The following is a 57,671-nucleotide window of genomic DNA, read 5'->3' as shown; positions in this document are numbered from 1 at the left end:
GCATCAAAGCGTTTAAAAGACGTAGTAACTGTGCCTGTTATTGCAGTAAACCGAATTAATACACCCGAAATTGCCAACGATATTTTGACTGCAGGCAATGCTGATCTAATTTCAATGGCAAGACCATTATTAGCCGACCCAGAATTTTTTAATAAATATAATAATAAACAGTCTAAACAAATCAATATTTGTATTGGTTGTAATCAAGGCTGTTTAGACCACGTATTTAAAAATAAGCGTGCAACCTGCTTAGTTAATCCACAAGCTGCTTTTGAGCTCGACTATCCGTTAGATAAAACAACTAAAGCTAAAGATGTACTTGTTGTAGGAGCAGGTCCTGCCGGTTTATCAGCAAGTTGTTATTTGGCTCAAAAAGGTCATAACGTCACATTAATAGATCAAAAGGCGCAAATGGGTGGTCAATTTAACCTAGCAATGCAAATACCGGGTAAAGAAGACTTTAGCCATACACTAACTTATTACACTAATGAACTAGAGCGTTTAAATGTAAATGTTGAATTAGGTAAAGCCTACAACGACAGTATGCTCGTAAATTATGACGATATTGTATTTGCAACTGGTGTTAGACCTCGAGAAGCGACTATTGAATGCAGTGATGGTAAACGCGTTTTTGCATACGACGAGGTGATTCGTGGTGAAGTGGAGTTGGGTAAATCAATTGCCATTTTAGGTGCTGGCGGTATAGGTTTTGATATGGTTGCGTTTTTAAGTGAACATAAATCACAAAGTATTGCAGACTTTAAAAGTCAATGGGGTATTGAATGCACGCCTCAACCACATAAAGATGACCGCCAACTTTATATGCTAAAACGAAGTGCAGGGCGCTTTGGTAGCGATCTGGGTAAAACAACGGGCTGGATACACCGACAAGTTGCCAAGCAGCATGGCGTAAAACAAATTGCTGATTGCCAATATAATAGTTTTGATGAAAATGGTTTAACAATAACGGTTGCTGGTGAAACTCAAGTGTTACCGGTAGATACGGTTATTGCATGTATTGGTCAGGTATCTAATAACGAAGTATTACAAAACCAAGCAGATAATGCCAAAGTACACGTTATTGGTGGTGCAAAATTAGCTGCTGCTATTGATGCAAAACGTGCTATTTTTGAAGCATTACAAATCGCAAGAAGTATTTAATGTGTTTAAGATATTAATATAAAAACATACTTTTTGTTTAAGTGTAATCTTGGGTAAATTATCATTTAGATAGTTTGCCCATTTTTATTTATCTTCTCCTTGTTGCTACTAATTTTTTAAACTTCAATTGAAACTCGCATATTGAGCTAACTTAGGTATAGATGTTATTCTAGCGTTTTGAATTTTGAGCAAATCATTATGAACGCCATAGAGCTTTTACTTACTCGCCAATCAGATCCAAAATTAACAGAGCCCGCTCCAAATAAAGACCAACTTGCGATTATTCAACAAGCCGCTTTACGAGTGCCGGATCATGGCTGTATAGCGCCATGGCAATTTATTATTGTGCAAGATGAAGCGCGTCATAAATTAGGTGACATTTATTATCAAAGCGCAGTAGCTGAGCAACAAGAAGAAAAAGTAATAAATCGAGCTAAAGAATTACCACTGCGTGCCCCTATGATAATTATTGCAGTTGCAAAATACCAAGAACATCCAAAAGTCCCACGCATTGAGCAAATACAAAGCGCGGGTTGTAGTGTGTTAGCGATGCAGCAAGCTGCCTTTGCCCAAGGTTTAGGGGGAATTTGGCGCACAGGATATTTTGCACAAAGTGCTGCTGTAAAAAATGCGCTTAATCTAAATGAACAAGATGAAATTGTAGGTTATCTCTATTTAGGAACGCCGACCATAGACTGTAAAAAGTCACCACGCCATAAACCTGAAAATTATTTTAGTCATTTATAGTTATTAATGAACTTTTTTTATCCAATGTAGTCATTTATCATTAAGCTTGGTAATGTTAAATTATTAAAGTTAGTGATTTGACTGAAAGAAGCGCTAGGAAGCACAAAATTTAATTATTATTCTTCAGTTTGTTTTTTAATCGGTTGTTTTTTGATAGTGTATGGAAAGTCTCAATAAAAATAACGATAAAGAAGACGAAAACAATGGGAAATTTATTTTTACGTGAAAAAGAAAGTTGGCTTGCATGGTCTATTTGGGGAATTATAGGCGCTTTTATTACACTTTATGTAGCTATAAGCACTAACGCAGCACATTTAATCGCTGTGTCAGCGATGAGTATGCTAGTTATACTTACATGGTGGATGCAGCAATCTAAACGATATGATTTTGGTCGTGCATTTAAAATATGTTGTTATGTATTATTACTAAGCGTATTACCTGCATTTATGTTTGTTGTAGTGCCGAGTGATGATTTAAATCGATTTGATTTGATTTTTCAAAGCATCACATTTTTAACCCTTAGTTTATTAGCGTGTTTGATTTGCTCGTGGATAGCGCGTAGACCAAAACAATATTATTGAGGCATAAATACATATCATACAAATAAAACCTATAACAAGTGATTGTATTTAGAACAAAGTGTTATGTTTTTGAGCATTTTAATCTTTTTTAATAATTTATTTAGATTAAGTCTTTACAAATAACGCGTTTAACCATATTATCCGCGCCGTACGGAGAGATGGCAGAGTGGTCGAATGCACCGGTCTTGAAAACCGGCATGGGTTTATAGCCCATCTAGGGTTCAAATCCCTATCTCTCCACCATACATAAAAAAACCGCCTTAATAGGCGGTTTTTTGCTATGTGTACTTTAAAAAACAATGACTCTGTATTTGTGCATATTTAGTATAATAATGTGTAACACTGATTCGCTTAATTAAGTGATCTATTTTGAGATAAGACAATCTACTCCTCAAATAGATTAAGTATTATTACAAATAGGTACTAGACCTCGCTGTGCTATAAATCACGGTTTGTGATTTACATACTTCAAGCTTTAATCATTTCAATTTAAATTAATTAAAAATACAAAGAGGACAGCATGTCAAAAGCATCAAACCTTTCTACCTCACAGTTATTAATAAAGCATATTTTATTATGGACTGTGTTTGGTTATTGCTATCAAAGTGCAATTAGCTTGTTGATTAAAATGGCGGCAGATATCCAGCCAGCTAACTCGTTAATTACAGCACTTGTATATGCTATTGGTTTTAATATTTTAGCGGCTCATTTGATTACTAAATACGACAAGCATTGGCCTACTCTTGGGTCTATTTTTATTGGCATAGTAGGCTTGATTGCGGTACCGTTTTTGTTGTCTGGCGTAAGTGGACTATTGGCTTACCCTTTAGTTGCTGGAATTTTATTCAGTTTACCGCTTTGTAGTTATATTGTTGGTCTAATTAAGGTAAAACTCCATAAAAACTAGGCACAAACGGCGTTTATTTTGTGATAGCATAGTCGCGTCTTTTAACTAACAAAACGTGAAAAACACATTATGTCAGATAATTTTACTACAGATGCTGAAAAAGCAAGTTACGGTATTGGCTTACAAATGGGTGAGCAACTTAAGTCTAATCCTTTCGAAGGCTTAAACCTAAATTCAGTGTTTGAAGGCATGAAAGATGCGTACGTAGAGAGCGCATTTCAAGTTGAGATCCCAGAGATCCAAGCTGCATTCGAAAAAATTAACGAAGAGATTCAAGCTCGTCGTGAAGAAGAATCAAAAGTACTTTCTGCTGAAGGCATTTCTTTCTTAGAAGAAAATGCTAAGCGTTCAGAAATCACTGTAACTGAGTCAGGTCTTCAATATGAAGTACTTGCTACAGGTGAAGGCGAAAAGCCAACAGCTGAGTCTACAGTTCGTGTTGATTACCACGGTACTCTAATTAATGGTACTGTTTTTGATAGCTCGTATGAGCGCGGTCAACCTGCTGAATTTCCAGTTGGTGGCGTGATCAAAGGTTGGACTGAAGCATTACAAATGATGCCAGTAGGTACTAAATGGCGTATTTACGTTCCTCATGACCTTGCTTATGGTGAACGTGGCGCTGGTGCAGCAATCGCACCTTTCTCAACGCTTGTATTTGACGTTGAGTTACACGAAATAATTTCTTAATATAAATATTAAGTAATAATTTAAAAAGCCGCATTCAAATTGAATGCGGCTTTTTTGTGCCTATTTTTTATAAATACATAAATATGATTAAGTTAATTAAAAATAAAAAACCGCATTTAGTAAATACGGTTTTTAATTATATTTAAAGTAGCAAGCAATTTACTTGTATTTTAGTGGTTAAAAGTAACCACGGATACCAAAGCGAAAGTTTCTGCCAGGTAGTGGCGCAGTATCTTTAATAAATGATGTATGCACAAAACCTAACTCGTCGGTAATGTTGTCTACATTTATGTAAAGCTGTGCGTCAACAGCGCCTAAACCTAATTGATAATTAGCTTGTGCATCAAACAAAGTATAGCCATCTGTTTTAGTTTCAAAAGCGGTAATATCGTTTTGATCGAAGTAATGAGTACCGGTTAGTGTAAGCTGTAAGTCACCTAAATTGTATTGCAGTTCAGAACCTAGCTTATTAGCTGGAATACGCGGTAAATTACCTTCATCGTCTTTAAGTTTTGCGCGAGTTGAATCACCAAATACTTTTACCATAGCATTAGGATTGATTTGGTAATGCGCATCAAACTCTACTCCGTAAAGTTCGGCATCTTTGCTTGTAAACTGAAATACTGCAGATGCATCATCATGAGCTCCAACAGCAGATACAAGACCATCTTCTTCATCAAATACTAACCCAGTGTTTTCTTGAAAGTAAAAGTTTTGAATATCGTTATAAAAAAAGTTAAGTGTATAACCAAACTTGCCACTGAAGCGTCTAAAGCTTACATCTAAATTAGTTGACGTTTCTTGCTTGATATCTTCAGGCTCGAAATGCGCTTCGTTACCTTCAATATTATAACCTAGACCAAGCTCATAAGTGCCTGTTGCAATGTGCAAACCATTTGATAGAAGCTCAGCTGAAAGCGGTGCACGCTCTGAGTGCGATATGCTTGTTGCAATGCTATGACCTGGTTCATATTGCCAAATAGCACCCGCAGAGGCGCTTACATTGGTGAAGGTTTGAGTGAAACCAATGATTTCTCCATCATTGTGATCTACTTCTGTGTCATCGTGGCTGTGTTCTGCTGTGGTTATTTGACTTTCAATTTTATAATCTTCAATACGTGCGCCAAGTTCAACTGTAACGTCACCAAATTCACGTTCTTCTAGTAAATATATAGCGTGTGTTGTTGTTACACTGGCTGGCGTAAATGCTTCTTCTCCAACTGCGTCGTAATCAGAGTCACTATAGTGATAGCCGATCATACCATGCCAATCAGCTAGTTTATGCTCTACATTTAAACGAGCTTCAGTTGTTTGGTTAGTAAATGTAGTGCCAATTTCACCATCTTCAATTTCGCTGTGTGAGTAATCGGTATAGCCAACGCGAAGGTTAACAGTTTCAATCCAGTTGTTATGTAGAGCGTAACTTACTAGACCTTGCCAGCGGTCTTGTTTTAAATGTGCAAACACCGGTATTTCAGCTTCTAATTCGTCTGCATGCTCTTCTTCGGTTTCTGCTTCATCATGATCGTGGTCATGTTCGTGTTCATGGCTATGATCGTGACCTGGAATTCCGTAATCAGTTTCTATATTGCCATACGATAAACCAACTGTTAAATGCTCCCCAACGTAGCTAGTACCAAAGTTAACAGTTTCACTATCAATAAAGGTATTTTCAACTGAGTTCTCAATTTCTACATCGCCATCGTCATCTGCAATGGTAAAAGTAGGGGTTTGGTAATCATCACCTGTGCGTTTAGTGCCATCAAAATGAAAATTAAAATTGTTATAGCCACTTTCTAATTTAGCAGCGTAAGTATTGGCGTTTGATACAGTATCGTGACTGTACTCTGCAGCGCCTGTTAACTCATTTATATTGCTGGTAGGAATGCGGTTGTCTACTACGTTAACAACGCCGCCTATAGCGCCTGAGCCATATAGTAGGGTGCTTGGACCTCGTAAAACTTCAATTTGCTCAGCCGCTAAAGTATCGTTTGATGTAGCATGGTCAGGACCAATACGTGATGCATCACTGCTGTCTAATCCATTTTGCATTATTTTAACGCGAGGACCACCTAAACCACGAATGATTGGGCTTGATGAAACAGGACCAAAATAACTAGCGTTAACACCTGGCAAGCCTTTAAGTGTTTCACCAAGTGTAGGCTTTGATTTGTTTTTAAGTTCATCCCCAGATAATACACTGACCGGAGAAATCATTTCTAAGCTATTTTTATGAAGAGCAGACGCATACACAACAACTGTTTCTACTGACGTTGGCTTAAGCGACACCATGACATTATTTGAAGAGTCTGTTACGTCAATACGAGAGTCAATATAATTGTCTTTGCTAATGTGTAATTGACTTGCAGTGTCTACGTTAATGGTAAACTCACCAAGCTCATTACTTTTAACGCTTTGTGTTTTACCATGTATATGGATAGTTGCATTTTTAATTGGTTGATTTTTGTCATCCATTACTTTGCCATTAACAGTGGCTGCAAGCGCAGAATGAGAACATAAAACAGAAAAAAGGGCAGAGGAAATTAATGTTAACTTTGTCATGAATATAAAGGTTCGCGGTTACTATGTTGTGATATAATATAACATCAGATAAACATTCGATCAATGGATGTTATAGTATAACTTTATATTTTTATAAAAGGTCAAAATTAATACCGTTGAGTAAATCATTTAATGTTTTAAGGGCACTAAGTTCATAGAAACTATGTATTTGAGATGTGAGCGCTTAAATAACTTCTTTTCGATATTGTCACTTCACAACTTATTTTGGGTAACAGTGCTCAGCACTCAAGTATGCACTCTTTAGCAATCAAAATTACCTCACTAAATATTGTTTAATTAAATGTTATACGTTTTATTACTCATATCTTTTTTATCACACCCTGTAGTTAGCCCAATTATTTAATATGGTTAAGCACGCAAAATAGCTAACTAAGCTAACGCTGTATATGTGTTGACTGACTTTATTATAAAAGTCATAATTCCGATGCAAAAATCAATAAAACACCATTAAATACTGATTATTGAACGTATAGACTAAATATTCTCAGTATGGCAATCCCTTTTTGCTCATTATCTTATCGCTTTAAATTTAAAAATAGGTCTTATGAATTATTATATTAATCGTGATTGTTATGTTTATTTAGATCGGTTTGATAACCAGTTTATTTATTCGAACACGGGGGAACCAGCAGAGTTAGTACTTCCTTTAGAAATTACTATTTTGGAAGAAGACTGCGTGTTGTATGAAAATGATACCGAGTCGATGATTGATTACTCGCCAACCACGCTTGGCTATTATTGGGTTAATGGTAATCAATGTATAAGAACCAAAGAGGGGCTAGTGTTTGAGCCTGTCGAATGTGAAGCTCAAGCTGTGCAATTTATTTTAAAGGATGGTGAGTTACACGGGGAAAAAATAAATAGCTCACTTTCAACAAATCCCACAGGCTATTCAAGTTATTACTTCAGCTCTATTAAGGGAGCTAAAGCAATTGTTAATAAAAATGAATTAGACGAGTATACACTTGAGATTAATGGTAAAAAACATCCTATTTGGCTCGGCGAACTTGAGTTTTGTTACACAATAAATGAACAAACAGGGTTTAATAAAGTAGGAGGGGAGATTAATTACCACGGTGAAAAACTATCAACCGTCTTTATCGATACATTCACTGTCCTTGATTTTAATTACGCGAAGGATGCACATTCGGTATTTTGTGGGAACCAGATAATAGCGGATGCTGACTTAAATACCTTTGAAGTGATTACAATGACGCTCGCTAAAGATAAAAACAACCTCTACAGTTTTAGCGAAATTATTGAATTGGCAGACCCCACAACGTTTGAAATTATTGACGGAAAAAACTCTAACGCTTTCGAACTTTATGCGAAAGACAAAAATACCGTTTATTACCTTAGTAAAGCCATTCTAGAAGCTGATTTAGAAACCTTTTATATTATCAATGCAGAATACTCTGCTGATAAAAATTGGGTATATCGTTCAGGGATGCGTATTCCATCGTTAGATGCCAACAGCTTTGAGTATGTTTCAGTTTTTTACGTTAAAGATAAAAATGGAATATACAGCACAGACATGTATACAAGCTTCATCACCAAAAATAGTGACGATTTTATAGATCATGGTTATGAGTACTTCTCTTGTAATGGTGTTGTTTATTGGGAAGATTGTACACAAGAGCTAAGTACCGCTATTGCATCATTTGAATCGATTGATTACAACTGGGCAAAAAATGATACTCACATATTTTATCGCAATAAATTAGTTTATGAAGGTGATTGCTCTAATGTAAACATGATTGATGAGCTTATTATTACAGCGAATGAGAGTGTAATAACTAATAATGGTCTGATTAAAGGAGCTGTTGCTTCAAAGTGGGAGTTACTCACAAACGGTTTTTATCGTTCAGGTAGTCAGCTTTTTTATCGCGAAGAGTTTATTGAAATGGGCGATTCTGATACGTTTGAGAAAATTGATGAATGGCGTTTTAAAGATAAAAGTAATGTGTATATTATTGATAGTCATTTTTATACGTTATCAACAATCTCGTGTGATGATACCGACGAGATTGTTATCGTAGATGACAATTTTCTTAAAATTAAAAGCAAAGTCTACTTTTATGATGAGGAAATAGTTGGAGCACAGCCAGACACATTCGTAGCGTTAGAATATGGATTTTCACGCGATAAAAAAGCTGTTTTTAATAATGAGAATAAATTATCAAAGTTAGATCCAAACAATATCACTATTATTAACCCCTTTATTATCCATGATTTAAACAACTTATATTACAACCAAACGTTACTTAATATTAATGTTAGTCAATTTGAACACCTATCCGAATATATTTTAAAGGATGAAAATAACGTTTATTTTCAAGATACGCTTATAGAGGGGGCTTGCGCATTAACATATGAGCTATGTGGGACGTTTTTTCAAAAAGATAAACTTTATGTGTACCACAACAGTAAACGATTAAACCTTACTGCCTCTCAAACTGTATTTAAAAGTGAAGTATTTGCTTTAGATTTTGAACGAGTGTATTTCATAGATGAAGAGATTATTGGAGGTGATATAACATCGTTTGAAATAATTAAAGACTCGCTATCTAAAGATAAAAATCATGTTTATTACAGAGAAAAAATCATAGAGAAAGCGGACCCCTCAAGCTTTAAAATAATGGGGTATAGCCAATTTATGGATAAAAACCATATTTATCATATGGAAAATGGGCATGTACACATTACTGAGTAGCCTGAACTCGAAATAAACCTCTTAATGAGAGGTTAAATATAATAATGGGCTATGTATCGAATGATATAAATTTTTGTTTTAAAAGGATGTAATTATTAAGTTTATAGCTGTAATTTTAATTGGACCATTGGCTTTATTTCCTGCTGGGATGTTACTCGCCATTGTATTCACATTATTTGGAGTTCAATCTTCAAAAGATTATGTAGAAGCGATACTCTTTTCTATGGGTTTAGTTGGAGGGACTCTATTTTATGTGTATTTCGCATTAGTAATTTATGGTTTACCAATTGTATTATTGTTAAAGAAGTTTGGTGTTTTCAATCTTCAAATGGTTTTAACAGCAAGTGTAGCGCCACTTATTTTAAGTGCGTTACTGAGCTGGGATGGGCAGATTAGAACCTTATTTGTAATATGCTATGGCGCTCTTACAGTTGCTCTTGGATGTTGGTTTATATATAAATGGGTATATAGAAAAAGCCTCAAGTTGAATGATGAAAGCAATCTCAAGTAGCTTTTTATAACGGTTGTTTTTTATCTGTTTTATTAGTTATGAGCGGCTATAGATCATTATTACATCAAGTTTGTTTTGTGCTCTAACATGATTTTTTATATCTATTGGTTCTATCATTTCGCACTCATCTCTTACCATTTCAGATATTAAACTAGGGTAGTGACGACAGTCCTCTGGTCTGTCGAGATATATGCTGCACGTGTACATATTTTTAGCGAGTGGATCTTTTTTAGGCGCAACTTCTAAAAAAGGACAAGTCGCTAATCTTAAGCCTGAACTGGGATCAAACCAAATTTCGTCATTTTTGACGTACTCAAAAATTTCTGGATTAAATAATTCCCATAAATCTATTTCGTCTTGTGAAGCACTTAAATCGCCACCACCGTACTTAATACAGCATTTACCACATTGATTGCATTCTTTCATAGTTTACTTGGCTGCTTACAGGCTAAGGTAGGCTATAAGTGTAGCATTTAAGTCATTTAATAATGCTAATGAAATTCAATAATTAGGGCTTAATTTTTATAGTGAACAAGGAACATAAGAAACATGCTGTTACGCTTTAAGGTGAGCTTAACAACTTAAATTTTAGTTATGTTTGCTACTGTGTTTGTACTGACAGTACTAGGGCGTGTATCCAGATGAAAGAAAATATAAACAAGCTCAAAGTAGAGTTAAATACAAAATTCAATGAAAAGTTAGCGTATTGGAATAACTTAAAAAGTAAAAAAGCGAAGATCGCTATAATAGCGCTGTGCATGGGTATTATTTGCTTAAAAATATTTACCACTATTTTTACGGTTGATTGGCTAACTGATATGCTTGGTAGCTAGGTTGGAGCCTTAATTTGCGTTTATGGATTTGTTCAACACGATACTATTTTAATTAGATGTGTTAATTTTTGGTGTGTGGTGTGTTTAACCTCTACGCGAGGTTCATTATTACTGTATTATTACGCTAACTAACAAATTAGATAGCAGTTGTTTAAAACTATTTTATAACGACTGTAATAAAACATTTATTGCTAAATTATATGAGTAGATTAATTTAGTGGTACATAAAAAGGTAATTAGTAATGATGAACACCAAAGTATACAAAGCAGTACATGATTTAGCTGAAGATTTAATGGCTGCGGCTAATAAAAATGATACAAAAAAATTCGAACTCCTTTATGAGCAATTAAAAGCAATTTGTATTGAAAACGAAAATACACCAAAAGACCATCCTGTACAGTGGGAAACCTTAGCCGATTTTACCGAAGAGCTAGAAGAGGCGATTATCGGTTACGAAAAAGCATTACAAAAGTCGATTGAGATTAACAATAAAGATCACATGTCATCGGTTGCTTTTTCAATGGCAACTTTACAGCTTGAATTAGGTCAAAAAGAAGAAGCGATTAAAAATCTTCAAAATGCAAAAATTAGCGCCAATAAAATTGCAGATAAAGAACTTAAAGCCGAAATACACGATTTGCTAGAGTCGCTAGTTGAAGAAGAAGGTTAAGCCTATTTGGTTAGGGCGTATTGACCTTAAAATTAACCAATAAAAAAGCGCTGGTGGTTTATATCCCCAGCGCTTTTGTATGTGTATTACAAAATAAATTACTTTTGTGTGTTTTTAAGAGCCAATTTATCCATAAAATTGACGATATACTTTGCGACTTCAACTGGTTTTTCTTCAACAGTAAAGTGCCCAGAATCAAGTAAGTGCAGCTCAGCGTTTGGCACATCTTTTAAATATGCTTTTGCACCTTGTGCTATAAATGCAGGATCGTTTTTACCCCATACAATTAACGTAGGTGGCTGATGCTCCCTCAAATATGCTTGCCATTTAGGGTAGTCGAGTAAATTGTTGTAGTAATCTTGTAGTAGTTGCACCTGAATTAATCGGTCAGTTTTTGTTTGTAAAAAATGAAGATCGTGAGTCCAACTATCGGGGTTCATTATTTGAGTATTATTTTGCACATCACGTAAATATTGTTTATTAATGATGGCTTGCTCTGAAGTAAATGAGTACAACTTTGCTTGTTGTTCTTGTGATTTATCTTGATTGGCTGTTTTAAAAAATGCTTGCCTTGCAGGTGTTAAACCTTCCAAATACGCATTACCATTTTGTACGATAAGTGCATCGAGTTTATTAGGGTTATTTAAAAGCATTCTAAAACCTACTGGTGCTCCGAAGTCTTGTATGTAAAGGCTATAGTTGTTTACCTCAAGCTTATTGAGTAACCCATCTACATATTTAGCAAGTAAATCAAACGTGTATTTTTGTTTATCAGGGCTTGGGCGTGCGCTATAACCAGAACCTAAATAGTCAGGCGCTATTACGTGGTAGCGCCCAGATAAAAGAGGAATTAGCTCTCGGTAGCTATGTGACGACGATGGATAACCATGTAATAAAACAATAGTTTGTTTATGTTGTGTACCAGCTTCTCGATAGAAGATTTTTTTACCATTTACGTTTGCATATTTGTAAGTGGTTTTTGAAGGCCATACAGCATCAGCGGCATACACTTTGGCGGTTAGTGTAGACATAGAAACTAGTAAAAACACAATGAATGAAATGATGTGAGCAGGTTTTATTTTAAAGTTTTTTTGTATATCTGGGTGCATAAGTAAACTCGTTATTTTTGGTAATGACGCTTTATTAATTTACCAGACCTGTTATTTACACAATTATATTCAGTTAATAGTGTTCAAGTTATTATAACTAATAGGAATACAGTAATAGTATGTGTGATTTTAGAACGTACTATCAAGTATACAGTGGGTTAGGGCGTCAGTTCTTTATTGGCAGCTTTTTTGCAATTGAAATAACTTATTAAATAAACCGCTATTGGAATAGTTGGGCTTAGTAAAACATGGGGGTTATAATAGACGTCTCGTTCGCCATAAAAACAAAAATATAAAACGGCGGCGAGTATTGAGGGTAGGGGAAAGATGATTGCACCGTGCCCAAAAGCAGCAAAAATTGTCCACGAAAAAACACTAGGCTAAAGCACTGCTCTAATATAGGCTCCTTTATTTGTTGATTTCGCGGTTTTAGCGTAATTACGCGCGATAAAGTAAGATATTACTGTTGGAAATAAAATTAAAATGATGTTCAGTGTTATAAGTATAAGCACAGTGATTCAATTCCTTTTGATATTATTTTTATAGTCAGTTTTTAAAGCGGTGATTTGCTCAACCTCATCTGCTGTTAATGCTTGATATAACCTAGGATAAGACCAGCCATAGCCCCACCTAAACGTGGTTGGTATAAAAGGGCTTCCACCAATACGAACCCCAGCAAGCATTAGATTAGCTATATGTATCTCGCCTACATCAGCAACACACTGCTGTAATACTTTATCTGCTTTTAAACGTTCCTCGTACGTACCACCTTGCCAATAGGCATAGTCATGCGCTGTGCAGCACGCCAACCAGAGCTTTTTATGTTGTATGGTTCCATCAGGGAATGAGCTACACCCATCTGATGTAAAGGGTTTTATATTTTCAGCATTAGCTGTACCAGAAAGTAAGATTAGTAAAAGGCTTGCACATAAACGCATTGTGTTAATACTCAAATTTACGTATGTAAGGTTAATTTATACATAAGTGATTTAGTTACGATTTTAGTTACAAATAATAACAGTTTTTTAAGCATAAAAAAGACGCCTAACTATCTAGGAACTGTTTATTTTTCTACGTTGAGATTATGAGCATAGAGTTTGGTTTTAAGGTAAACCACGTCTATTTTATGTGCCTACTCCCAGTACATGGCAAATACGCGTTGTTTTTAAATTAAACCGAGGGGTGATTAACGTTTTTAAATTTTAAAAAGAGAGATTCGTTAATTTACTTTTGTTATTATTAATTTGTTGGCTTACAGAATGTGTACAGCGTTAAGTTAGTATTTTGGAGAATGGACGTGCTCAAGCAAATAGAACAATGGATTGATGCAACAAATATCAAACATAAAAACCAAAGAATTAGCTGTGAAAAGTTTAGCCGTGAGTTTGGAGGGTTTTATCCTATCGAATTTTTAAAAAATGCATTTTATGTTGTTGTTGATAAAATACCAAAACCTGATTTTCCAGCCCTACGAGAAATGGGCCTAGGCGATTTTGTAGATATGGATGCCGCAGGAATTACGTATAAAAATACATATTATATGCTTCCTCACGTTGCCGAAAACTTAAGGGTTCATTTTCATGAACTCGTTCATGTGGCGCAGTGGCATGAACTTGGAGCAGATGCGTTTATGCTACGTTATATTACCGAAATTCAACATGTTGGGTATAACGACGCACAGCTCGAAAAAATGGCATACGATCTTGATGAGCACTTTGTTAATAATGGCGACAAAATAGATGTACCTAAACACGTAGCTCAGACACTTTAGTTAAACTGCTGAGATTTAATCGTAGGTTTAAAGGAATTTATATGAACAGAATTATTGGATATTTACTCACCTTAGTGTGCATTAATGCTAATGCAGCATCGTTTGATGAAGAAATTGTTACGGCTTTACTCGAGCGTACAACGCATAATGTTACCTATGACGGCGCTTATCGCTCAATTGATTACCCCGGTGGTGATGTACCTGAGAATAAAGGTGTGTGCACCGATGTAATAATTAGAACTTATAGAAAGTTAGGTGTTGATTTACAAAAGCTTGTGCACGAAGACATGCAAAAAAACTTTTCGCAGTATCCATCTAAACGTATTTGGGGTTTAACTAGACCGGATAAAAATATAGATCACCGACGCGTACCAAACTTACAAGCGTACTTTACCCGCCATGCAAATGTATTAAGCAAGTCAAGTAAAGTGAGTGACTATAAAACGGGCGATATAGTAACGTGGATGTTACCAGGTAATTTACCTCATATAGGGATGGTGATTGATGAGTTATCTCAAGATACGGGTAACCCACTTATTGTGCATAATATAGGGCGTGGTCCGCAAAAAAGCGATATGCTTTTTGATTACAAAATTACAGGACATTATCGGTTCGTTCCAAAAGAATACGAGTAACAACACTACAAATGTAGGTTAATTTAGTCTCTTTTTTATAAATAACGTGAGTTCAAGTATCAAAAGCTCCTAGTATAAAAAGAAAATAAAGGAAAATATAAGTGAAAGAAAATAATAAAGGGATTTATTTAAAAGATACTCGCTTAGCACCCAAAGTGCTTAATTTATTAATGAGTGTTTTTTTTGGAGCCTTAGGCACCGCCTTATTTAGTGCCATAGCTTATTGGACTAACAACATTAATATAGAAGCCCACGACTATATTAGTTTTAGCGTTGTGCTTAGTCTTTTTTTACTCATTTTAAATGTGTTTGGCGTTATAGTATGGAAGCAACCTAAATGGTTAATAGGCAGTCTAAATACGATAATCACGTATGCTAAGCAAAAAAAATTAGCATTTTTTAGCGGCGTATTAATACTTTTACTTATTATTATTGGTTATTGCGTTTATATTTCACTACCTCAACCTGTTAGCTATAAAGCAAGTCATTTTTCTCCTTCGGTTACCACCTTGTCGGATGTACTTACACCAGAACCACTTTATATCGATTTTACACCTATTTTAGAGGGAGTAGAAAATACAGAGTCAGTTTCTTACTCTGTTGCAAAACTAGACCTAATAGGTAAAAAAATACCTAAAGGTATACAGGTCAGCCCTGAGTTAGTAGGTCAATGGAGTTGGAATAGTGAAAGCCAGCTTAAATTTATACCAAAACAAGATTGGTCAGCAGGCCAAGAGTATGAAGTTAGTTTTAGTGAGTCTATTTTTAAAGCAGACATAAAACTAAGTGATGATGAACATGTATTTAAAACGCCTGATTTTGAGTTATCACTAAGCACACTTGCTTTTTACCAAGATCCTAAAACTAAAAATAGTCATAAAGTTGTAGCTACATTAATAGCAACTCACCCTACAGATGTAGACAGTGTAAAAAGTCATTTAAAACTAACGCAGTCATTTACTAAAAATAATAAAAGCGAAGTTAAGCCATATAAATTTGATGTTACTTATGACAAACACCAACGAGAAATTTATATTACGTCTGAGCCAATACAAATCCAAGACACCGAAAGTTATATGTATTTTACACTTGATAGCGGCGTAAAACCGGTTGTTGGTTCATCAAAAACAGACACTGGCATTAAAGAGTCGGTGTTGATCCCAAGTGTAAATAGTTTTTTTAGAATTAATACTGCCGATGTACTGATGGTAAAGAATGCTGAAGGGGAGCCCGAACAAACGTTTGTTTTGGATTTTACTGATGAAATTGCCTCACAAGATGTTATTAATAAAACAACGGCTTATATATTACCTAACACAGATTCAAAAGGTGAAGGTAAGTACTGGAGCAGTGCACGAGAGATCACTAATGCGGTACTTAAAAAGTTAGAAAAAATTACGTTAAAAGCAATTCCTTCGGCGCAAGATACGGCTAAGTTACACAGTTTTACGTTTGACGCACCTCAAAACCGACAGATTTATATTCGTGTTGATAAAGGGCTAAAATCGACAAGTGATTTTATTATGGTAAATGCGTACGACAGTATTTTAAGTACGCCTGAGTATCCTACCGAAGTAAATATTATGTCTGACGGTGCTATTTTATCTAAAAATGGTGACCATAAATTATCGTTTTTAACACGAGGTGTAAACGCACTTCAGGTTAAAGTAGGTAAAGTACCAGCTAATCAAATTAATCATCTTATAAGCCAGACTAGTGGCGATATTGCTAATCCTGAATTTAATAGTTATTACTTTACTGCTGAAAATATAAGTGATGTTTTTACCAGACAGATTTATTTAAAAACAGAGCACCCTAAAAAAGCGGTTTACTCATCTATCGATTTGAGCAATGAATATAACGAGTCACTTGAATTAGGGTTGTTTTTTATAAACGCTCAAGCTTTAAATACACAAGACAACTACGTATATGGACCTGAAGAAAAACGACTGATCCTTATTACTGATTTAGGTATTTTGGTAAAAAATAATGCAGATGGATCGCGTGATATATTTGTACAGTCTATTGAAACAGGTAAGCCTATTGCAAAAGCAAAAGTGTCGTTACTGGGTAAAAATGGATTAGTTATTTTAAATACTAAAACAGACTCTAAAGGACACGCGTTTTTTGACGACACAACGTGGTTTACAGAAGATCAATCTCCCGTTGCTTTTGTAGTCGAAACTAAAAATGACACGTCTTTTATTCCTTATAATCGCAATGCTCGCACAGTTAACTATTCTCGTTTTGATATTGGTGGAGTAAGCACTGGCAGTAACGCAAATAATCAGATTGATGCGTTTGTATTTTCAGATCGCGGAATTTACAGACCTGGTGATAACGTTAACCTTGCAGCCATTGTTAAACAGCAACACTTTACAAGGTTAGGTGATATACCACTAGAACTTGAAATAACAGATCCTAAAGGCTCTACTGTATTTAAAAAACGTGTAAGTTTAGACAAGTACGGCTTACTCGATTTTAATTTTAAAACACAAAGTAGTGCTAATACGGGCACTTATTATGTCTCTGTACAGCTTATTAAAGATTACGGTCGAGATCAGCTGGGCAGTGCGAGTTTTAAAGTAGAAGAGTTTGTGCCTGATAGATTAAAAATTAATAGCGAGTTCTCTTTACCATCTGCAAAAGGCTGGATCAGTGCGGCACAATTTAAAGCATTAGTAAGCCTTCAAAACTTATTTGGTACACCAGCACAAAATAGACGTATTACTGCGGCTATACGTTTATCGCCAGCGGGCTTTTATTTTAATGAATATAAAGATTATGTGTTTTCTGATCCCAATAGTCAGGGACAAAATATTAGACACAGTTATGATCCATTAGATGAAACGAAAACAGACGTCGAAGGTAAAGCTAAATTTGATATAGACCTATCTCGTTATGAGGCCGGTACATACCAATTAAATTTTGCTGTTCAGGGATATGAAGAAGGCGGTGGTCGAAGTGTAAGAGCAAACAGTACCGTGCTTGTTTCACCGGTTGAACAGTTGGTTGGTTACAAAGCCGATGGCGATTTAAGTTACATATCAAAATATTCGAAACGGGCTGTAAGATTTATTAATATTAATTCAAGCGAAGAACAAGTTGCTCGCGATGAATTATCATTAAAACTAATTGAACAACAATATGTATCTACGCTTGTCCAACAAAATAACGGTACTTATAAATATCAATCTGTACAAAAAAATAAGCTTATTAGTACTGATACGTTTTACATTAGTGAAGAAGGTGCAGATTATGCGTTACCAACAGATAACCCAGGTAGTTATTTAGTTGAGCTAGTTGATAGCAAAGATAACACGGTGAGTCGTGTGTCGTTCACGGTAACAGGTACAGGCAATATTGCGGGAAAACTTGAAAAAAATGCTGAATTACAAATTCAATTAAACAAGAAAGATTATAAACCTGGCGAAGAGATTGAAATAAGCATTGTTGCTTCTTATACAGGCTCGGGTTTAATAACCATTGAAACGAATAAAGTACATGCTTTTAAATGGTTTGATAGTAAAACAACAAGCAGTATCCAAACTATTAAGTTACCTAAAAATATAGAAGGTAATGCGTATATTAATGTCTCTTTTGTGCGAAGTTTAGAGTCGAAAGAAATATTCACAAGCCCATTAAGCTATGCGGTTAAACCATTTTTTATTGACCGTAGTAAACGACAAATAAAATTAGATCTAAACGTACCCGACAAAGTAAAACCAGGCGACGATTTAGTTATTTCGTATCGTTCAGATACGCCTTCGCGGTTAATTATATTTGCTGTTGATGAAGGTATTTTACAAGTTGCAAAATATCAAACGCCTAATCCATTAAATCACTTTTTACAAAAACGTGCGTTAGAAGTAGGCACAATGCAAATAGTCGATCTTATTTTACCTGAATTTAAACTAATTCAAGAACTTGCTGCCGCTGGTGGCGGCTCTGCTGAAGCGATGGCAATGAGCAGAAAAAGTAAGCAGCTTAATCCGTTTTCTCGTAAAGTACAAAAGCCAGTCGCATTTTGGTCTGGTATTTTAGCCGCAGATACTAAAACTAAAGAGCATACGTTTACTATTCCTGACACCTTTGCGGGTCAATTGCGTGTTATGGCTATTGCAGTAAACGATGTTGGTGTGAGCGTTAAAGAAAATAAGACGCTTGTAAGAGGTCCGTTCGTATTAACGCCAAATTCACTGACTACAGCAGCACCGGGAGATGAGTTTGATATTACGCTAGGTGTTGCTAATGGTGTAGAGGGCTCTGGTAAGCAGCTGCCAATTTTAGTAAATGCGCTTACATCAAGTAATCTTGAAATAGTAAGCGATACTCAATCAACTTTAAATATTGATGAAAATTCAGAAGGTAAATTAACCTTTAGAGTTAAAGTGCTGGATAAACTAGGCGCAGCATCCGTTACTTTTACTGCGGTGTCGGGTAAACACGAAAGCCAACGAACAGCGACTTTAAGTGTTCGTCCTGCGGTTGCTTTTGTGAGTAGTTTTGATAGTGGCTTTACTGAATCAGGTCAAAAGAATATTGATATTTCAAGGCAGTTATACCCTAATTTAGCGCAAAGTAATATTACAGCTTCGCAAAGTCCGCGTGCTTTGGTAGATGGATTAATAAGCTATTTAGATAACTTTCCTCATATGTGTACTGAACAAGTGGTCAGTAGTGTTTTTCCGGTACTTAGTAATTTAGAACACCCGAGTTATATGGGAGATGTATCTTATAAACACACACGTATAAATAACCTAATTGACACACTGCGTAAACGTCAGTTGCCTGATGGTAGCTTTATGCTTTGGCCGGGTAATACAAGTACATCAGTTTATTCCTCTCTTTATGTGATGCACTTTTTATTGGACGCTAAAGAAGCTGGCTTATCGGTACCTAATGATATGTGGGTTAATGGTATTGAAGGCGTGCGTAATATAGCGAGTGGCTCGTTGGCAACAAACGACAGAAACCGCGCTTATGCAATTTATTTACTGACTCGCCAAGGTGAGGTAACAACAAATTACTTATCTGACCTAGAAAAAAGTGTTAACGCCAATACCAGTAAAGCATGGCAACAAGATATATCATCTGCTTTTATGGGAGCTACTTATCAACTAATGCAAGCGAGCGATAAAGCACAAGCATTAATAAATGGTTATAAAATAGGGCAAGACACTAAACAAGATAACTGGGGAGCTTACGACTCTCGCCTTGCGCACGATGGGCAGTATATTTACCTTTTATCAAAGCATTTCCCTGAGCGTTTAAAACAGCTAACAAAAAATGATTTTTTTAGTGTTGTAGAACCTATCTTTGAAGGACGTTACAACACGTTGTCGTCTGCTTGGTCAGTACTTGCGATGGATGCTTATTCAAAAGAAGTACTAGCACAAGCACAGCCAGAAGATGTAAAAATAACGGCGACAATGAAAGACGGTACAGTAGATGAGCTAGCTATAACTAAGTCACCTTACCCTAAAGCATCATTTTCAACGGATACAAAAAAGCTTGATGTATCAGCAGCACCTCGTTCTTTTTATATGATGAGCCAATCTGGGTTTGATGCAAACGTACCACAAGAAGCATTAAGTATTGGCTTAGAAGTAACAAGAGAGTATCAAGACGACGAGGGTAATGTTGTGTCGAGTGCTCTGCAAGGTAAAGAGCTTAACGTGGTACTACGAGTTCGTAGCACAACAGGTAGAAATATTTCGGATGTGGCTGTAATTGACTTACTTCCTGGTGGTTTTGAAGTACTACGAGACAGTGTGCGTAGTAATTACAACCGCTGGAAGTCTGACTATAAAGATATTCGAGAAGACCGAATTGTATTTTATGGCAGCTTTGGTGACAGCATGACAGAGCTTACCTATAAAGTTAAAGTGACAGCTTCAGGGAGTTTTGTTGTGCCGGCAGCTTATGCAGAATCTATGTATGATTTAAGCGTAAAAGCGCATTCTAAAGCAGGTCGTTTTGATGTTATTGCGGCTAAATAAAAAATACCGTTTTATAATTAAAACGATATTTTTTACAACAGCATTGCTTGCAATGCTGTTGTATTTTTTTGTTCCAAAGCCTGACATTACGCACCCTATTTCTTACTCAACTGCATTTTATGATAGCAGCGGTAAATTGTTACGTTTAAATTTAGCCGCAGATGATCGCTATAGACTATGGACACCCATCGAAAAAATTCCTTTGAGTGTTCAACAAGCAACTTTGTTATATGAAGATCAAGAATTTTATCAGCACATTGGCGTTGATTTTGTTGCTTTAACAAACGCATTTTATACTAGTTATATTAAAAGAAGCCGACGAGTAGGGGCTTCTACCATAACAATGCAAGTAGCACGGCTGCGCTATGGTATGAATACACATGTTATTTTTGGAAAAATTGAACAAATTTTTCGTGCCCTGCAAATAGAGCGTTATTACAGTAAAGAGCAAATACTAGAGGCGTATTTTAATTTAGCGCCTTATGGGTCAAACGTCGAAGGTATTGGTGCGGCAAGTTTAATTTATTTTAAAAAGCCAGCGATTGACCTTAATTTACCTGAGTCATTATTACTTAGCCTAGTACCGCAAAACCCAAGTAAACGAAACCCAGTTAAACAATCGGCTAAAATCGTATTATTAAAAACAAGACAAAAATTATTTGAGCGTTGGCTTGAAGAGCATCCAGAGGATAAAAGCTGGTCAGCGGCTATGCAATTACCCATTAAAGTTTATTCCACCTCAGATCTGCCTTTTGAAGCGCCGCATTTTATTAATAATTTACAAAACGAATACCCACACCTAAAGCCTGGAGAATATAAAACGTCGATAGAGCTTAATTTACAATATTTGTTAGAGCGCCACGCAACAAATTATATAAATCGTAGAAAAAGAGATGGGCTTAATAACACGTCTGCTATTTTATTGAATTATAAAACCATGGAAGTAGTGGCTGAATTGGGCTCTGTTGATTTTTTTAATAACGAGATTAGCGGGCAAGTAAATGGCGTGCGCGCTAAGCGATCGCCAGGTTCGACTCTTAAACCATTTATCTATGCGCTTGCTATAGATGAAGGGCTGATTCATCCATTAACGCTTGTAAAAGATGCCCCCAAACGCTTTGGAGGATATACACCAGAAAACTACGATCAGCAGTTTTTAGGTCCTATATCAGCGACTGATTCACTCGTACTCAGTCGTAATGTGCCAGCAGTTAATTTAATGTATCGCCTAAAAAAAGTAGGTTTGTACGACTTATTAGTTGCTGCGGATATTAAAAAATTAAAACCTAAAGCGTTTTATGGTTTAGCGCTCGCATTAGGTGGTAACGAAGTAACAATGTTGGAACTGGTAAAGCTATATGCAATGTTAGCTAATTTAGGTGTGTACCAAGACGATATTATTTTAAAACAAGAATTAAACAGTGCGAATAAAAACAAAACACAAAAACGATTACTTAGCCCTGAAGCAGCTTATTTAACTCTACAAATGCTGAGCAAAAATAATGCAGTTGATGAAGTCGATTTTCAAAAAGATAGCAGACAAACCTATCCTGTTTATTGGAAAACAGGCACCTCATTTGCTTTTCGAGATGCTTGGTCGGTTGGCATAGTTGGTCCATATGTTTTAGCAACATGGGTCGGAAATTTTTCGGGGGAAGGTCATCCTTCTTATATTGGTCGACAAGCCGCTGCACCTTTATTTTTTGAAATCATACGTTCATTAGAAAGCTACGGACTAATAAAAGGTGATATTAAACGAAGTGGTCTAAATCTTCGAGAAGTGGATATTTGTTCATCAACGGGCGATTTGCCTAATGCTCATTGTCCTAAAACTCAAAAAGGACTTTTCATTGCGGGTAAGTCGCCTATCAAAGTGTCTGACGTACACAGAGAAATTTATATAGATAAAGCATCGGGTTTACGTGCATGCCAATATAATGAAGCTACAACCACAAAAGATATTTATGAATTTTGGTCGTCAGATTTAGTCAGGTTATTTAAACAAGCTGGAATAATAAAGCGCCAACCACCAGAATATTTAGATTCTTGCTCAATTAACGATACAAGTACTTTAGGCTCAGCTCCTACAATTACATCGCCAAGTAGTTTGATTAGCTATACTGTGCGAGCAAGTAAACTTAAGCGAGAGAGCATTCCTTTTTCGGCAACCACAGATACAGACTCACGTGTTTTATATTGGTTTGTAGACAACAGCTTTGTAGGTAAAGTTAAACGAGATACTCCACTATTTTGGCAACCACAAGTAGGAGAATTTGATGTGAAAGTTGTTGATAACCTTGGTCGGAGCGCCTCAGTTGCACTGCGCGTAAAACTTGTGCAGTAAAATAAATGGGCCGTGATCAGGACGCGGAAGCTTTGCTTGATTTTTACTTATTCTTACATGGATGTAAGTTAGTAGAATAACGCAGGAGCAGTTATCGAGCCCACTAGGTTACAAACCTCGCGCCGCAATTTAATCTTCCTTGGATTAAACAAATTTTAATCCACAAAGAACAACACGCCCTAGAATATTATGAGATGTTTTTTATTAATAAATACTGTTTTTATACATACCTTACTTTTTACTCACGTTTATAAATTAACAATTATTCGTCAATTTTTGATTTTAAGCGGTAGTTTAAAAGCAATGTGTTGCAATTAAAGCCTCAAATATTAAAAACTTCCATCTATAAAAACTACTCTCCTTAATAAAACTAAACCCTTAACTTAAATTGCATTTATGTAAATAAGCGGCTTTATTTTGAGGCAGGTATTAACATTGGTTAATAATATGTTTTTCATTAATGAAATTTAAATGCCAACTAGTCTGTCTTACTAGGCTGAAAATAATTATATTTAAAATAGGAATCTCACTTTATGACTATGCGCCAAATTTTCATAATGTTTATGTGTATATCGATTGTATTAATTATAGGTTTAGCTACTTTGTCATTAATTTGGTTATGGACTTTAGTGATTGTAGGACCTGTAATTTTACTCGGTTTGCACGACATATTACAAACCAAGCATTCTATCCGTCGACTATATCCTGTATTTGGACGATTCAGGTACCTACTTGAATCTATTCGACCTGAAATCCAACAATACTTTGTTGAATCAGATACCAGCGGAGCCCCTATTCCTAGGGAGTTTAGATCATTAATTTATCAGCGCGCTAAAGGAGACCGAGATACACGACCTTTTGGTACTATTTTTGATGTTAATCGTGCAGGTTATGAATGGGTTAATCATTCTATGCAGCCTAAGCACCTGACTGATTTTGACCCTCGTGTTAAATTTGGTGGTCCTGATTGTACTAAGCCATACATGTCTTCTGTACTTAATATTTCTGCGATGAGTTACGGAGCATTAAGTAAAAATGCGATTATGTCTCTTAACCGTGGCGCCAAAATAGGTGGTTTTTCGCATAATACAGGCGAAGGGAGCATGAGCCCTTATCATTTAGAGCACGGCGGTGATATTGTGTGGCAAATAGGCACTGGGTATTTTGGGTGTCGAGACGACAACGGTAATTTCAACCCTGAAACGTTTGAAACCAATGCAACTAAAGACGTTGTTAAAATGATTGAAATAAAGCTATCTCAAGGTGCTAAACCTGGGCATGGCGGTATTTTACCTGCGGCTAAATTAACGCAAGAAATTGCAGATATACGCCATGTGCCTATGGGTTCTGATGTTGTTTCACCTCCAGCACATAGTTCTTTTTCAAACCCAACAGAATTAATGCATTTTATTAAACAATTAAGGGGTTTATCTGGAGGAAAACCTGTCGGATTTAAGCTTTGTATAGGACGCAGAGATGAATTTTTAGCAATATGTAAAGCGATGATCACAACGGGCATTACACCCGATTTTATTACGGTTGATGGTGGTGAAGGTGGAACGGGTGCTGCACCAACTGAGATGACAAACTCAGTAGGAACGCCTCTTAAAGATGCTTTAATTTTTGTTAACAACGCTTTAACTGGTTTTGGTGTTAGAAATAAAATACGTATTATTGCGTCAGGTAAGATGCTTTCCGCATTTCATATACTAAGAGCAATGACCTTAGGTGCTGACACTGTTAACTCGGCTCGCGGAATGATGCTTTCATTAGGTTGCATTCAGGCGCGTACTTGTAATACAGATCATTGCCCAACAGGTATAGCTACACAAAACCCATCTCGTAATAAAGCTATAATCGTTACAGATAAATCACAGCGTGTGGCTAACTTTCAGCGTGAAACAGTTAAAAACTTAGTTGAATTAGTAGGTGCTGCTGGTTTAAATGGTGTTGATGAGCTTGAGGCTAAACACTTAAATCGCAGAATTGAAGGTGTGAATATTAAAACCTATCAACAGCTTTATCCTGCACTAAATGAAAATGTACTATTAGATGAAACGTCTATACCAGAAAGTTGGTTATATGATATGGAGCAAGCTAACGCTGCGTCGTGGTAGCTTCTAAATGAATGACTTATTTGGAGCGAGTATTAAAAAGAGAGCAACTCTTTTTAAATGCAGTAAAGATTAGCTATTCATATGTATTGGGGGGCTAGATAAATGCTCGCCAATACAAAACCATATAAATATTAAATGTTATTTAGTTGAACGGTACAGGGCAAGATATGTTGTTTTTTTGCGTTTTTTTATGCGTTTGTTTTTTAGGATATTTGGCTCAAACAACTGGCTTATGCATGGTCAGAGGAGTAAGAGAGTGGAAAGCAGGGAATAAAGAATTTTTATTGGCTATTGTCTTTAGTGGTGTTTTAGCTTGGGTTGCCGCTTTTTTCTCAGATATTACAGATATTAAGTTTAACTTTCAGACATACGCATTAAGTGGCTGGTTTGTTTTTGGCGGGTTAATATTTGGTTTAGGCGCAGCGCTTAATAAAAGTTGCGGGGTATCGACATTGAGTCGATTAGCGCGTGGTGACGTGCGCATGATTGCTACTATTCTAGGTTGGTTAGTCGGGTGGGTAATACTCGCTTACTGGTCCCCAAATATAGAAGAGGTAAAAAGCTCTTTACCAGGAGAAATTAGTTATATACCACTTGTTGTTATTACTTTAACTATTACTGTTTGGGCATTAATTGGTGACAGAAAAAGAAAAAATCTTTGGTTTGGTATGTTAGGTATCGGGCTTCTATCAGGTTTTATTTATTTGTATCAACCTAGGTGGCCACCAAGCGCTTTATTACATCAAATAAGTGCTGCTTTAATCGATGGAAATGAGAGTAACTGGCCTTCGGCCGAGCAATATATGTTTTTTTTAGCGTTGCTATTAGGTATGTTTTTAGCTGCGTGGCGCACCAAAAAATTTATTTTTATCCCTTTTAGTTTTAAGTACCTTACTGAGCATTTACTTGCTGGGACCTTAATGGGGGTTGGTGCCTCAATAGCAATGGGAGGTAATAGTGTACAGTTATTACTAGCACTACCTACTCTTTCTCCTTCAGGCTTTTGTGCTGTGGCAGGTATGCTCTTAGGTATTTGGAGCGGGCACTATATAATAAAATGCTTTAAGTGGGATTAACTGGCAAGTTGAATATTCAATTTAGCTAATTTAGCTCTGAGCGTTGTAGACTCGAGTTCAGATAAATAAGAACAAACACTTTCGGGGTTTTTATTCGTTTTATTTAATGGGTTTAATATCAGCGCTCATTAGAAGCAATATAATTTAGTTGTACTAATTATATGTAAATCAGATATAGATGTGTACTGTAAAGCCATTTTACTATTTAAAATCAATACTTATATCGCCATTAGGTTTGCAGCAACATAGGAGTATCTCGCCTTCGCGTACAAATGCAAGTGGCTCTTCGTTATACTCAACCTTACCCGAAACCAAAGTCGCTCTACAAGCTCCGCAGTAGCCTTCACGGCATTGAAATGCAACGTCTATTTTCATGGATTCTAAGCAGTGTAAAAGAGAAGGGCNCAGCCAGTGTTAAATTCTATACACTGGCTGTTTTCTGCAAGCGTTACACTTGCAGTGATTCTGTCACTCATTATAAATCAAAGTCACCAAATTGTGAGGCATCAACTTGAGAGTCTATTTGACCAACAAGGTATGAACTGATTTCTGCTTCTTGCGGCGCTACTTGCACGTTATCAGACACCAACCATGAGTTAATCCATGGAATTGGGTTACTGCTAGTTTCAAATTGCGCAGGTAAGCCAATGGCAGTCATGCGTGCATTGGTAATGTATTCTACGTATTGACATAAAATGTGCTTGTTTAAGCCAATCATTGAGCCGTCTTTAAATAGGTATTCTGCCCATTCTTTTTCTTGCTCTGCTGCTTCTACAAACATTTGTATGGCTTCGTCACGACACTGGGCTGCAACAATAGCCATTTCTGGGTCGTCTTTGCCATCTTGCATAATATTTAAAATATGCTGCGTACCCGAAAGGTGAAGTGCTTCGTCGCGTGCAATTAATTTAATTATTTTAGCGTTACCTTCCATCAGTTCACGCTCAGCAAATGCAAACGAACATGCAAAGCTTACATAAAAGCGAATGGCTTCTAAAATATTTACCGACATCATTGCAAGGTAAAGTTTCTTTTTAAGCTCAAATAAATTAACGATAACTGTTTTGCCATTAATCTCGTGTTTGCCTTCGCCGTATAAATTGTAAAGCGATACAGAGTTAATTAAATCATCATAGTATCTAGTTACGGCATCAGCACGTTCACTAATTTTATCGTTGCTAACAATGTCATCAAAAATAAGCTCAGGGGCTTGCGTTACATTACGAATAATATGCGTGTATGAACGGCTGTGAATCGTTTCGCTAAATGCCCATGTCTCTATCCATGTTTCAAGCTCAGGTAACGATACAATAGGAAGTAGGGCAACGTTTGGTGAACGACCTTGTACACTATCAAGCAATGTTTGGTATTTTAAGTTGCTTAAAAATATGTGTTTTTCATGATCAGGTAATGCTTGAAAGTCTAAACGGTCTTTACTTACGTCTACTTCTTCAGGACGCCAAAAAAAAGAAAGTTGTTTCTCAATTAACTTTTCAAAAATAGGGTACTTTTGTTGGTCGTAACGAGATACGTTAACTGTTTGGCCAAAGAACATTGGCTCTTGCATTTGATTGTTATGGTTTCGGCTAAAAGTAGTATAAGACATGTTTATCACTCAAAAAAACTATCAGAAAAAGCGGGCTAAATGCCCGCTTAAAATAAAAATTAATAACTATATTTTACACGCGCCGCCTTCACAATCATCATCTTCCACTTCTGGAGTATCTTCTTGTGAATCTGATGCGCCATCACGGGTGTTATGGTAGTACAACGTTTTAACACCTAGTTTGTATGCAGTAAGTAAGTCTTTTAATAAGACTTGCATAGGTACTTTACCGCCTTCGAACTTGTTTGGATCATAATTTGTGTTTGCTGATATTGTTTGGTCAACAAATTTTTGCATTATGCCCACAAGCTGTAAGTAACCATCGTTTGATGGGATGTCCCACAGTAACTCGTAGTTATTTTTTAAGCGTTCATATTCAGGAACAACTTGCTTCAAAATACCGTCTTTACTTGCTTTAACACTAATATGACCACGTGGTGGCTCAATACCATTAGTTGCATTAGAGATTTGCGACGATGTTTCTGATGGCATTAACGCGCTTAATGTTGAGTTACGCATACCGTGCTCTTTAATGCTGGCACGTAATGTATCCCAATCAAGGTGAAGTGGCTCATCACAAATTTTATCTAAATCACGTTTGTACGTATCTGTTGGCATAATGCCTTGTGAATACGTTGTTTCGTTAAACTTAGGACATGCGCCGCGCTCTTTAGCAAGCTCGTTTGATGCTTTCATTAAGTAGTATTGAATCGCTTCAAATGTTTTATGAGTCAGTGCATTTGCGCTGCCATCTGAATAACGCTTACCGTTTTTAGCTAGGTAGTATGCGTAGTTAATTACACCTATTCCTAACGTACGACGACCCATAGTGGCATTTTTTGCAGCCGGTACAGGGTAGTCTTGGAAATCAAGTAAGTTATCAAGTGCGCGTACTGCAAGCTCAGCTAGCTCTTCAAGCTCGTCTAGTGATTCTATTGCACCTAGGTTAAACGCAGACAGTGTACAAAGGGCAATTTCGCCTTCTTCGTCGTTTACGTTATTAAGTGGCTTAGTTGGCAATGCAATTTCTAAACATAAGTTAGATTGGCGAATAGGCGCAACTTTAGCAATGAACGGGCTGTGTGTATTACAGTGATCAACATTTTGTAAATAAATACGACCTGTACTTGCACGCTCTTGCGCAAACATAGAGAAAAGCTCAATGGCTTTAATGCGTTTTTTACGAATAGACTCGTCTTGTTCGTATTTTACGTAAAGCGCATCAAATTCAGCTTGGTCTTCAAAAAATGCATCGTAAAGACCCGGCACATCTGATGGGCTAAATAACGTAATGTAGTCGTCTTTAATTAAACGAGAGTACATTAGTTTATTAAATTGTACGCCGTAATCTAGGTGACGAACACGGTTGTCATCTACACCACGGTTATTTTTAAGCACAAGTAGGTTTTCTACTTCTAAATGCCAAAGCGGGTAAAACAATGTTGCAGCGCCGCCACGTACACCACCTTGCGAGCAGCTTTTAACCGCTGTTTGAAAGTGCTTATAAAAAGGAATACAACCAGTATGGTACGCTTCACCGTTACGAATGTGGCTACCTAGCGCACGAATACGACCCGCATTAATACCTATACCTGCACGTTGTGAAACGTATTTAACAATCGCAGATGATGTTGCATTGATTGAATCAAGGCTATCACCACACTCTATTAATACACATGAACTAAATTGACGTGTTGGGGTACGTACGCCCGCCATAATAGGGGTAGGTAACGAAATTTTGAACAACGATACGGCATCGTAAAAACGCTTAATGTAAGATACGCGTGTTTCACGTGGGTAGTCAGCAAATAAACTCGCCGCTACTAAAATGTATAAAAACTGTGCACTTTCGTAAATTTCGCCAGATACACGGTTTTGAACAAGGTATTTACCTTCTAATTGCTTAACTGCCGCATAGCTGAAATTAAGATCGCGAGAATGATCAAGGTATGCATCAAGCTCGTCTAATTCTTGTTCTGTATAATCAACAAGTAAGTGAGCGTCGTAGCGCTTATCGCCAACCATTTTTGTTACGTGGTCAAATAAACGTGGTGGCTCAAATTGCCCATACGCTTTTTTACGTAAGTGAAATACAGCTAAACGGGCTGATAAGTACTGGTAATCTGGTGATTCTTTTGAAATCTGATCTGCAGCGGCTTTAATAATGGTTTCGTGAATGTCTTTAGTACGAATACCATCGTAAAATTGAATGTGTGACTTTAGTTCAACTTGCGAAACCGAAACGTTATTTAAACCTTCGGCGGCCCATTCAATAACGCGATGGATCTTATCAAGATCAAGTGGCTCTTTACGACCGTCACGTTTGCTTACAGATAACTGTTGGTTCATAGCTTTGCCTGTGTTCCTAGGGAGTTTAGTATTTTGGCCAATGATTTATACCTCGCAATAGCAAGATATATACTCGTTTATTATAATTCTCACCTAATGAGTGAATTTATTGAATAACATTTGGCCACAATATCTGGTGTTGTTCAATTTAGAGATCACAAGATAGTGTGGTCTGAGTCGTTTTGCAAGGGACATAATTGCCCCTATTTGTGGATAACTTTGGGATAACACATTTGTGTTAGTGAGCATTAACCTTTGATCATTCGGTTAAGTTGAAATTTGCAAAAATCAACTAATCATATGCTAAATTTGCGCTTTAAAAAAATAAATTGTAACTGAGTTTTTTATCGACAAACTTTGGCTAAAAACTGACTAGATCACAATATATAGTGTTTATTAATTAACATGGCACTATATATGGTTAAAACCGTCAATAGGACTTTGCCAATTAAAATCGGCTTCCCAACTTAAAACTTCGTTAAGACTTGGCACGTAGCCCCAAAGAGCTGAAGCGGTATGCATACCCGCCGCTTTACCTGCTTGAATGTCACGCTGCGCATCACCAATGTACAAACACCGATTTGGTTTTATACCCATTAGCTTTGCACAATGTAGTAAAGGAAGAGGGGAAGGTTTAGCCTCTTTTAGCGTGTCACCACTTATAATAACCTGCGCATTTTTTAATGCTGGAATAGCAGCCACAAGAGGATCAGTTAGAAAACCAGGCTTGTTAGTCATGATCCCCCACTTAATCTTTTTTTGATCAAGCGCAATAAGTAAAGGCTCAACACCTGCAAAACACGTTGTATGTGTTGCTATGTTTTTAGCGTATTCGTCAATTAATTGCTTTATTAGCTGTGTCTGAGGTTGTTCAACCCACTTATCCTTAAAACCAGCCTCTAAAAGCGCAGCAGCACCATTAGATGCTGCAGGGCGGTATACATCACTTGTTACTTCATCTATGTTTTGCGCACGCAGAACTTTATTTAAAGCGGCGCCTAAATCATCAGCGGTGTCTAGCAGGGTGCCGTCTAAATCAAATAGAAATGCATCGTACTCAACAAGGGGTGATTGAAAGCTAGCCATTAAGCTAACTTCTCAAAATGAAGTATGTAATTTACGCTAACGTCATTATTAAGCGTATATTGCTTTGATAATGGGTTATAAGAGAGTCCAGTGCTTGCACGTACTTTTAAACCTGCTTGCTCTGCCCATGCAATAAGTTGTGCAGGTTTTATAAACTTTTTATGGTCATGTGTGCCTTCAGGTACCATTTTTAAAAGTTTTTCAGCACCAACAATGGCATACAAGTACGCTTTAGGTGTTTTATTTAAGGTTGAAAAAAATACATCGGCACCTGGTTTTGCAAGTGCTGCTACTGAATGAATTATAGAAGCAGGGTCGGGTACGTGCTCTAGCATTTCCATACATGTTATTACGTCATAACGTTCTGGATACTGTGCTGCAAATTCTTCTGCAGGTACTTTTATGTAATCTACACTTACGCCTGTTTCTAAACTATGTAATTTAGCAACGTTTAAAGGCTCTTGACCCATATCGATGCCAGTTACCTTTGCGCCCATACGCGCCATGCTTTGGCTTAAAATACCGCCGCCACAGCCTACATCGAGTGTTTCTTTATCAAATAAGCCTTGGGTTTTATTTGCAATAAAGTCTAAACGTAACGGGTTAATTTCGTGAAGAGGTTTAAATTCTCCATCTAAATCCCACCAACGCTCTGCGATGGCTTCAAATTTTGCTATTTCTGCGTGATCTACATTTTGATGTTCGGTCATAAAATACTTCCTCGTCAATCTGGGGCCATTATATAGGGCAAAATTGATAAATCGCAAAGTTTTGCGCCTGTAAATTAAAATTAATTGTGATAGCATAGTTGTTAGCAATAATAACAAATACTCTTGATACCTAATACCGGGTTGTTGAGAGCAGATACTGAAGGAATGTGATATCAATGACTGATCTCGCCCATGGCATTCAGCCGGTCAATATTGAAGACGAGTTGAAAAACTCCTACTTAGATTACGCAATGAGTGTAATTGTAGGGCGTGCATTACCAGACGTGCGTGACGGCTTAAAGCCGGTTCACCGTCGCGTTTTGTTTGCAATGAATGAGCTTAGTAATGATTGGAACAAGCCTTACAAAAAATCGGCACGTGTTGTCGGTGACGTAATCGGTAAGTACCATCCACACGGCGATAGTGCAGTTTACGACACTATAGTACGTATGGCACAGCCATTCTCACTTCGTTATATGTTAGTAGATGGTCAAGGTAACTTCGGTTCGGTTGATGGTGATTCAGCAGCAGCAATGCGTTATACAGAAGTACGTATGGCAAAAATGTCGCATGAATTATTAGCCGATCTTGAAAAAGAAACGGTTGATTTCGTTCCTAACTACGATGGCACTGAACAAATTCCTGACGTTTTACCAACGAAAGTTCCTAATTTATTAGTGAACGGTTCATCGGGTATTGCGGTAGGTATGGCTACAAATATTCCTCCTCATAACTTAACTGAAGTTGTGAATGGGTGTTTAGCACTTATTTTAAATCCTGAATTAACTATTTTAGAGTTAATGGATTATATCCCGGGTCCTGATTTCCCAACAGCCGCTATTATCAACGGTAAAAAAGGCATAGAGCAAGCCTATTTAACGGGTCGTGGTAAAGTGTATATGCGTGCCCGCGCTGAAATTGAAGTAGATGAAAAAACACATCGTGAAACTATCATCGTTCACGAAATACCTTATCAGGTTAACAAAGCACGTTTGATTGAAAAAATTGCGGAGCTAGTTAAAGATAAAAAAATTGAAGGTATTAGTGCACTTCGTGACGAATCAGATAAAGACGGTATGCGTATCGTTATCGAGATCAAACGTGGTGACGTAGGCGAAGTTATATTAAACAACTTATATGCACAAACTCAGTTACAAACTGTGTTTGGTATGAATATGGTTGCTTTAATTAATAACCAACCTAAGTGTTTTAATCTAAAAGAAATGCTTGAAGAGTTTATTATTCACCGTCGTGAAGTAGTAACTCGTCGTACTGTTTTTGATTTACGCAAAGCGCGCGATCGTGCACATATGCTAGAAGGTTTAGCTATTGCACTTGCAAACATTGACCCTATTATCGAACTTATTCGTAACTCACCTACACCTGCAGAAGCTAAAATTGCTCTAACAGAGCGTTCGTGGGAATTAGGCAATGTTAAATCTATGCTTGAAAAAACAGGCGAAGATAATGTTGCACGCCCAGATTGGCTTGCTGCCGATTTAGGTATTCGTGATGGTCAGTACTTTATTTCTGAGCAACAAGCCCAAGCTATTCTAGATTTACGCTTACATAAGCTAACAGGTCTTGAACACGAAAAAATTATAAGTGAATACCAAACGTTATTAGATTTAATTGCTGAGCTTTTATATATTTTGGCAACGCCAGAGCGCTTAATGGAAGTTATTCGCGATGAGCTTGTTGAAATTAAAGCGCAATATGGTGATGAACGTCGTACTGAAATAAATGCAGCGGCTCACGATATCAGCCTTGAAGATTTAATAACTGAAGAAGACGTTGTTGTAACACTTTCTCACGAAGGTTACGTTAAGTATCAGGCATTATCTGATTACGAAGCACAACGCCGTGGTGGTAAAGGTAAATCAGCAACGAAAATGAAAGATGAAGATTTCATTGAACGTTTATTAGTTGCTAATACCCACGATACTATATTGTGTTTCTCAACAGCCGGTCGTTTATATTGGCTTAAAGTGTACCAGNAAGCCAATTGTTAACTTGTTACCACTTGAAGCAGATGAACGTATTACCGCTATATTGCCAGTACGTGAGTACGCAGAAGATAAATACATCTTTATGGCAACTGCATTTGGTACAGTTAAGAAAACACCATTAACGGCTTATAGCCGACAACGTGCAAGCGGTATTATTGCTGTTAACTTAAATGATGGCGATAGTCTGATTGGTGTTGATATTACCGATGGTAGCAACGAAATTATGTTGTTTACTGACGCAGGTAAAGTTGTACGCTTTAAAGAAGCAGAAGAAACAGCTATTGTTGATGAAGACGGTAATGCGGTTGTAGACGAGAACGGTAACCCTGAAATTAAGTTTAAAGGTGTTCGTCCAATGGGTCGTACAGCAACCGGTGTTCGTGGTATTAAAATGCCAGATCAGCAACGTGTTGTATCGTTAATTGTTCCAAAAACCGATGGTGCTATTTTAACGGTAACCGAAAATGGTTACGGTAAGCGTACGCTACTTGAAGATTACCCATCTAAGAGCCGTGCAACACAAGGTGTTGTATCTATTAAGGTGAGTGAGCGTAACGGTGCTGTTGTTGGTGCTGTGCAAGTTGATGACAACGATGAAATAATGATTATTTCTAATCGTGGTACCTTAGTACGAACTCGCGTTAATGAAGTTTCTACGGTTGGACGTAACACGCAAGGTGTTATTTTGATCAGAACTATTGACGAAGAGCAAGTAGTTGGTTTACAACGTATAGAAGAGATTGAAGTTACTGAAAGTGACTTAATCGATATCGAAGACGTTGAGACAGTTGATACGGTTATTGAAGAAGTAGCGGATGATAATCCACCTTCAGAATAATTGAGATTAAAAAAGCGGCTAAGGCCGCTTTTTTTAATGGTATTGAATAAAACTAATGTAGCCTGCTTGTAGATCAATCAGGCATTTATACAAATTGAATTAAAATGATGATCATTTAATTAGGCTAAATAACCTATTAACAGCGTTAAAAATTTTCAAGTAGAAACACTACATATAAAATTTTATTTTCAAAGCGCTGTTTATTGGTCACTATGATTGAACACTGATTTAATGCAATTCGTATTAATTTTGAATTACTGGAATGAGGCAAAGGTAATGAGTAAATATAATTTTTGTGCGGGACCCGCTATGCTTCCGCAAGCCGTTATGCAAAAAGCACAAAAAGAATTTTTAGATTGGCAAGATTTAGGTGTTTCTGTGATGGAAATAAGCCATCGCAGCAAAGACTTTTTAGCACTAACAGCCAAATGTGAAGCCAGTTTACGTCGCTTAATGAACATTAGTGATGAATTTGAAGTCTTATTTATGCATGGTGGCGGTCGTGGTCAATTTAGTGCAGTACCTTTAAATTTACACCAAGAAGGTAAAACAGCCTTTTATTGCGAGAATGGTGTTTGGTCTAAAAGCGCAAGAGATGAAGCGAGTAAATTTACTCAAACATCTTTTACAGATGTGCGTAATGATGCCGATGGCGAGTTTTCAATTAAAGCAGTTGCTGACTGGGAATTACCAGAAGATGCAGCGTACATCCACTATTGCCCCAATGAAACCGTTGATGGCTTAGAGATTTTTGATGTACCGAGTCATCCAACAGCGCCAATTATTGCTGATATGTCTTCAACTATTTTATCTCGCGAAATAGACGTTAATAAATTTGATTTAATCTATGCTGGAGCACAAAAAAATATTGGTCCGTCGGGTATTTCAATTGTTATTGTGCGCAAAACATTACTTGAACGCGAAGGCTTGCCTAAGCCTGGTATTTTAGATTACGCACTTGAAGCAAAACAGGGCAGTATGTTTAATACGCCACCTACTTTTGCATGGTATTTAGCAGCTGAAGTATTTTCATGGCTTGAAAGCAATGGTGGTGTAAAAGCCATGGAAGTACAAAATATTGCCAAGGCTGAATTACTTTATGATTTTATTGATAACTCTGATTTTTACTCAAATATAGTAGCTAAGCATTGCCGCTCACGTATGAATGTTCCATTTTGGTTGAACGATGAAAGCTTGAATAGCAAATTTGTTGCTCAATCAAATGAAGCAGGTTTACTTGCACTTGAAGGACACAGAATTGTAGGAGGCATGCGCGCTAGTATTTACAACGCAATGCCACTTGAAGGCGTTCAAGCATTAGTTGATTTTATGGCTGCCTTTGCAAAGGAAAACAGCTAATGGAACAACTACGTCTAGAACCAATTTCTCGTGTAAATGGCAGTGTGACATTACCTGGTTCGAAAAGCTTATCGAACCGAATTTTGTTATTAGCAGCACTTGCTAATGGCACCACTGTTGTAGAAAACTTACTTGATAGCGACGATATTCGTCACATGCTGGGCGCATTAAAGTTATTGGGTGTTAATGTTACGCTAAATGACGAACGCACTGTAGCGACTGTTGAGGGTGTTGGCGGTGTATTTAAAACACCTAGTGAGCCATTGTTTTTAGGAAACGCAGGAACCGCTTACCGACCTTTAACCGCTGTACTTGCTGCTGTTGCTGGTGAGTATGAGTTAATTGGCGAACCTCGTATGGAAGAACGACCAATAGGGCATTTAGTTGATGCTCTTCAATCGCTTGGTGGTGATGTTACCTATACTAAACATAAAGACTACCCACCACTTAAAATTGTGGGTGGACAAATTAAGGGCGGCTCAGTTGAAATAGATGGCAGTATTTCAAGCCAATTTTTAACCGCATTACTAATGGCTGCACCTTTGTTTAGTGGCGATACAAATATAAGCATTAAAGGCACTTTGGTTTCTAAACCTTATATTGATATAACCCTTGATGTAATGGCACGTTTTGGCGTTAACGTTGAGCACAGTAATTATGCAACTTTTAATGTTAAAGGTGGTCAACAGTATCAATCACTAGATCGTATTATGGTTGAGGGCGATGCGTCTTCTGCTTCTTACTTTGTTGCAGCCGCTGCGATAGCGGGTGGTGAAATTGAGATTAAAGGTGTAGGGGCAAAATCAGTTCAGGGTGATATAGGTTTTGCTAAAGTAATGGAGCAGGTTGGTGCAAAAATAGATTGGTATGATGAGCGTCTAGTTGTCCGTAAAGGAGAATTAAACGGTGTTGATATCGATGCTAATGCAATTCCAGATGCAGCCATGACACTTGCAACGGTTGCTCTATTTGCTAAAGGTCCAACCGCGATTAGAAATATTTATAATTGGCGTGTAAAAGAAACAGATCGGTTGTATGCAATGGCTACTGAGCTTAGAAAAGTAGGTGCTGAGGTAGTAGAAGGACATGATTTTATTGAAATCACACCTCCTAAACACTTCAATGATGTTGCAATTGATACCTACGATGATCACCGTATAGCCATGTGTTTTGCCATGGTTGCCGTAGGCGGTAAGCCAATAACGATTAATGATCCGAAATGTACTTATAAAACATTTCCTACGTTTTTCAATGTTTTAGCATCGGTTAGTGAATAGACTATTTATAAGTATTTATAAAAGTTACATGCTAATAGCAGATCTATTTTAATAACTGACGTATAATATCGCGGTTTATTTAGGTGTGCATCGCAGGAGGTTTAAATGCAGGCGTTATTAATGCCAGTGATCACCGTTGATGGCCCAAGTGGTTCAGGTAAAGGAACTGTTTGTCGCTTGTTAGCCGAGAAATTAGGATGGGATGTATTGGATAGTGGTGCAATTTACCGCGTTTTATCCCTTGCAGCACTCCATCATCAAATAGCATTAGACAATGAAGGGGCACTTGTGCCACTTGCTGCAAATTTAGATGTGCAGTTTTTGGTGGATAGCCAAACTAATGCAGGAAAAGTTATTTTAGAAGGCGAGGATGTAAGTACTACTATTCGTAATGAAGAAGTAGGTGCTGCAGCGTCAAAAGTAGCAGCATTGCCTCGCGTTCGAGAAGCGCTATTACGTCGTCAGCGTGCGTTTCGTACAGAAAACGGGTTGGTTGCTGATGGTAGAGATATGGGCACTGTGGTTTTTCAAGACGCGCCATTAAAAATATATTTAACCGCAAGTGCAGAAGAACGTGCTCGTAGGCGATTTGTTGAGTTGAATGCTCGCGGTCTTGATGTTACACTAAGTGGTCTATTACAGGACATTCAAGCTCGTGATGAGCGCGATATGAATCGTGTCGTTGCGCCGCTTGTGCCTGCAGAGGATGCTATTGAGCTTGATACTAGCGAGCTTAATGCAGAGCAAGTATTTGATAAAGTTATAACTTTACTAGATATTGCTATCTCTGAAGGTAAGCTTCCTAAACGAGGCTAAAACACATTTTATGCGCCAGCAGGATGCCAGTGCTATTTTAACAACCCCATGCAGCATGGTTGCTTATTGGTATTAATAGATGAGACGTATATTCGTATGTCAGAAAATTTTGCGCAGTTATTTGAAGAAAGCTTAAAGGGTTTTGAAGCAGAGCAAGGCTCTATCGTTAAAGGTACAGTAATCTCAATCGAGAATAACATTGTACTTGTAGATGCTGGTCTTAAATCAGAAAGTGCTATCCCTGCTGAGCAGTTCAAAAATGCTGCTGGTGAACTTGAAGTTGCTGTTGGCGACGAAGTAGATGTTGCACTAGATGCAATTGAAGACGGTTTCGGTGAAACTATCCTTTCTCGTGAGAAAGCGAAGCGTCACGAAGCGTGGATCCGTCTTGAGAAAGCATGTGAAGAGCAAGAAACTGTTACTGGTGTTATCAACGGTAAAGTTAAAGGCGGTTTCACAGTTGAAGTTGATTCAATCCGTGCTTTCCTACCTGGTTCACTTGTTGATGTTCGTCCAGTACGTGACACAACTCACCTTGAAGGCAAAGAGCTTGAATTTAAAGTAATCAAGCTTGATCAAAAACGTAACAACGTTGTTGTTTCACGTCGTGCAGTTATCGAATCTGAAAACTCACAAGAACGTGAAGAGCTTCTTGCTAACCTTGTTGAAGGTCAAGAAGTTAAAGGTATCGTTAAGAACCTTACTGACTACGGTGCATTCGTTGACCTTGGTGGTGTTGATGGTCTACTACACATTACAGATATGGCTTGGAAGCGTGTTAAGCACCCTTCAGAGATCGTTAATGTTGGTGACGAAATCGCAGTTAAAGTTCTTAAATTCGACAAAGATAAAACTCGTGTATCTCTAGGCCTTAAACAGCTTGGTGAAGATCCATGGGCAGCTATCGCTGGTCGTTACCCAGAAGGTTCTAAACTTTCTGGTCGTGTTACTAATCTTACAGATTACGGCTGTTTCGTGGAAATCGAAGAAGGCGTTGAAGGTTTAGTACACGTTTCTGAAATGGATTGGACTAACAAGAACATCCATCCTTCAAAAGTTGTTAGCTTAGGCGACACTGTTGAAGTTATGGTTCTTGAGATTGACGAAGAACGTCGTCGTATTTCTCTTGGTCTTAAGCAATGTATTGCTAATCCTTGGCAGGAATTTGCTCGTCTACAGAACAAAGGCGATCAAGTTACTGGTAAGATCAAATCAATCACTGACTTCGGTATCTTTATTGGTCTTGACGGTGGAATTGATGGTCTTGTACACCTTTCAGACATTTCTTGGAATACACCTGGCGAAGAAGCTGTACGTGAATTCAAGAAAGGCGACGAAATCACTGCTATCGTATTGCAAGTTGACCCAGAGCGCGAACGTATCTCTCTAGGTGTTAAGCAAATCGAAGCTGACCCATTCAATAACTACCTTGATGCAAACAAAAAAGGTGCTATTGTTAAGGGTAAAGTGACTGAAGTTGATGCTAAAGGCGCAACTGTTGAACTTATCGAAGGCGTTGAAGGTTACATCCGTGTAGCTGATATCGCTCAAGAGCGCGTTGAAGATGCAACTACTGTTGTTTCTGTTGGCGACGAAATCGAAGTTAAATATGTTGGCGTTGATCGCAAAAACCGCACTTTAAGCCTATCTGTTAAAGCTCTTTTCGAAGCAGAAGAGAAAGAAGTAATAGAGAAGCTTAAGAAAGAAGAGCCAGTGTTTGAAAACGCAATGGCAGCTGCTTTCGCAAATGCACAAAAAGACTAATATATAATTAGTTTTTAGTTGGAAGGGCATTTTTTGCCCTTCCTATATCTCTTTTTAAGGAAACGCTATGACTAAGTCAGAACTGATAGAAACACTTGCGGAACAACACTCACACGTTCCAGTGAAAGATGTTGAGGATGCAGTAAAAGAAATTCTTGAACAAATGGCCGGCTCATTATCTACTTCAGATCGTATTGAGATCAGAGGTTTTGGTAGTTTCTCTTTGCATTTCCGCGCTCCTCGCACAGGTCGTAATCCTAAGACTGGCGATACAGTTGAGCTTGACGGAAAGCATGTACCTCATTTTAAACCAGGCAAAGAATTACGTGACCGCGTAAACGAAAGTATTGCCTAGTTAACTAACTTATTGGAGTAGTTACTTGTTTAAGGTATTAAAAATTATTCTGGTTGCGCTATGCCTTATTAGCGCATTTGTATTGGGTTCTCAAAATCCGCAATTAGTACAAATAAATTATATTATTGCCAGTAATACTTTACCTTTAGCTGTAATAATAAGTATTTGCTTTTTGTTAGGTGTTGTAATTGGATGTTTTATTAGCTTTAAATTGTTCTCGCAACTAAAATGGCAAAATTACCGCTTAAAAAAGCAATTAGCGCCAGAAAAAGACAAAAAAAAGCTTGCTGCTAATAAAGACACCTAACTATGATTGAGCTTTTGTTTTTACTATTACCTATAGCAGCTGGTTATGGCTGGATTATGGGTAAAAACAGTGCTAAAAACCAAGCTCATCAGCTTAACCGTCAGATCACTTCTGAGTATAGTAAAGGCTTAAAGTTTTTACTTGATAGAGAAGAAGATCAAGGTTTAGAGCATTTAATTAATTTACTTGAAGTCTCAGCTGATTCTGTTGAGCACTATTCTACACTTGCCACTATGTTCCGCCGTCGAGGTGAACTAGATCGCGCAATAAAAATCCATGAACTCCTTTTAAAACATCCAAGCTTAAATGAGCAACAAGCCGNCGGGCTTACTTGATAGCGCAGAAGAGCATTTAGTTTGGTTGGTAAAAGCAGGGCATGTTGAAGCACTTGATCCTATTATTACATTGTATTCGCAAACTCGTGATTGGGAAAAAGGCATCAATATGTTTGAAGCCCATAGCGAATTATTCTCTAAAGAACAACAGTTTAAAGCAATTGCCAATTTTTACTGTGAGTCAGCTATTAGCGATAATGATCCGCCTCTCATGAGAAAAGCGATTAGTTTAAACTATAAAGCTATTCGTCCGCTTTATGAGTTGGGCTTAGTTGCTTATACAAAAGAAGATTACGTTAAAGCAATTTATTATTGGCGAGAATTAGTTTGTCAATTTACTTTATTTGCTCCGTTATTTATTGATGAACTTTCGCATAGCTATAAACAATTAAATTTGACGCATCAATTTCATGATTTATTAAGTGACTTGTTAGAAAAAGGTGGTGTATTAATAAAAATAAAACATTGCCAAGCATTGCTTGAACAGGGTCACACAAAACAAGCTTTTGAATTTTTAACAGACAGTTTAAAACGCCAACCTACTATTAGAGGGTTCAGTTTTTTATTGCAGTTAATGGGCGATCAAAATAAAAATAATAAAGAAGTTCTCGATCAAATAGATCATTTAGTTACATCGTATATTGCCACCAAGCCTGACTTCCAATGTCAGCATTGTGGCTTTACTAGTTACACCATTTATTGGAATTGCCCATCTTGTAAACATTGGGAAACCATTGTTCCAAGCAGAGGCTTAGACGGATTTTAATAACCCCATATTAATAACTTTACTGCCATTCATTAGGATAGTTATGTCTTTCGAACACTCAAAAAAAATTCTTATTGCTTTAGATTACGACGATCAACAAACAGCTCTACGCTTTGTTAAGCAACTCTCTCCAGACACATGCCGACTTAAAGTAGGCAAAGAAATGTTTACCTATTTTGGTCCAGCTTTTGTTAAAGAATTAATTGATTTAGGCTTTGATGTCTTTTTAGATTTAAAATTTCATGATATTCCAAACACGGTAGCTAAAGCTGTTACTGCAGCAGCTAAAATGGGTGTATGGATGGTAAATGTACATGCTAGTGGCGGTTTTGAGATGATGAATAAAGCTAAGTTAGCCCTAGAAGAATTCGGCGACGAAGCACCATTACTTATTGCAGTGACTGTTTTAACAAGTATGGATGAAAAAGAATTAAAACGTTTAGGTGTCGAAAAAACACCTCAAGAACAAGTTCTCTATTTAGCTAAACTAGCAAAAGAAGCTGGGCTCGACGGAGTTGTATGTTCAGCACAGGAGGCTGAAATACTTAAAGCACAATTAGGGAAAAGTTTTAAGCTTATAACACCAGGTATTCGACCAGAAGGCAGTGATGCGGGCGATCAAAAACGAATTATGACACCAAAACAAGCTATAGACGCGGGCAGTGATTATTTAGTTATTGGACGTCCGATTACACAATCGGATAATCCAGTTAAAGTGTTGAATGATGTTAATAAATCTATAGGTTAGTTTAACAAAAAGCAGCAATATAGTGCTAAAACCCTTACTTAATGTAGTTATTATGTTACATTAATAAAATAAAATGCAGTAGGGGTTTGTTTTGAAGTTATTTTTTAGCTCTGTAGTTCTTATTATTGCGGGTTTCTCAGTAAACAAGTATGTTTTTTCTAATAAGGCATATGATGGTGTTACAGTCGTAACGGATATGATATCGGCTTATCCAGTCGATATGTTCGATTTTAAACACACAATGCAAAACTATGCACATCACTTATGTTACAAAAACGAAGAAACCTTAAGCTTTCAACATATAAGCGTGGATGAATGTTTATCTAAGCTTGATGCAACAAAGATAGAATGTGAAAGGAAAATTTTTCGTTTAGCACCGCTAAACTTAGAGTCAGAAATAGAAGTTCTTGATTATTCAAGGCAATATACGCAATGTACATTGCCTTATAAATATATTCTAGGTTAGTAACAAACCTTTATAATAAGTAAAATCGGTTACTCAAATTAAGATTTTAAGCGAATGGATTTCGCTTCAATATCTATTAATTCTTGTTTAAATAACCCACCAATTGCTTTTTTATAATTAGCTTTACTGGTTGAAAACATCTTTTTTATTGCTTCAGGATCAGACTTATCACCTAGTGGTATTACACCACCTTCATTTTTAAGCTTTTGCATAATAGTTTCACCAAGGTCACTTACTTTACCCATGCCTGGTTTTTCAAGTACTACGTCAATCTTACCGTCATCACGAACTTTTTGAATGAAACCTTTGAGCTTTTGCCCGACAAATAAGCTTTTAAATACCATATTGTAAAATACAACGCCAAAGTGTGATTCTTCAATTAACACTTTATAACCAATATCAGTTTTACCCGCTACAATTATGTCTACTTCTTGTAAGTGAGTATATTCTGGCTCATCTTTTGACAAAAAGCGGTTAAAGTTGTTTGAAGCACAAATACGTTGGCTTGCATTATCAAGGTACAAGCGTACTAAATAAGAGTGACCTTCTTGCATGCGTGGCTTTTGTTCGTTAAAAGGAGCAAGAACGTCTTTCTCTAAACCCCAATCTAAAAATGCACCAATGCTATTTATTTCTTTAACACGAAGTAGGGCGTATTCACCAACTTGTGCATGTGGTTTTTTAATCGTAGCTGTAGCTAAATTAGCATTATCTAAATATATAAATACACTAATGCTATCGCCAGCTTCTAGCTCATGTTTTATTTCTTGTTTTGGTAAAAAAACCTCGCCTAAATCATGACCATCAAGGTAAGCACCTTCATTGCTCACTTCTTTTACAAATAAGGTTTGTGTTGTTCCAAGGTAACTCATAATTATTCCTGCTCAGGCTTTTTTTTACGGCGCATAGGTGTGTCACCATCTATGTTCATAGGTGCTTTAATTGGGGCAGATGGCTTTTTAGGCTTTGCTTTACGTTTAAATAATGGCTTTTTAACAGCAACTATTTTTTCTTTTTTAAAGGTAGATTCAGGTTTTTTCTCTTTAATCCCTTTAAATTTAGCTTTTAAACCATCAATACTCGCAAAATTTAATTCGTCATTCAAGAATGCTTTTATCGCTAAATAACTAGCCCAATCTTTAGGACCAACAAGTGAGAGTGCATTACCTTTAAAACCAGCACGACCGGTTCTGCCTATTCGGTGAACATATTCTTCGGCGTGTTTTGGTAAATCAAAGTTAATAACGTGCGTTACGCTTAATAAATCTAAGCCACGTGATGCTACATCTGTTGTTATTAATATTTTAAAGTTTTCGCGACTAAACGAGTCCATAATATCGAGACGTTTATTTTGCGTAAGGTCACCCGCAAGCGCTACAGACTTAAAACCTTTAGCGTTAAGGGCTTCACTTAAGCGACTCGTATCTGCTCGTGTTGCAGTAAATATAATACATTGACCTACGTTATCTTGATTCAAAAAGTGTTCAAGTAATGCTTCTTTATGATCAAGGTGGTCGGCTAAATATAAAGTTTGTTTAATATCGCTATGTTGCTCGTTTGCGGCGCTTAATGTAATTTGTTTTGGTTTTTTTAATAAATTACGTGACAGAGCGTCAACTTGAGCATGGTCAAGTGTGGCTGAAAACAATAACGTTTGGCGCAAACGGTGATTAGCTTGCTCGTTAATCATTTTTAGTTGTTCGGTGAAACCTAAATCTAAAATACGGTCGGCTTCATCAAAAATAAGTAACTCTAAGCCACTTAGTTGTAGTGAGCGTTTTGTAATATGATCAGCTAAACGACCCGGTGTAGCAACTACAAACTGTGGGTCATTTCTTAATGCTTTTATTTGATCGTTAAAGTTTTCCCCGCCTAATATTTTTACAGCCTTAATATTTGTGCCTGCAATTAATAAACGAAGTTGTGTAAATACTTGCGTAGCAAGCTCACGAGTAGGAGCAACAATAAGTACACGGGGATCGCGTTTACTGAGTGCTTTTTGTTTCATAACCCGTTGAACAGCGGGTAATAAAAACGCCAAGGTTTTGCCCGACCCAGTTTTAGACTGAGCGAAAATATCATACCCTGCAAGTGCTGTAGGCACTGCATGAGCTTGAATGTCGGTGGGCTGGGTGATCCCTTGATGTGCTAGTTGTGTTTCAAGGCGTGTATCAATCCCAAGATCAGTAAACTGCAATGTGTGTTTCTCCAAAATGAGCAAATTAAGTCTATAAATTTATCAGCGCATTATAGCTTACACAGGTAGGTCGCTAACAGTAAAATGCAAATTATAGGGCTATTTTTTGCATTTAATCTTAAAAAGCGTAAAATACGCGCCCCATATGCGCCGGATTTACGATTCGGTAAATGCCAATTGTGGCAACTAAAAGCAAAATAGGAAATAAGATGACAGCTGTTAATAAAAATGATGTAACAAAGGATCACTTTGTTGTGTGCGCAATGTATAAGTTTGTAGCTTTACCTGAGTATGAAGCACTCAGAAAACCATTACTAGAAGTAATGGAAGCGAACGAAGTTCGTGGCACTTTACTTATTGCTGCTGAAGGTATTAACGGTACTGTTTCGGCAAAGCGTGAAGGCATAGATAACCTCCTAACATGGTTAGGTAAACAACCAAATCTTAATAATATTGTAAGCAAAGAGTCTTATGATGATGAATGTCCGTTCTATCGTACAAAAGTAAAGCTTAAAAATGAAATAGTAACAATGGGTGTTGAAGGGATAGATCCACTTAAAGTAGTCGGTAGTTATGTTAAGCCTAATGAGTGGAATGCGTTAATATCAGACCCTGACGTTATACTTATTGATACTCGTAATGATTACGAGATAGAAATTGGTACTTTTCAAAACGCAGTCGATCCAAACACTAAAACATTTCGTGAGTTTCCTCAGTGGGCAAAAGAAAACTTAGACCCTGAAAAACATAAAAAAGTGGCTATGTTTTGTACTGGCGGTATTCGCTGTGAAAAATCAACTGCGTATATGAAAGAGCAGGGCTTTGATGAGGTATATCATCTTGAAGGTGGTATTTTAAAATACCTAGAAGAAGTGCCAAAAGAAGAAACAATGTGGGAAGGCGAGTGTTTTGTATTTGATAATCGTGTAGCGGTTGATCACGACTTACAAAAAGGCTCTTATGATCAATGTCACGCCTGTCGCATGCCAATCACAGAAGAAGAAAAATTAAAGCCTGAATACATGGAAGGTGTATCTTGCCATCATTGCATTGAAGAAGTAACTGATGAACAGCGCGAACGCTTTGCAGAGCGCCAAAAACAGATAGAGCTCGCGCAAGCCCGTGGTGAAGGCCACATTGGCAGCGAAGCACAGGCAGTTTTACAACAACGTAAAGATGCTAAAAAAGCACATAAAGAAGCTCAGCGCGGTAAATAATACATCACATCAAGTGTGATTATAGAAGAGTCTTTATAGGCTCTTTTTTTTGTATTTAAAATAGTACGTTAATTGTTTTAACCTCTAATTGATAATGTTAATCTGCAAACAATAACCAGTGATTTTAAAGCACTACGCAGGAAGGCATTTATGCAAGCCGAACAAGTTGAAATAGCGCAATTTTTAGCACAACACCCACCTTTTGACGATTTGCCAAATAAAGCACTTAACGAATTGGCACAGCAAGTCGAAGTTACCTATTTTAGAGCGCAAACCGAAATTTTGCACTTTGGTAAAGATATTGCTGATTTGTATGTGGTTAGGAGTGGTTCGGTCGAAATGTATCGTCGAAATGGAGAGCTTTATAATCGCTTATCTGTTGGTGGTATTTTTGGGCAAATGGGATTGTTAATGAACCGCAAAGTTCGTTTCCCTGCAACGGCTCTTGAAGATTCATTAGTGTATTGCATTAATGTGGAATTATTTAATCGTTATTGCGATGAGTTTGACGCGTTTGCTGACTACTTCGAAACCGATGGTAATGTGCGCCTACATCAAGCAATTGTAGAACAAGCCGACAGTAATGACTTAACAACTGCAAAAGTAAAATCGCTTATCCACCGTGATGTAGTGACCGTAAATACAACTTCAACGATTCAAGATATAGCAAAACTAATGACAGAAGAAGCTGTTTCATCTGTATTAGTTACTGATATAAATAAACCCATTAACGACGATCCAGAGGAAGATGATGGACAAGTTGTTGGTATAATTACCGATCGAGATTTACGCTCAAAGGTAGTTGCCCAAGGGCTCGCTTTTGATACTCAAGCACAAGATATTATGTCTACAAACTTAGTGCTTTTAGATGCTAACTCTTACGTATTCGAAGCCGTACTTGCTATGCTAAGAGATAATTTGCATCATTTGCCAGTTGTACAAAAGCGACGTCCTATTGGCGTTATATCGCTTTCTGATATTTTACGCTATGAGTCACAAAGTAGTCTTTTACTTGTACGGGGTATTCTTGCTCAGCAATCAATAGAAGACTTAGCGCATTATGCTCGCCAATTACCCAATGTATTTGTTCGTATGGTTAATGAAGACGCAAATTCACATATGATTGGCACCGCTATGGCCGTTATAGGGCGTACATTTAAGCAACGTCTTTTAGGTTTAGCCGAGGATAAATTTGGTCCAGCACCTGTGCCTTATTGTTTTATAGCATTAGGGTCAATGGCGCGCGATGAGCAATTAATCGTAACGGATCAAGATAACGCGCTTATTTTAGATGATAGTTACGATGATGAAAAACATAACGAGTATTTTCAAAATATTTCAGACTTTGTTTGTGATGGTCTAGCGCAGTGTGGTTACACCTACTGTGATGGAGAAATAATGGCGTCGTTTAAAAAATGGCGTAAAACGCGTTCAGAATGGTTTGACCAATTTGCAGGTTGGATGGCTCAGCCTAAACCTCAAGCTTTACTCAATAGCTCAATATTTTTTGATTTAGATGGCGTTTGGGGTAAAACAAAATGGGCTGATGAGCTTAAAATATTTATAGCTAAACAAAGTAAAATTAACCGCTTATTTTTAGCTAATATGGCATCTAATGCACGAAATAGAACACCACCGCTTGGCTTTTTTAAAGGCTTTGTAATGGAGCATAATGGTCAACATAAGCATTCTATGAACTTAAAGCGAAGAGGGACTGCACCGCTCTCTGACGTTATCCGAGTGCATGCACTTGCGGTTGGTTCACGTAAACAAAATTCGTTCGAACGATTAGAAGATATTATTGAAGCGAATCTGTTACCTGAAGGTAAAGCACAAGACTTACGAGATGCGCTTGAATATATTGCAATGATGAGAATTCGTCATCAAGCATGGCAAATAGAAAAGGGCGAAGAGCCCGATAATAATCTAGATCCACGCCAGCTTTCACCTTTTGAACAACGTAATTTGAAAGAGGCATTTGCGATACTCGAAAAAGCACAAAGCTATTTAAAGTTTAGTTATTCTGCTAACTCAGGTGTTAAATAGGCTATGGTTTTTAAAAAAAGTGCGGTTATAGATTGGTCAACTCGCTATGAACAGCTAATAAATAGTACTGAAAATAAAGTGTTAAAAAACTTTTACTCGTCAGCATTTAATCAACCCTTAGCTGCAATTAAGGATGTTCCTTTTGTTGCAATGGATTTTGAAACTACGGGCTTAAATAGTAAAAACGACGACATAGTCAGTGTTGGTTTAGTGCCGTTTAATTTTCAACGTATTTACTGTAAACACAGCAGACACTGGGTTGTTCAACCACGTCGAAATTTGCATGAAGAATCTATTGTAATACATGGAATAACACACTCAGAAGTTGACGATGCACCTGATTTTAATAGAATTATTGAGCCGTTACTTCAGGCTTTAAGTGGGAAAGTAGTTGTTGTGCATTACGCTGCAATAGAGCGTCAATTTTTAAATAATGCATTATTGTTAAGGCTTAAAGAAGGTATTGAGTTTGCACTTGTTGATACTATGGATATCGAGCGAAAAGCGTTAGAAGCAAGGCAGGGTTTATTAGGTAAGCTATTTAATACAAACCTTGGTTCACTTAGATTAACGCACTGTCGTGAGCGTTATTCATTACCAGCCTATAAAAATCATAATGCTTTAACAGATGCGTTAGCAACGGCTGAATTATTACAAGCGCAGTTAAGCCATCATTACAAATTAGAAACACCCATATCGGAGTTGTGGGAATAGTACCAATCAGTATAAGCATTTGAATAATTTAGCGAATTAAATCACTCTATAACGTCGTTAAATAACCGCATATTTAAGCAAGTTGGTATAACTGACTTTTATTAATAAGTAATAATTTAAATAAAAAAAACGCCGCAAAATTTGCGGCGTTTTTGTAACTTATAGTCTGTATTATTTATTTAGACGGGGTTCTGTTCTTAATCCTAAAATTAAGCTAACACACATAAATAACAACACAATTGTAAATGGTAAGCCGGTTGATACTGCACCCGCTTGTAGTGCTTCAATTGCTTGTGTACCACCAATCCAAAGTAAAGCAGCTGCAATAGCACCTTCAATAGATGCCCAAAATATACGTTGTGGTATAGGTGCATCTATTTTACCGCCAGCAGTAATTGAATCAATTACTAATGAGCCAGAGTCAGATGACGTAATAAAAAACACCAATACTAAAATAACAGCAATTACCGATAAAATGTTCGACATAGGTAATTCATCAAGCATTTGGAACATGGCCATAGGTACATCGGTTAGACCATTAGTACCAAGCGCGCCAACGCCTTGTACAACCTGCTCAATAGCAATACCGCCATAAATCGACATCCATAGCACAGTCACTAATGTAGGAATAAGTAATACCGCAATTAAGAACTCACGAATAGTACGACCGCGTGATACTCGTGCTATAAACATACCTACAAACGGTGACCAGGAAATCCACCAAGCCCAGTAAAACACAGTCCAGCCATGCATCCATGTTTCGTCTTCACGACCATGTGGGTTACTTAACGGGATGATATTTTCTACATAACCCATAAAGGTAGTAGGAATGTTTCCCACAGCAACAGCAAAACCAACTAAACAAACAAATATAAGTAGTGCAAAAGCAATAAGCATATTCACGTTACTGAGTAATTTAACACCGCCATCAATACCACGAACAACCGAGATAATAGCGAGCATTGTTACACCAACAATAACCAAAATTTGCGAGCCAATTCCGCCCTCAAGACCAAATACATGGTTAATACCCGCAGATGCTTGTTGTGCTCCTAAACCTAAAGAAGTCGCAAGACCAAACAACGTGGCAAGTACAGCTAAAATATCGATGATATGACCAGGCCAGCCCCATGCTTTATCGCCTAATATTGGATAAAATATTGAGCGAATAGAAAGAGGTAAACCTTTGTTGTAAGTAAAAAATGATAAAGATAAGCCAACTACAGCATAAATAGCCCAAGGGTGTAGACCCCAATGGAACATTGTAGCGCCCATTGCTAGTTTTGCAGCCTCTGGTGTATTAGGTGTTACGTTCAGTGGTGTTTCGTACCAGCCAGTAAAGTAAGCAACTGGTTCAGCAACACCCCAAAACATTAAGCCTATACCCATGCCTGCGGCAAATAACATAGCAAGCCATGATACGCGAGAATATGAAGGCTTAGCATCATCGCCACCTAAGCGAATTTTACCGTAAGGAGAAACTATAAGTGCTAAACAAAAAATAACGAAGAAGTTAGCAGCCCACATAAATAGGGCATCAAAATTATTAATAATATCGAGTTTTACACCATCAAGTGCAGATTTTGCAGTTTGTGGATCTGTAACGAGAATGGCGACTAAAAAAATGACAATCAGGCCCGCACTAATTCCAAAAACAGGATTATGTATATCAAACCCCCATTTTTGCACATTGTCTTGACCTACGGTGTAGTCCGTATTGTCAATACTATACTTGTCATGATTTTCGCTCATGCAATACCTCTTTTGTTGTCCTAACAAGCCGGTTTACAACCGGGTTCTATCTAATTACATTAATCTTTAAATACAAAGTAAGAATAGATGCTTAATTTTATTTGAAGACTAACTAATTTGAAGCGTGATCATACAGCTACTAGTGTATGAGTTAAATATTAAATGTAAATGATTTTGTACTTAAAACGCTGATATTATAGCCATACTTACGATTTTTTTACTTTACAAAAATAAAAATCAAATTCAGCGAGCATTAAAATTTAGTTTGTTACTTAAAGTAATGGCTACTGTATTAATGTGAAATTAGATCAGTTTTTTATAAATATTTTTTAAATATGTATATTAAGCGTCCTGATTTACACGTTAATAAAAACCTTTAATCAGATTGTAATATGAATATGATTTAACACTACAGTAAGCTATATTTTAACTAAGAATAGACAAAGGACTAAAGTATTACTATGAATTCTCACATTAAAAAAAATTATAATGAGCATGAACTCGCTTATTACTTTAAGTCTGTTCGCAGCCAAAGTATGGCTATTGTAAAAGAGTTATCAGCCGAGGATTGCCAATTGCAAGCAATGCCAGATGCTAGCCCAAGTAAGTGGCACCTTGCCCATACAACGTGGTTTTTTGAAACATTTTTACTCACAGCGCATTGCACTCAATACACTCTATTTAACCCAAAATTTAAAGTGTTATTTAATTCTTACTATAATGGTATTGGCGAGCAGTTTACGCGCGCTAACAGAGGCAGCTTATCTAGGCCAAGTCTAGATGATGTAATTGCATATAGAGAGTATGTTGATAACGCCGTTATTGAATTATTGCAGTCAGACTCCAGCGAAACACTTAAGCAAATAGTTACACTTGGACTTAATCATGAGCAACAACATCAAGAGCTCATGCTTATGGATATTAAATATAACTTTTCGGTTAATCCGCTTTTCCCAACATACGAGTCAGAAAAACCACTCAAATTAACTGATGAGCCTTGTGTAAAGCCAATCAATTTTTTCGATTTTGAACAAGCAATAATTAATATTGGTACAGATGTGGGGACCAATATTAATTTAAAAAGCGAGGCTGAATTTGCTTACGATAACGAGCAACCTAAACACCAAGTGTTAATACACCCATTTAGTTTTGCTAATCGGTTAGTGACTAATGCAGAATATTTAGCATTTATAAACAGCGGTGCTTATAACAACCCTCAGTATTGGTTAAGTGACGGTTGGGCAAATATTCAAACTAATAATTTGAGCCATCCTTTATATTGGCACTGTATAAATGACGAATGGTTTGAATTTACACACTATGGATTACAGCCGCTTAATTTAAATGCACCGGTTTGTCATGTTAGTTACTTTGAAGCAAGTGCGTATGCAAATTTTGCGAATGCACGATTACCGACCGAATTTGAATGGGAATATGCAGCTCAAAATTGCAAGATTGATAGTGCAGAGCAAAACCAACTTATGCCAAGCCCTCATACAGAATCAAATAGCATAGAGCAATTAGCAGATGCATGCTGGCAATGGACAAACAGCGCATACTTACCATACCCTGGTTTTAAACCCATAGAAGGGGTTGCAGGGGAGTACAACGGCAAATTTATGACCAATCAAATGGTATTACGTGGTGGGTGTGTATTTACCCCTCAAAATCATTTACGTAATACGTACAGAAATTTTTATTATCCGCATCAGGCGTGGATGTGTAGTGGAATAAGACTGGCGAAGGATAAAGTATGAGTCAAGTAACAGCAATAAAACAAAGTAATGTAACCGACACTGAATTTTTAAATGATGTTTTAGATGGATTAACTCAACAACAAAAAACACTTCCGTGTAAATATTTTTATGATGACAAAGGCGCTGCGTTGTTTGAACAAATAACAACCCTGCAAGAGTATTATGTAACACGCACTGAGCTTTCTATTTTAGAGGCGTATTCACAAGCAATTGCACAAATGCTCCCTGAAAACCTCTCTATTATTGAACCAGGTTGTGGCTCCGGTAAAAAAGTAGCGTATTTATTAGCGCATATGGCAAACGTAAAAACGTTTGTTCCATTTGAAATATCTGAAGAAATGCTAAGTTATTCATTAGCACATTTATCACCGTTGTTTCCTGAACTCGCCATTTCACCTTTATTAGGTGACTTTACACATAGCCAAATGGTCAAGCAGTTAACTAAAGATACCGCTTTAGACAGCCAAACTAACTTGGTGTATTTTCCAGGCTCTACACTTGGTAACTTTTCACCTGTTAAAGCCATCGAAATAATGAGTAACTTTCACCGGTTATGTGGTGTAAATGGTTATGTGTTAATAGGGATTGATTTAGTAAAAGAGCGCCAAGTATTACTTGATGCTTACGATGATAAAGCTGGCGTAACCGAAGCATTTAATAAAAATTTACTTGAGAGAATTAATAATGAGTTAAATGCAAATTTTGATTTAACTCAATTTGGGCATCAATCACGTTTTAACGAAGTACATAGCAAAATAGAAATGCACTTAGTTAGCATGTGCGACCAATCAGTTACTATTAACGCTCAGCAAATAGACTTTAAAAAAGGTGAGAGTATTCATACTGAAAACTCACATAAGTATACCGTAGAGTCGTTCACAGAGCTTGCTGGGCAAGCAGGGCTTACATTACAAAATACTTGGCAAGATGATCAAGGTTATTTTGCTTTGTGCTTATTAAGACCCGCATAAGGCTTCATATTCACTTAAATAAACATGCTCTAATAAACCAGTACTCGGCTTTTGTTTAACGCATAGTTAAGCAAAGCGCCACTGGCTGATTGCTGAATAAGTAAACCCGACTTTAAACCGGATAGTCTAAAAACGACTTGGGCAATAACAGATACGGCTGAACCTGTCGCACTGTCTTCATTTACACCAAATTGCGGCGCAAAATAGCGAAAGTAGACATTAGACTGCTGCGTATTAGCACTTTTTATTTGCATAATAATTACCGCGTTTTTTTGTGATTGCTCAATAGCATTAATATCAACATCAAGATTTTTTAAATCTACTTTTTCATCTATTAAAATCACCGTATAGCCATTTTTAGGTGCAGTTTTAAACGCAGCTTTAATAGGCGTATTAATAATACTTTGCAGTAATTTATCAGCAGCAAATGTAGTGGCATTAATTGTTAGTAGCTCAAGTTGTGCGGCGGCGCGTTTAACCTTAATTGAAAATCGTTCGTTACTATTTGAAATAAACACTTTAGGGCAATAAGGTTGAGATTCTAATAAATAATTTGCTGCAGCGAGCGTGCCGTGTCCGCAGCGTTTAATTTCATTAAGTTGATTAAACCAGCGAATTTGACACATGGGTTTGTTTGTATTAGCTTTGTTTAAAAATACGGTAGCAGGGTGATGAGTTGCTGCGGCAATGCGCTGCATCATTTTTGAGGTTAAACCGGTCTTATAAATAACAATTAATGCGCTAGAGCCGCTTAAGTTATTTTTTTTGTATGAAAAAACAGTTCGCTCTGAAATATGAAAAATAAAACGCTGCATAAATAAAAATGATTTATGCAGCGTACAATTAACGCGTTTAGCCTTTGCTTGCATAGGCGTCGTTATGAATACCTGCAGCACGACCTGAAGGATCTGCATTATTTTGGAACGATGCGTCCCATGCAAGTGCTTCAGGAGTTGAACACGCTACCGACTTACCATGCGGTACACATTTAGCCGATGCATCACCTGGGAAGTGAGATTCAAAAATTGAGCGATAGTAATATGCTTCTTTAGAATCTGGCGTATTAATAGGGTATTTAAATTTCGCATTTGCAAGCTCTTGATCGCTTACTTGCTCATTTACAAACTCTTTTAATGTATCAATCCAGCTGTAGCCTACACCATCAGAAAACTGCTCTTTTTGACGCCATAAAACTTCATCAGGTAAGTAGCCTTCAAAACCTTCACGTAAAATGTGTTTTTCAATTTTACCATCTTTACACATTTTAGCTTCAGGGTTAATACGCATAGCAACATCAACAAATTCTTTATCAAGGAACGGAACACGTGCTTCTACGCCCCATGCTGCCATTGATTTATTAGCGCGTAAACAGTCAAACATATGAAGCTTTGATACTTTACGATTTAGCTCTTCATGAAACTCTTGTGCGTTTGGTGCTTTATGGAAATAAAGGTAGCCACCAAATAGCTCATCAGCGCCTTCGCCCGACAACACCATTTTAATGCCCATCGCTTTAATTTGGCGAGCCATTAAGTACATTGGTGTTGATGCACGAATAGTTGTTACATCGTAGGTTTCTATGTGGTAAATCACCTCACGTAATGCATCAATCCCTTCTTGAATTGTAAACAAAATAGGGTGATGAATAGTACCAATCATATCTGCTACTTTTTGAGCCGCAGCTAAATCAGGTGAACCTTCAAGACCAACAGAGAAAGAATGTAGTTTTGGCCACCAAGCGTCGCTTTCATCGTTGTCTTCAATTCGTTTTGCAGCAAAGTTTTGTGTAATTGCCGAAATAACAGATGAGTCTAAACCACCAGAAAGTAGTACACCGTAAGGTACATCACACATTAGTTGGCGTTTTACAGCGGCTTCTAATGCTTCTTTAACATCTTCTGATTTTGCACTGTTATTTTTAACTGCATCAAAGCTTTCCCAGTCACGCTTGTAATAAGGCGTAACTTTACCATCTTTACTGTACAAGTAATGACCTGGAGGAAATTCTTCAATATGTTTACAAATTGGCGATAACGCTTTTAGCTCTGAGGCAACATAAAAGTTACCGTGCTCATCGTGACCAGTGTAAAGCGGAATAATACCGATATGATCGCGACCAATTAGGTAAGCGTCTTGTTCTTCGTCATATAAACAAAATGCAAAAATACCATTTAGGTCATCTAAAAAGTCAGGACCTTTTTGCTTATAAAGCGCTAAAATAATTTCACAGTCTGATTGAGTCTGAAAAGTAAAATCTGTTTCTAAATTAGCAGCTAGCTCTTTATGATTATAAATTTCGCCATTAACCGCTAAAATATGGGTTTTTTCTGGATTATATAAAGGCTGTGCACCACTTGATACGCCAACAATGGCTAAACGTTCGTGCACTAAAATAGCTTTTTCAGATGCATATACACCAGACCAATCCGGGCCACGGTGTCTAAGCAGTTTTGACATTTCAATTGCTTGGGTACGCAACTGAGCGGGATCAGATTTAATATCTAATACCCCAAAAATTGAACACATAGTAACTCCTCATTCCTATTATGTGTGCAGTAGAGCCAATTTGCTGTACTGCGAAACCTTGTTTTATCAGAAAAAATTACTCAAGTCACACTGCTTTTACAATTAATTAAGAATAATTTATGCACCAACGTGAAAATTGGTGCACCAAAGCGGTTAGTGTGTGGTTCCGGCGGCTATTTTAACATCAACATCATTGCTCAAAGCTTGCGCTATTATCACTTTAAGTGCGTTTATAACGGTTTCTTCACTCATACTGGGTGCACCGTGGTGGTGCACTGCTTGGCTCGGTAAATAAGGAATATGTACAAAGCCGCCTTTCATATTTGTGTAGTGCTCATTAATGTAATGCATAAGCCCATACATTACATGGTTGCAGACATACGTACCGGCTGTATTTGAAATTGCAGCAGGTATATTACTGTTATGTAATGCTTGCAGTACGCGTTTTATAGGTAGGTTAGTGAAATAGGCATCAGGACCATTTTTTTCTATAGGAATATCGATAGGTTGATTACCTGCGTTATCTTTTATGCGAGCATCATCAATATTAATTGCAATACGCTCAATTGATATTTCACTGCGTCCACCAGCTTGTCCAATACATATAACCACTTTGGGATTATGCGACTCTATTGCTTGATGAAGCTCTTTGATAGAAGTATTAAACTCACACGATAACTCAAGAGTACAAACACGGTGTTTCATAATGATGCTTTCATCGAGTTTTTGCACTGCTTGCCATGACGGGTTAACTGTTTCGCCACCAAATGGAGCAAAGCCGGTGATTAAAACACACGGCATTGAAGAAGTTGATTTAGTCATTAAACACCACGCTATACATTAAAATAATATTGACGACGAGAAGAGTAATCGCCGTAGGAATTTGTACTTTTATTACATGATACTTATCTTTTAAGTCTAATAATGCCGCAGGAATGATATTAAAATTAGCTGCCATAGGGGTCATTAAAGTACCGCAATAGCCGCTATACATACCCAGAGCAACTAAAGGTGCAGGGCTTGCGCCGTGACCCTCTATTAAAAATGGCATCGCAATACCTGCCGTCATTACCGGAAATGCAGCAAACGCATTACCCATAATCATGGTAAAAAACGCCATTCCCACACAATATAAAACAACCAACAGAAAGCGGTTATCAGGCGCGATAAACAAAGTAACTAATTCTTTGATTGAATCGCCTGTTTGCGCGACGATAAATACACCGCCGAGCATGGCTAGCATTTGCGG

43 protein-coding genes, 1 tRNA gene and 3 pseudogenes (1 of these 47 running past the window's edge) are annotated in these 57,671 nt (G+C 37.2%); 31 read left to right on the top strand and 16 right to left on the bottom strand.

Annotation, left to right across the window (positions count from 1 at the left end):
• From L647_RS0121415 to L647_RS0121390, 6 genes are all read left to right on the top strand, one after another.
• Positions 1–1,161, top strand: the 3' portion of a protein-coding gene (locus L647_RS0121415) for an NADPH-dependent 2,4-dienoyl-CoA reductase (protein WP_024612827.1). Its footprint begins 801 nt before the window's first position; the window shows 1,161 of its 1,962 coding nt (coding positions 802–1,962); its start codon lies off the left edge, out of view; it ends in the stop codon at positions 1,159–1,161.
• 198 nt (positions 1,162–1,359) lie between these two features.
• The gene (locus L647_RS0121410) at positions 1,360–1,908 is read left to right on the top strand and encodes an NAD(P)H nitroreductase (protein ID WP_024612826.1); all 549 of its coding nucleotides are present in this window, start codon (positions 1,360–1,362) and stop codon (positions 1,906–1,908) included.
• 203 nt (positions 1,909–2,111) lie between these two features.
• The gene (locus tag L647_RS0121405) at positions 2,112–2,489 is read left to right on the top strand and encodes a hypothetical protein (RefSeq protein WP_024612825.1); all 378 of its coding nucleotides are present in this window, start codon (positions 2,112–2,114) and stop codon (positions 2,487–2,489) included.
• 152 nt (positions 2,490–2,641) lie between these two features.
• A tRNA-Ser gene (locus L647_RS0121400) sits at positions 2,642–2,732 on the top strand.
• A 277-nt stretch (positions 2,733–3,009) separates the two neighbouring features.
• Positions 3,010–3,396: a hypothetical protein gene (locus tag L647_RS0121395; protein ID WP_024612824.1), complete on the top strand. Its 387-nt coding sequence runs from the start codon at positions 3,010–3,012 to the stop codon at positions 3,394–3,396.
• Positions 3,397–3,465: 69 nt separating this feature from the next.
• Positions 3,466–4,086 carry an FKBP-type peptidyl-prolyl cis-trans isomerase gene (locus tag L647_RS0121390; RefSeq protein WP_024612823.1) on the top strand — a complete coding sequence of 207 codons (621 nt, stop codon included), beginning with the start codon at positions 3,466–3,468 and terminating at the stop codon, positions 4,084–4,086.
• A gap of 177 nt (positions 4,087–4,263) precedes the next feature.
• On the opposite strand, the gene L647_RS0121385 is transcribed toward L647_RS0121390, so the two are convergent.
• Positions 4,264–6,648, bottom strand: a complete 2,385-nt coding sequence (locus L647_RS0121385; RefSeq protein ID WP_024612822.1) for a TonB-dependent receptor — start codon at positions 6,646–6,648, stop codon at positions 4,264–4,266.
• Between the two features lie 565 nt (positions 6,649–7,213).
• Between L647_RS0121385 and L647_RS0121380 the strand changes: the two genes are divergently transcribed.
• Both L647_RS0121380 and L647_RS0121375 read left to right on the top strand, forming a co-directional pair.
• On the top strand, positions 7,214–9,382 hold the full coding sequence (locus tag L647_RS0121380; protein ID WP_024612821.1) for a DKNYY domain-containing protein: 2,169 nt from the start codon (positions 7,214–7,216) through the stop codon (positions 9,380–9,382).
• Positions 9,383–9,509: 127 nt separating this feature from the next.
• Positions 9,510–9,893, top strand: coding sequence for a hypothetical protein (locus L647_RS0121375; protein ID WP_139015465.1), 384 nt, complete (start codon positions 9,510–9,512; stop codon positions 9,891–9,893).
• A gap of 36 nt (positions 9,894–9,929) precedes the next feature.
• On the opposite strand, the gene L647_RS0121370 is transcribed toward L647_RS0121375, so the two are convergent.
• Positions 9,930–10,319 carry a YkgJ family cysteine cluster protein gene (locus tag L647_RS0121370; protein WP_024612819.1) on the bottom strand — a complete coding sequence of 130 codons (390 nt, stop codon included), beginning with the start codon at positions 10,317–10,319 and terminating at the stop codon, positions 9,930–9,932.
• Between the two features lie 215 nt (positions 10,320–10,534).
• Between L647_RS0121370 and L647_RS0121365 the strand changes: the two genes are divergently transcribed.
• Both L647_RS0121365 and L647_RS0121360 read left to right on the top strand, forming a co-directional pair.
• On the top strand, positions 10,535–10,726 hold the full coding sequence (locus tag L647_RS0121365) for a hypothetical protein (RefSeq protein WP_024612818.1): 192 nt from the start codon (positions 10,535–10,537) through the stop codon (positions 10,724–10,726).
• 242 nt (positions 10,727–10,968) lie between these two features.
• Positions 10,969–11,397 (top strand): hypothetical protein, encoded by a 429-nt coding sequence (locus tag L647_RS0121360; protein WP_024612817.1) that lies wholly within the window; start codon positions 10,969–10,971, stop codon positions 11,395–11,397.
• Between the two features lie 98 nt (positions 11,398–11,495).
• Here L647_RS0121360 and L647_RS0121355 read toward each other — a convergent pair whose 3' ends face one another.
• A complete protein-coding gene (locus L647_RS0121355) occupies positions 11,496–12,506 on the bottom strand; it encodes an alpha/beta hydrolase (RefSeq protein ID WP_024612816.1) in 1,011 nt (336 codons plus the stop codon).
• 518 nt (positions 12,507–13,024) lie between these two features.
• Complete coding sequence (locus tag L647_RS0121350) at positions 13,025–13,444, bottom strand: hypothetical protein (RefSeq protein ID WP_024612815.1); 420 nt, start codon at positions 13,442–13,444, stop codon at positions 13,025–13,027.
• A 353-nt stretch (positions 13,445–13,797) separates the two neighbouring features.
• Here L647_RS0121350 and L647_RS0121345 point away from each other — a divergent pair, with 353 nt between their 5' ends.
• From L647_RS0121345 to L647_RS0121320, 6 genes are all read left to right on the top strand, one after another.
• A complete protein-coding gene (locus L647_RS0121345; protein ID WP_081707006.1) occupies positions 13,798–14,277 on the top strand; it encodes a hypothetical protein in 480 nt (159 codons plus the stop codon).
• 41 nt (positions 14,278–14,318) lie between these two features.
• Positions 14,319–14,912 (top strand): DUF1287 domain-containing protein, encoded by a 594-nt coding sequence (locus tag L647_RS0121340; RefSeq protein WP_024612813.1) that lies wholly within the window; start codon positions 14,319–14,321, stop codon positions 14,910–14,912.
• A 101-nt stretch (positions 14,913–15,013) separates the two neighbouring features.
• Complete coding sequence (locus L647_RS0121335) at positions 15,014–20,914, top strand: alpha-2-macroglobulin (protein ID WP_024612812.1); 5,901 nt, start codon at positions 15,014–15,016, stop codon at positions 20,912–20,914.
• Between the two features lie 52 nt (positions 20,915–20,966).
• Positions 20,967–23,258, top strand: a complete 2,292-nt coding sequence (gene pbpC, locus L647_RS0121330) for a penicillin-binding protein 1C (protein ID WP_253948930.1) — start codon at positions 20,967–20,969, stop codon at positions 23,256–23,258.
• A gap of 533 nt (positions 23,259–23,791) precedes the next feature.
• On the top strand, positions 23,792–25,375 hold the full coding sequence (locus tag L647_RS0121325; protein ID WP_024612810.1) for an FMN-binding glutamate synthase family protein: 1,584 nt from the start codon (positions 23,792–23,794) through the stop codon (positions 25,373–25,375).
• Positions 25,376–25,611: 236 nt separating this feature from the next.
• The gene (locus L647_RS0121320; RefSeq protein WP_253948929.1) at positions 25,612–26,451 is read left to right on the top strand and encodes a YeeE/YedE thiosulfate transporter family protein; all 840 of its coding nucleotides are present in this window, start codon (positions 25,612–25,614) and stop codon (positions 26,449–26,451) included.
• A gap of 201 nt (positions 26,452–26,652) precedes the next feature.
• Here L647_RS0121320 and yfaE read toward each other — a convergent pair.
• The 5 genes and pseudogenes from yfaE to ubiG all read right to left on the bottom strand — a co-directional run bounded on the left by yfaE (position 26,653) and on the right by ubiG (position 32,202).
• Positions 26,653–26,927: pseudogene (gene yfaE, locus L647_RS1000000126175) on the bottom strand (class I ribonucleotide reductase maintenance protein YfaE).
• On the bottom strand, positions 26,927–28,057 hold the full coding sequence (gene nrdB, locus L647_RS0121310; RefSeq protein WP_024612808.1) for a class Ia ribonucleoside-diphosphate reductase subunit beta: 1,131 nt from the start codon (positions 28,055–28,057) through the stop codon (positions 26,927–26,929). Before nrdB ends, yfaE begins: the two are co-directional and overlap by 1 nt.
• A gap of 66 nt (positions 28,058–28,123) precedes the next feature.
• Positions 28,124–30,406, bottom strand: a complete 2,283-nt coding sequence (gene nrdA / locus L647_RS0121305) for a class 1a ribonucleoside-diphosphate reductase subunit alpha (protein WP_024612807.1) — start codon at positions 30,404–30,406, stop codon at positions 28,124–28,126.
• Between the two features lie 411 nt (positions 30,407–30,817).
• Complete coding sequence (locus L647_RS0121300) at positions 30,818–31,492, bottom strand: HAD-IA family hydrolase (RefSeq protein ID WP_024612806.1); 675 nt, start codon at positions 31,490–31,492, stop codon at positions 30,818–30,820.
• The gene (ubiG, locus tag L647_RS0121295; protein ID WP_024612805.1) at positions 31,492–32,202 is read right to left on the bottom strand and encodes a bifunctional 2-polyprenyl-6-hydroxyphenol methylase/3-demethylubiquinol 3-O-methyltransferase UbiG; all 711 of its coding nucleotides are present in this window, start codon (positions 32,200–32,202) and stop codon (positions 31,492–31,494) included. Before ubiG ends, L647_RS0121300 begins: the two co-directional genes overlap by 1 nt.
• Positions 32,203–32,378: 176 nt before the next feature.
• Here ubiG and gyrA point away from each other — a divergent pair.
• From gyrA to L647_RS0121245, 10 genes and pseudogenes are all read left to right on the top strand, one after another.
• A pseudogene (gene gyrA, locus L647_RS01000000124780) lies at positions 32,379–35,049 on the top strand (DNA gyrase subunit A).
• A gap of 276 nt (positions 35,050–35,325) precedes the next feature.
• The gene (gene serC, locus L647_RS0121285; RefSeq protein ID WP_024612804.1) at positions 35,326–36,408 is read left to right on the top strand and encodes a 3-phosphoserine/phosphohydroxythreonine transaminase; all 1,083 of its coding nucleotides are present in this window, start codon (positions 35,326–35,328) and stop codon (positions 36,406–36,408) included.
• A complete protein-coding gene (gene aroA / locus L647_RS0121280) occupies positions 36,408–37,685 on the top strand; it encodes a 3-phosphoshikimate 1-carboxyvinyltransferase (protein WP_024612803.1) in 1,278 nt (425 codons plus the stop codon). The genes serC and aroA overlap by 1 nt, the downstream gene beginning before the upstream one ends.
• A gap of 105 nt (positions 37,686–37,790) precedes the next feature.
• Entirely contained in the window at positions 37,791–38,501 is a 711-nt protein-coding gene (gene cmk, locus L647_RS0121275; protein WP_024612802.1) for a (d)CMP kinase, read from the top strand.
• A gap of 96 nt (positions 38,502–38,597) precedes the next feature.
• Complete coding sequence (gene rpsA / locus L647_RS0121270) at positions 38,598–40,265, top strand: 30S ribosomal protein S1 (RefSeq protein ID WP_008171719.1); 1,668 nt, start codon at positions 38,598–38,600, stop codon at positions 40,263–40,265.
• Between the two features lie 67 nt (positions 40,266–40,332).
• Positions 40,333–40,620, top strand: coding sequence for an integration host factor subunit beta (gene ihfB, locus L647_RS0121265; protein WP_024612801.1), 288 nt, complete (start codon positions 40,333–40,335; stop codon positions 40,618–40,620).
• A gap of 25 nt (positions 40,621–40,645) precedes the next feature.
• Positions 40,646–40,927: a LapA family protein gene (locus tag L647_RS0121260; RefSeq protein WP_024612800.1), complete on the top strand. Its 282-nt coding sequence runs from the start codon at positions 40,646–40,648 to the stop codon at positions 40,925–40,927.
• Positions 40,928–40,929: 2 nt separating this feature from the next.
• A pseudogene (locus L647_RS01000000124775) lies at positions 40,930–42,028 on the top strand (lipopolysaccharide assembly protein LapB).
• Positions 42,029–42,071: 43 nt separating this feature from the next.
• On the top strand, positions 42,072–42,776 hold the full coding sequence (pyrF, locus tag L647_RS0121250; protein ID WP_024612799.1) for an orotidine-5'-phosphate decarboxylase: 705 nt from the start codon (positions 42,072–42,074) through the stop codon (positions 42,774–42,776).
• A gap of 91 nt (positions 42,777–42,867) precedes the next feature.
• Positions 42,868–43,242 carry a hypothetical protein gene (locus L647_RS0121245; protein ID WP_024612798.1) on the top strand — a complete coding sequence of 125 codons (375 nt, stop codon included), beginning with the start codon at positions 42,868–42,870 and terminating at the stop codon, positions 43,240–43,242.
• 38 nt (positions 43,243–43,280) lie between these two features.
• On the opposite strand, the gene L647_RS0121240 is transcribed toward L647_RS0121245, so the two are convergent.
• Positions 43,281–44,114, bottom strand: a complete 834-nt coding sequence (locus tag L647_RS0121240; RefSeq protein WP_024612797.1) for a S1-like domain-containing RNA-binding protein — start codon at positions 44,112–44,114, stop codon at positions 43,281–43,283.
• A 2-nt stretch (positions 44,115–44,116) separates the two neighbouring features.
• Positions 44,117–45,439, bottom strand: coding sequence for a DEAD/DEAH box helicase (locus L647_RS0121235; protein ID WP_024612796.1), 1,323 nt, complete (start codon positions 45,437–45,439; stop codon positions 44,117–44,119).
• 209 nt (positions 45,440–45,648) lie between these two features.
• On the opposite strand from L647_RS0121235, the gene L647_RS0121225 reads away from it, so the two are divergent.
• The 3 genes from L647_RS0121225 (at position 45,649) to L647_RS0121215 (ending at position 49,416) form a co-directional block, all read left to right on the top strand.
• Complete coding sequence (locus tag L647_RS0121225) at positions 45,649–46,656, top strand: rhodanese-related sulfurtransferase (protein WP_024612795.1); 1,008 nt, start codon at positions 45,649–45,651, stop codon at positions 46,654–46,656.
• 150 nt (positions 46,657–46,806) lie between these two features.
• Entirely contained in the window at positions 46,807–48,702 is a 1,896-nt protein-coding gene (locus tag L647_RS0121220) for a putative nucleotidyltransferase substrate binding domain-containing protein (RefSeq protein WP_024612794.1), read from the top strand.
• Between the two features lie 3 nt (positions 48,703–48,705).
• Positions 48,706–49,416 (top strand): 3'-5' exonuclease, encoded by a 711-nt coding sequence (locus L647_RS0121215; protein ID WP_024612793.1) that lies wholly within the window; start codon positions 48,706–48,708, stop codon positions 49,414–49,416.
• A gap of 171 nt (positions 49,417–49,587) precedes the next feature.
• Here L647_RS0121215 and L647_RS0121210 read toward each other — a convergent pair whose 3' ends face one another.
• Positions 49,588–51,168, bottom strand: a complete 1,581-nt coding sequence (locus L647_RS0121210; RefSeq protein ID WP_024612792.1) for a BCCT family transporter — start codon at positions 51,166–51,168, stop codon at positions 49,588–49,590.
• 461 nt (positions 51,169–51,629) lie between these two features.
• On the opposite strand from L647_RS0121210, the gene egtB reads away from it, so the two are divergent.
• Together egtB and egtD are read left to right on the top strand one after the other, a co-directional pair.
• Positions 51,630–52,925: an ergothioneine biosynthesis protein EgtB gene (egtB, locus tag L647_RS0121205; RefSeq protein ID WP_024612791.1), complete on the top strand. Its 1,296-nt coding sequence runs from the start codon at positions 51,630–51,632 to the stop codon at positions 52,923–52,925.
• On the top strand, positions 52,922–53,896 hold the full coding sequence (egtD, locus tag L647_RS0121200; protein WP_024612790.1) for an L-histidine N(alpha)-methyltransferase: 975 nt from the start codon (positions 52,922–52,924) through the stop codon (positions 53,894–53,896). Before egtB ends, egtD begins: the two co-directional genes overlap by 4 nt.
• A 29-nt stretch (positions 53,897–53,925) precedes the next feature.
• Here egtD and L647_RS0121195 read toward each other — a convergent pair whose 3' ends face one another.
• The 4 genes from L647_RS0121195 to L647_RS0121180 form a co-directional block, all read right to left on the bottom strand.
• Positions 53,926–54,765 carry a PhzF family phenazine biosynthesis protein gene (locus tag L647_RS0121195; protein ID WP_024612789.1) on the bottom strand — a complete coding sequence of 280 codons (840 nt, stop codon included), beginning with the start codon at positions 54,763–54,765 and terminating at the stop codon, positions 53,926–53,928.
• Positions 54,749–56,422, bottom strand: coding sequence for an asparagine synthase B (asnB, locus tag L647_RS0121190; RefSeq protein WP_024612788.1), 1,674 nt, complete (start codon positions 56,420–56,422; stop codon positions 54,749–54,751). The genes L647_RS0121195 and asnB overlap by 17 nt, the downstream gene beginning before the upstream one ends.
• Before the next feature lie 153 nt (positions 56,423–56,575).
• Positions 56,576–57,244 carry a pyroglutamyl-peptidase I gene (gene pcp / locus L647_RS0121185; RefSeq protein WP_081707005.1) on the bottom strand — a complete coding sequence of 223 codons (669 nt, stop codon included), beginning with the start codon at positions 57,242–57,244 and terminating at the stop codon, positions 56,576–56,578.
• Positions 57,237–57,671: DUF979 family protein (locus L647_RS0121180; RefSeq protein WP_024612786.1), on the bottom strand; the 435-nt coding region annotated here is incomplete at its 5' end. The genes L647_RS0121180 and pcp, both read right to left, overlap by 8 nt.

Source organism: Pseudoalteromonas sp. TB64 (assembly GCF_000498095.1).
Classification (GTDB): domain Bacteria; phylum Pseudomonadota; class Gammaproteobacteria; order Enterobacterales; family Alteromonadaceae; genus Pseudoalteromonas.
Note: the sequence above shows the minus strand (reverse complement) of the source record. Positions and strands in the feature narration are given on the sequence as shown.

Excerpts from the sequence above, each read along its gene's own strand:
- L647_RS0121240 (WP_024612797.1), bottom strand. The coding sequence starts at position 44,114 with ATGAGTTACCTTGGAACAACACAAACCTTATTTGTAAAAGAAGTGAGC.
- L647_RS0121385 (WP_024612822.1), bottom strand. The coding sequence starts at position 6,648 with ATGACAAAGTTAACATTAATTTCCTCTGCCCTTTTTTCTGTTTTATGT.
- L647_RS0121220 (WP_024612794.1), top strand. The coding sequence starts at position 46,807 with ATGCAAGCCGAACAAGTTGAAATAGCGCAATTTTTAGCACAACACCCA.
- L647_RS0121195 (WP_024612789.1), bottom strand. The coding sequence starts at position 54,765 with ATGCAAGCAAAGGCTAAACGCGTTAATTGTACGCTGCATAAATCATTT.
- nrdB (WP_024612808.1), bottom strand. The coding sequence starts at position 28,057 with ATGTCTTATACTACTTTTAGCCGAAACCATAACAATCAAATGCAAGAG.
- L647_RS0121405 (WP_024612825.1), top strand. The coding sequence starts at position 2,112 with ATGGGAAATTTATTTTTACGTGAAAAAGAAAGTTGGCTTGCATGGTCT.
- L647_RS0121320 (WP_253948929.1), top strand. The coding sequence starts at position 25,612 with ATGGTCAGAGGAGTAAGAGAGTGGAAAGCAGGGAATAAAGAATTTTTA.
- pbpC (WP_253948930.1), top strand. The coding sequence starts at position 20,967 with ATGCTGTTGTATTTTTTTGTTCCAAAGCCTGACATTACGCACCCTATT.
- nrdA (WP_024612807.1), bottom strand. The coding sequence starts at position 30,406 with ATGAACCAACAGTTATCTGTAAGCAAACGTGACGGTCGTAAAGAGCCA.
- L647_RS0121350 (WP_024612815.1), bottom strand. The coding sequence starts at position 13,444 with ATGCGTTTATGTGCAAGCCTTTTACTAATCTTACTTTCTGGTACAGCT.
- L647_RS0121325 (WP_024612810.1), top strand. The coding sequence starts at position 23,792 with ATGACTATGCGCCAAATTTTCATAATGTTTATGTGTATATCGATTGTA.
- cmk (WP_024612802.1), top strand. The coding sequence starts at position 37,791 with ATGCAGGCGTTATTAATGCCAGTGATCACCGTTGATGGCCCAAGTGGT.
- aroA (WP_024612803.1), top strand. The coding sequence starts at position 36,408 with ATGGAACAACTACGTCTAGAACCAATTTCTCGTGTAAATGGCAGTGTG.
- ubiG (WP_024612805.1), bottom strand. The coding sequence starts at position 32,202 with ATGACCGAACATCAAAATGTAGATCACGCAGAAATAGCAAAATTTGAA.
- L647_RS0121395 (WP_024612824.1), top strand. The coding sequence starts at position 3,010 with ATGTCAAAAGCATCAAACCTTTCTACCTCACAGTTATTAATAAAGCAT.
- L647_RS0121225 (WP_024612795.1), top strand. The coding sequence starts at position 45,649 with ATGACAGCTGTTAATAAAAATGATGTAACAAAGGATCACTTTGTTGTG.
- pyrF (WP_024612799.1), top strand. The coding sequence starts at position 42,072 with ATGTCTTTCGAACACTCAAAAAAAATTCTTATTGCTTTAGATTACGAC.
- L647_RS0121210 (WP_024612792.1), bottom strand. The coding sequence starts at position 51,168 with ATGAGCGAAAATCATGACAAGTATAGTATTGACAATACGGACTACACC.
- L647_RS0121370 (WP_024612819.1), bottom strand. The coding sequence starts at position 10,319 with ATGAAAGAATGCAATCAATGTGGTAAATGCTGTATTAAGTACGGTGGT.
- pcp (WP_081707005.1), bottom strand. The coding sequence starts at position 57,244 with ATGACTAAATCAACTTCTTCAATGCCGTGTGTTTTAATCACCGGCTTT.
- L647_RS0121300 (WP_024612806.1), bottom strand. The coding sequence starts at position 31,492 with ATGGCTAGCTTTCAATCACCCCTTGTTGAGTACGATGCATTTCTATTT.
- L647_RS0121340 (WP_024612813.1), top strand. The coding sequence starts at position 14,319 with ATGAACAGAATTATTGGATATTTACTCACCTTAGTGTGCATTAATGCT.
- L647_RS0121365 (WP_024612818.1), top strand. The coding sequence starts at position 10,535 with ATGAAAGAAAATATAAACAAGCTCAAAGTAGAGTTAAATACAAAATTC.
- ihfB (WP_024612801.1), top strand. The coding sequence starts at position 40,333 with ATGACTAAGTCAGAACTGATAGAAACACTTGCGGAACAACACTCACAC.
- serC (WP_024612804.1), top strand. The coding sequence starts at position 35,326 with ATGAGTAAATATAATTTTTGTGCGGGACCCGCTATGCTTCCGCAAGCC.
- L647_RS0121390 (WP_024612823.1), top strand. The coding sequence starts at position 3,466 with ATGTCAGATAATTTTACTACAGATGCTGAAAAAGCAAGTTACGGTATT.
- egtD (WP_024612790.1), top strand. The coding sequence starts at position 52,922 with ATGAGTCAAGTAACAGCAATAAAACAAAGTAATGTAACCGACACTGAA.
- L647_RS0121360 (WP_024612817.1), top strand. The coding sequence starts at position 10,969 with ATGATGAACACCAAAGTATACAAAGCAGTACATGATTTAGCTGAAGAT.
- asnB (WP_024612788.1), bottom strand. The coding sequence starts at position 56,422 with ATGTGTTCAATTTTTGGGGTATTAGATATTAAATCTGATCCCGCTCAG.
- L647_RS0121410 (WP_024612826.1), top strand. The coding sequence starts at position 1,360 with ATGAACGCCATAGAGCTTTTACTTACTCGCCAATCAGATCCAAAATTA.
- L647_RS0121345 (WP_081707006.1), top strand. The coding sequence starts at position 13,798 with ATGGACGTGCTCAAGCAAATAGAACAATGGATTGATGCAACAAATATC.
- L647_RS0121380 (WP_024612821.1), top strand. The coding sequence starts at position 7,214 with ATGAATTATTATATTAATCGTGATTGTTATGTTTATTTAGATCGGTTT.
- L647_RS0121215 (WP_024612793.1), top strand. The coding sequence starts at position 48,706 with ATGGTTTTTAAAAAAAGTGCGGTTATAGATTGGTCAACTCGCTATGAA.
- rpsA (WP_008171719.1), top strand. The coding sequence starts at position 38,598 with ATGTCAGAAAATTTTGCGCAGTTATTTGAAGAAAGCTTAAAGGGTTTT.
- egtB (WP_024612791.1), top strand. The coding sequence starts at position 51,630 with ATGAATTCTCACATTAAAAAAAATTATAATGAGCATGAACTCGCTTAT.
- L647_RS0121355 (WP_024612816.1), bottom strand. The coding sequence starts at position 12,506 with ATGCACCCAGATATACAAAAAAACTTTAAAATAAAACCTGCTCACATC.